Consider the following 42,577-nt stretch of genomic DNA (forward strand, 5'->3'; position numbering starts at 1 on the left):
CCCCGCCGCCCCCGGGCGCGCGCGGCGCGCGGGCGCGCGGCCCCCCGCCGCGCCGCGCCCCCCCCCCGCCCGCCCCCCCGGCCCCCCCCCCCCCCCCCCCGCCCCCCCCCCCCCCCCCCCCCCGGGGGGGGCCCCGGCCTTCTGTTTTCCCTGTCCCGTTTCCCTGTCCCGTTTCTCTGTCCCGCGCATGACTTGCGTCTCTTGCGGGCTTCCAGCGGCCCGTCCGTCGCCCCTCGGACGTTGACTGCCAGTTCAAGTGCTGCGCAAGCGCATGGCAAGCCGCGCAAATCACTTACGTGTCAACTCGCGTCCCAGTCGCGACCGTTGACAAACGAGTAACGCGCTAGAAACCTGATGACGCACTTTCCGCAAAGAATCGACTGCTCTGCTCAATTGGCGCGCAGATTCGGTGCTCCCCTCAACTTGCCGGACCGTCGCGCCCGCTCCCCGACTCCCCACGGAACAGAGGACCCCCATGAGACGGAGACATCTCGGCCGGCGGACGCTCACGGGCGCCGTCGTCGCCGGGCTGATGACGGTCGGGCTGCTGCCCCTCCCCCTCGCGGCCGGCGCGCACGCGGCCACCGGCACCGGGACGGCCGCCGCAGACGTCAACCTGGCCCTCGGCCGCCCCGCCACGGCGGGCGGTTCGCACGGCGCGTACCCGGCGGGCAACGCCACCGACGGACAGCAGGCCACCTACTGGGAAGGACCGGCCGGCACCTTCCCCGAGTGGCTCCAGGTCGACCTCGGCACCGCACGCGACGTCGACCGGGTGGTCCTCAAACTGCCCGCCGGCTGGGAGAGCCGCAACCAGACCCTCTCCCTGCGGGGCAGCACCGACGGCTCCACCTTCCGCACCCTCCACGCCGCCGGTGCACGGACGTTCGGCCCCGCGCAGGCGGGCACCGTCGCCGTCGACCTCGCCTCACCGGCCGAGGCCCGCTACGTCCGCGTCGACATCACCGGCAACACCGGCTGGAACGCCGCACAGCTGGCCGAACTGGAGGTGTACGGCGACGAGGCGGACACCGGCCCGCCGCCCGCCGGCACCAACCTCGCCCGCAACAAGCCGGCCGAGGCCACCTCCACCACGCAGAACTACGTCGCCGCCAACGCCACCGACGACTCGACGTCCACGTACTGGGAGGCCGCCGGCCACCCGGCGGACCTCACCGTCGAGCTCGGCTCCGACGCGGACCTCGGCGGCGTCGTGGTCAAGCTCAACCCCGACCCGGCCTGGTCCGCCCGCACCCAGAACATCCAGGTCTTCGGCCGCGCGCAGGGCGAGGACGACTTCACCGCGCTCAGCGAGCGCGCCGACCATGCCTTCAGCCCCGCCCGGGACAACACCGTCACCATCCCGGTCAGCGGGCGGGCCGCCGACGTACGGCTCCGGTTCTTCTCCAACACCGGCGCACCCGGCGGCCAGGTCGCCGAGTTCCAGGTCCTCGGCACCGCCGCGCCCGCCCCCGACCTCACGGTCACCGGCCTCGACTGGTCGCCCGCCGAGCCGGACGAGCGCGACGAGGTCACCGTCGGCACCACGGTCCGCAACGCCGGCACCGCGCCCTCGGCCGCGACGACCACCGAGGTCACCGTGGAGGGCACCACGGCCGGCAGCGCCGCGGTCCCCGCGCTCGAACCCGGCGAGTCCGCCGAGGTCGCCGTCGCCACCGGCACCCACGCGGCCGGGAGCTACGCGGTCACCGCGGTGGCCGACCCGAAGGACACCGTCGCCGAACTCGACGACACCAACAACAGCCGGGCCGCCACCGACAAGTTGGTCGTCGGCCGGGCCCCCGGACCCGACCTGGAGGTGCGCTCGATCACCACCAGCCCCGCCAACCCGGCGGTCGGCGCGAAGGTCTCCTTCACCGTCGCCGTGCACAACCGGGGCACCAGCCCCGCAGAAGCCGGCTCGGTGACCCGCGTCCGGGCCGGATCCACCACGCTGGACGGAGAGACCGCCGAGGTGGCCGCGGGCGCCACCGTGAACGTGCCGGTCAGCGGCGTCTGGACGGCGACCGGCGGCGGGGTCACCCTCTCCGCCACCGCCGACGCCACCGACGTCGTCGCCGAGACCAACGAGAACAACAACGTCCTCGCCAAGTCCCTCGTCGTCGGACGCGGCGCCGCCGTGCCGTACACCGAGTACGAGGCGGAGGACGGCCGTTACGAGGGGACACTGCTCACCGCCGACGCCAAGCGCACCTTCGGGCACACCAACTTCGGCACCGAGTCCTCCGGCCGCAAGTCCGTCCGGCTCGACTCCACCGGTGAGTACGTCGAGTTCACCTCCACCACACCCACCAACTCGGTCGTGGTGCGCAACTCCATCCCCGACGCCCCCGGCGGCGGCGGAACCGAGGCCACCATCAGCCTCTACGCCGACGGCGAGTTCGTGCAGAAACTGACCCTGTCGTCCAAGCACAGCTGGCTGTACGGCAGCACCGACGACCCCGAAGGGCTCACCAACCGGCCCGGCGGCGACGCGCGGCGGCTCTTCGACGAGTCCCACGCACTCCTCGACCGCACCTTCCCGCAGGGCACCGAGTTCCGCCTGCAGCGCGACGCGGGCGACTCGGCCGACTTCTACGTCATCGACCTGATCGACCTGGAGCAGGTCGCGCCGCCCAAGGAGAAGCCGGCCGAGTGCACGTCCATCACCGAGTACGGCGCCGTCCCCGGCGACGGACTCGACGACACCGACGCCATCCAGCGCGCCGTCACCGACGACCAGAACGGCAGGATCGACTGCGTGTGGATCCCGGCCGGACAGTGGCGCCAGGAGCAGAAGATCCTCACCGACGACCCGCAGGACCGCGGCCAGTACAACCAGGTCGGCATCAGCGACGTCACCGTCCGCGGCGCCGGGATGTGGCACTCCCAGCTCTACACCCTGACCCCGCCGCACGAGGCCGGCGGCATCAACCACCCGCACGAGGGCAACTTCGGCTTCGACATCGACGACAACACGCAGATCTCCGACCTCGCCATCTTCGGCTCCGGCACCATCCGCGGCGGCGACGGCAACCAGGAGGGCGGCGTCGGGCTCAACGGCCGCTTCGGCAAGGACACCAGGATCAGCAACGTGTGGATCGAGCACGCCAACGTCGGCGTCTGGGTCGGCCGCGACTACTCGAACATCCCCGAGCTGTGGGGGCCCGGTGACGGCCTGGAGTTCACCGGCATGCGCATCCGCGACACCTTCGCCGACGGCATCAACTTCTCCAACGGCACCCGCAACTCCACGGTCCACAACTCGTCCTTCCGCACCACCGGCGACGACTCGCTCGCCGTCTGGGCGAACAAGTACGTGAAGGACACGTCCGTGGACGTCGGCCACGACAACCACTTCCGCAACAACACCATCCAGCTGCCCTGGCGGGCCAACGGCATCGCGGTGTACGGAGGTTACGGCAACACCGTCGAGAACAACGTCGTCTCCGACACCATGAACTACCCCGGCATCATGCTCGCCACCGACCACGACCCGCTGCCGTTCTCCGGGCAGACACTCATCGCGGGCAACGCCCTGCACCGCACCGGCGGCGCGTTCTGGGGCGAGGCACAGGAGTTCGGCGCCATCACCCTCTTCGCGCAGGGCCAGGACATCCCGGGCGTGACCATCAAGGACACCGAGATCCTCGACTCGACCTACGACGGCATCCAGTTCAAGACGGGAGGCGGTGCGATGCCGGACGTGAAGATCGACAACGTCCGCATCGACAAGTCCAACAACGGCTCCGGCATCCTCGCCATGGGCGGCGCCCGCGGCAGCGCGACGCTCACCGACGTGACGATCACCGGCTCGGCCGAGGAGGACATACGGATCGAACCGGGCTCACAGTTCACCATCGACCAGTAGCGGCAGGCCGCTAGGAACCGGCCTGCAGGAAGGCCCAGCCGGAACCCGCCCGGCGGCGCGGAGCACCACCGCGCCGCCGGGCAGCACCCGCGTCCCGCAGCCGGTCCGGCGACCGTTCGACGGGGACGCGGGTGTCGTCCCGGAGCCGCTCGGCGTTCAGCTCCTCCACCGCGCCGAGCGCGTCACCGATCGTCGCGTAGTCCACCGCGACGAAGTTGACCGGTCTGCCGCGCTGCCGCTCACAGGTGTGCGCCCGCTCCAGCACCCGCTGCCGGGAGTTGACGACCCCGGCGTCCAGCCGCAGGCCGCCGCCGGCCGTGACGAAGTGGTTGAGCAGGAACAGCCGCTTGTCCGCGCCTCCCCGGTTCGGCAGACAGGACATCTCGTCCGGGCTGCGGAAGGCGAAGGGCGTCTCCATGCCGTACCGGTACAGATTGCGGTACCACGGTGCGGGGCCGTCCGCCTTCTCGGCGAAGACGACCAGCCGGCGGCCGCTGTCGACCATGTCGCCGAGCTTCGGCCACGGACGGTCCGGGTCCCGGTCCGGCTCGTACAGCAGGTCGGAGAGCCCGGCCTGCCGGAAGGCGTTCTGCGTCGCCACCGCGTCCACGCCGTCCTGCAGGATCAGCGTGACGACGTCCGAGGGGTTGTCGCGCAGCCAGTCACCGATCTGCCGCAGCGTCGGCGTCAGTTCCAGGGCCCCGGCGCCGCACACCGAGTGGCACAGCCACAGCCCCGGGTGCGGCGGGTTCACCCGCTCCAGGATCCCGGTGAGCCGCCGCCGCTCGGCCGGGGAGAAGTCCGAGGTGTTCAGCCGCTCGGCCACCTCCTCGGGCCGTTCCCAGCGGTGCGTGTCCAGAAGCAGCACCCGCACCCCGGCGTCCAGCTGACCGACGATGTCCGGGTCCTGCAGCGGGCCGATGAACCGGTCCGCCGTCGTCGCCATCGCGTTGTGCGACGCGAGCTGGGCGATCTCGTCGTAGCGGGCGTCGCACAGCTCGGCGCTGCCCTGGCAGATCCGCGGCGAGGAACCGGTGATCGCCACCGGCGCCAGCATCGTCCCGACCAGGGCGCAGGCGGTGACGGCGAACGTCAGCGCCGGAACGTGCCGCGGGTCGGTGAGGACCGGCACGCTGGGCCGGGTCTGCCGGGCCCAGCCGACGGTGATGAGCAGGGCGCCCGCGGCGAGCAGGATGACCGCGACGACGACGGCGGTGGTCAGCAGCCGGTCGAGCGCGGCGGCCTGGACGTCGGCGAGCAGCCCCGACGCCGCCGGGGGCCACGACTCGGGCGAGGCGAACAGGGCACCGCCCAGCGCCAGACGCAGCGCGAGCACCGTCAGCGCCGTCAGCGCGGCGGCGGCCGCCGGCACCCAGCCCAGCGGCATCAGCCGGCGCCCGGCGGGCGCGGGGGTGGAGAACCACAGCAGGGTGAGCGCGGCGGCGCAGAGCACGGCCGCCGCCGGTTCCACCACGTCCTGGAAGAGCCGGGTCACGTTGCGGGCGCGGTTCAGCGGCGCCAGCGCCTCGGCCGACGGATCCACGTCCACCGTCACGACCCACGTGCCCCGCTCGGCCTCCCGCAGCAGCTCCCCGGCGGCCTCGCGGACCTGGTCGGTCAGGGCGAGGGGCGCGAGCGCGGCCAGGGCCGAGGCCACGTCGCCCCGGTCCAGCGCCGTGCGCACGGTGTCCTCGATGCCGTCCCGCGCGGCGTCGTCCGGCACCAGACGCATCAACGCGTCCGTGGCCGCGAGTGCCTGACTGTGCGAGAGCGGCAGCGTGGGCAGCTCGTCCAGCGGCGCCTCACCGGCCACCACCTGGGCGACCAGGTCGGACAGCCGTTGCACGAAGGCCTGGAAGTCAGGTTCGGAGCGCTCCTGCAGTGCGGCGACCGCGTCACCGAAGTACGCCTGGCTCAGCCGTTCGACGTTCGCGACGACGGGCTCCAGGTCGACGGTGATCCGCAGCCGGTCGCGGTCGCCCTCCAGATAGTGGACCACCTCCTCGATCTGCCCCTCACCCATGGTGCGCAGGGTCTCCGGCGGGATCACCACCTTGAGGTTCGAGGTGATGGTCGACTGCGGGACGGGCAGCCGGTCGAGCAGTTCGCTGGTCAGCGGCGTACTGCCGGGATCCACCAGCACCTCGTCGTAGAAGCGCTGGTAGGCGTGCTCGTCCTCCAGCACCTGGTCGTAGAAGCCGGGATCGAGGACCGTGCTGCGCACGACGGCCGCCGCGGCCAGCACGGTCATGCTCAGCACCGCCACGCACCAGGCCAGCGCCCCCAGCCGGGGCGAGCGCCGTAGCAGTGCGTCCATGGAGCCATTCTCGTCTCGGCGGGCCGTCGTGCGGGGCACCCGGGCGGGGCGCCATCACACGCATGCCCCGGCCCGGGCCGGCCGATACCCGTCACTTCCCGCCGGCGACCTCCCGCGGGACGGCGCCCTCCTGAGGATGGACGCAGTGCCACCGGTGACCGCCGGACCCTTCGGTCGCCGTCGGGAACACGATGGCGCAGGCGTCGTCCGCCTTCCAGCAGCGGGTGCGGAACGGGCAGCCGGAGGGCGGGTTGGTCGCCGACGGCACCGGCCCGTGCAGCACGATCCGCTCCGGCCGCTCCAGCAGGCTAGGCGTGGCGGACAGCAGCGCCTCGGTGTACGGGTGGCGGGAGGCCCCGGAGACCTCCGCGGCCCCGCCCTCCTCGACCACGCGGCCCAGGTACAGCACCGCGATACGGTCCGCCAGGTAGCGCACCGTCTGCACGTCGTGCGAGATGAACACCATGCCCAGGCCGAGCCGGGCGCGCAGGTCCACCAGCAGGTTGAGGATCTGGGCGCGCACCGACACGTCCAGGGCACTGGTGGGCTCGTCGGCGACGATCAGCTCCGGTTCCAGCGCGAGGGCTCGGGCGATGGCCACGCGCTGGCGCTGACCGCCGGACAGCTGCCCCGGCAGCGCCTGAAGGGTGTGACCGGGCAGCCCGACCAGATCGAGCAGTTCCTCCACCCGGTCCTCGCGCTCCGCCCGGGTGCCGCGGTCGTGCACGTCCAGCGGGTCGCGCAGGATCCGGCGCACGGGCAGCCGAGGGTTCAGTGCCGTGGAGGCGTCCTGGAAGACCACGCCCACGGCGGCACCGAACCCGGTACGGCGTTCGGCGGCGCTCATCGCCCACAGGTCGCGGCCCCGGAAGGACACCCTGCCCTCGGTCGGCCGCTGCAGTCCGGTGACCACGCGGGCCAGCGTGGACTTGCCGCAGCCCGACTCGCCGACCAGGCCGAGGATCTCGCCCCGGCCCACTTCGAGGGTGACGTCGGTGAGGGCGTGCACGGAGTCCCGGCGCAGGAGGCCGCCGCTGCGGGCCCGGTGCCTGACGTGGATGCCGTCGAGCCGGACGAGTGGGTCCATGGTGCTGTCCTTCGGTGCGGTCATCGGGCACTCTCCAGCGACTTCGCCGACCCGCCCGCCGCAGCGGGCCCGCTCGTCGACGCCGGGTGGTGGCAGGCGAAGAGGTGGTCGGGGCCCGCGGCGCGGTCGGTGGCGGGCGGCGGCGTGGTGGCGCACAGCTCGGTGGCGGCGGCGCAGCGGGACGCGAACCGGCAGCCCGCGCCGAACGCCTTCGGGGCCGGTACGACGCCGCGGATCTGGTGCAGGCGCTGCGCACCCGACTCCAGGGAGACCACCGAGCCGAGCAGCCCCCGGCTGTAGTGGTGCGCCGGGTCGGTGAGCAGCGCCCGGGTCTCGCCGGCCTCGGCGACCTGCCCGGCGTACATGACCGCGACCCGGTGGGCGAGGTCGCCGACCAGGGCGAGGTCGTGGGAGACGAGGACCATCGCGAAGCCGAGTTCGTCGCGCAGCCGGACCAGCAGCTCGACGACCTGGGCCTGCACGGTGACGTCGAGGGCGGTGGTCGGCTCGTCGGCGATGAGCAGCCGCGGACTGCGGGACAGGGCCATCGCGATCAGCACGCGCTGGCGCTGGCCGCCGGACAGCTCGTGCGGATAGCTGCGCAGGGTGCGTTCGGGGGAGAGCCCCACCAGTTCGAGCAGCTCGGCGGGGGTGCGGGTGCCGCCGCGGGAGGTGAGCCACTTCAGCTGGGTGCCGATCAGCACGGACGGGTTCAGGGACGACATGGCGTCCTGGTAGACCATCGCGATCTCCGGGCCCATCAGCGCCCGGCGCTCCTTCGGCGCCGACTTCAGCAGGTCGCGGCCGCGGTAGAGGATCTCGCCCCGGGCCTCGGCGTTGCGGGCCAGCAGGCCCATGACCGCCAGGCTCGTGACGGACTTGCCGCAGCCCGACTCGCCGACCAGGCCGAGGGTCTCGCCCTCGCGGACGGTGAAGGAGATGCCGTCGACGACGCGGACGTCGCCGTACCGGTCCGGGAAACGGACGGACAGGTCGCGCACCACGAGCAGGTCGGCCGCGTCCCCGGCGAGCGGCGGCACGGCGGGCTCCGTCGCCCGCAGGCGGGACGCCAGTTCGGCGAGCGCGGCGTCCACCTCGGCCCCGTCGGCGGCGGGCGCGGAGGCGGCGGCGTTCTCGTCGGTGTCGTCGTTGCCGGTGCGGGACGTGTCCGGGGACGCGGCGGCGTCCGTCATGCCCTCGGAGAGGACGTTCAGCGCGAGCACCGTGACCAACACGCACAGCCCGGGGAAGAGCGTCGCCCACCAGCCGCCCGACAGCAGGATCTGCCGGCCGTAGGCCAGGACGCTGCCCCAGCTCGGGTCGGGGTCCTGCACACCGGCGCCGATGAAGGACAGGCTGGCCTCGAAGATGATCGAGTCGGCCACCATGACCGTCGCGAACACCAGCACCGGCGCCGCGCAGTTGACCGCGACGTGCCGGAGCACGATGTGGCCTCGGCGGGCGCCGACGACCCGCTCGGCGGCGACGTAGTCCTCGCCGTACTGCTCCAGCACGTTGGCCCGTACCACGCGGGCGAGCGAGGGCGCGTAGACGAACGCGATGGTGAAGATGATGACCGGCACGCTGGGCCCGAAGACCGCGACGAGCACGGCGGCCAGTGCGATCGGCGGGAAGGACATGACGACGTCGAGGGTGCGCATCACCGACTCGTCGGCGAGCCTGCGCGAGGTCGCCGCCAGCGCGCCCAGGGCGGAGCCGAGGACCAGGGCGGCCAGGGTCGCGCCGAGCCCGATGACGAGGGAGTAGCGGGCACCGTGCACGACCCGGGCGAACACGTCGCGCCCGGCCCGGTCGGTGCCGAACCAGTGGTCGGCGCCCGGAGCCCGGGCGGGGATGCCGGTGGCGAGCGGGTCCTGGGTGAGCAGCGGGGCGAACACCGCGGCCAGCACCACCACGAGGAGGATCCCGAGGGCGATCCGGGAGGTCACGGGCAGCCGGCGCAGGCGGGTGCCGGGCCGGGCGAGACGCCCGGCGAGGGAGCGTGGAGCGAACATCACACCGTCCTGATGCGCGGGTTGACGAGCAGGTAGAGCAGGTCGACGACGACGTTGACCAGGAGGAAGGCGATCGCGATGGTGAGCACGGTCCCCTGGACCAGCCCGACGTCGCCCCCGTTGACGCCCTCGAGGATCAGCTTGCCCATGCCGGGCAGGTCGAAGATCGCCTCGATGACCACGGCGCCGCTCAGCATGTAGCCGACCTTGACGCCCAGCACCGTCAGCGGGGTGACCAGGGCGTTGCGCAGCACCGAGCGGATGATCAGGGACGGCGGCAGGCCGCTGCCGCGGGCGGTGCGCACGTAGTCGCGGTCGAGTTCCGTGACCATCGAGGTGCGGATCAGCCGGGCCAGCGACGAGGCGACGGGCAGGGCGAGGGACACCGCGGGCAGCGTCATGCTCTCCAGCCAGCCGCCGAAGGAGTCGGCCGGGTTGACGTAGCCGCCGGTCGGGAGGAGCGGCATGTTCAGCGCGAACTGCTGGATGAGCAGGACGCCGAGCCAGAACGAGGGCAGGGCGATGCCGGCCATCGACAGCACCCGGAAGACCTGGTCCGGCCAGCGGTCCCGGTAGACGGCGCTGAGGACACCGAAGACCAGCGCCAGCACGACGGCGAGCGCGAGGCCGAGCAGGGTCAGCTGCAGCGTGAGCGGGAACGCGGTGGCGATCCGGTCGGTGACGGGCTGGCTGGGCGACATCGTGACGCCGAGGTCCCCCCGCAGCAGATCGCCGAGGAAGGCGAAGTACCGTACGGGCAGGGGGTCGTCGAGTCCGTTGGCCTCGGCGAACGCCGCTCGTGCCGCCGGGCTCGCCGACTCGCCCAGCGCGTTGTACGCGGGGTCGGTCGGCGAGAACTGGAGGACCACGAAGACCAGCAGCGTGATGCCGAGGACCATCACCGGCATCATCGCGACGCGGCGCAGCGCGAGCCGGAGAAATGCAACCATCGTGAGGTTCCTAGCGGTTGGGGCGAGAGCCGCCGCGACGGGTGGTACGGGCTGCGGCGGCCCGGCGGCCTGAGGTGCAGTCAGGTCCGAAGGTGAGACGCGGGGCCGGGCCCGGGCGTGTGGGGTGGTCGGGCCCGGAGTCGAGACGCGGGTCGGGCCCGGGCGTGTGGGGCGGTCGGGCCCGGGGGTGAGCCGCGGGTCAGGCCCGGCCGACGTCGAGGAAGGACAGCCCGGTGGTGGGCAGCGGCTTGAAGTCCGTCAGCGTCCCCTCGCGCCACGCGGTGGGCAGCTTGCGGTGCAGCAGCGGATACAGCGCCGCCTCGTCGGCGACCAGGTCGGTCACCCGGCCCCACAGTTCCCTGCGCCTGCCCTCGTCGGCCTCCGCCGCGGCCTTGTCGAGCAGCGACCTGGTCTGCTTGTAGGCCTCGCTGCCCTTCCAGCCGTAACGGTTCTCCGGCCAGAAGCCGTAGTAGAACCAGCGCAGCAGCAGGTCGGCGTCGTTGCCGAAGACGGACGGGTCGCCGGGCGCGGCCAGGGCGTCGAAGTCGCCCTGGTCGACCTTGGCGTACTGCGCGGGGGACTGCTGGATGTCGAGCTCGGCGTCGACACCGACCGCGGCCCAGCTCTCCTTGATCAGGGGCGCGATGTCCTTGACCCAGCCGTTGTCGGTGAGCATCAGCGTGAAGGACAGCTTGCCCGCGCCCGCCTCGGCGAGCAGTTTCCTGGCCCTGGCCGGGTCGTGCCCGTAGACGGTGGCGGCCCTGTGGTAGTCGGGGTGCGTGGCCGGGACGTATCCGGTGGCGGCCTCGGCGTTGCCGAGCAGCGCGGTGGAGATGATCTTCTCGGTGTCGAGCGCGTAGTGCAGGGCCTGCCGCACCCGCTTGTCCTCGAACCGCGCGTCCGCGCAGTTGAACATCAGGAACAGCAGCCCGAAGGACTGGACCGACTCCACCTCGTCCTTGCCGGTGAAGCCCTCGACGTCGATGTAGGGCACGTCCTCGATGGCCTGCACCCGGCCCGACTTGAGCGCGCTGACCCGGGCGGACGGGTCGGAGATCAGGCGCCAGACCAGCTTCTTGGCCTTGGCGGGGTGCGGCCCGTTGTACTTGTCGTACGCCGCCATGACGATCTTGTCCTCGCGGACCGCCGACACGAACCGGTACGGGCCGGAGCCGACCGGCCTGGAGTCGAAGGCCTTGGCGTCGGCTCCCGCGACCTTCTCGGGCACGATCCGGACCACGGAGATGCGGGACGGGAAGAGCGCGAAGGGGTACTTCAGCTTGAACTCGACCGTCGACCCGTCGACCGCGGTGACCTTGTCGACGAACGGGACGAACTGCGCCATCAGTGAGGCGTTCTTCTCGTCCAGGACGCGCTCGAAGCTGAACACCACGTCGTCCGCGGTGACCGCCGACCCGTCGTGGAAGGTCGCGCCCTCGCGCAGGGTGGCCCGGTAGGTCGTCGCGTTGATCTTCCTGGGCATCTCGGTGGCCAGCGCCGGCCGCGCCACGAGCGTCGCCGGGTCGAGGTCCACCAGGCCCTCGAAGATGTGCATGTTGGCGGCGTAGGGAGTCGCGCCCGAGGTGATCATCGGGTCGAAGCCGGTGGAGAGCGGGTAGGAGATCCCGGCCTCGACGGTGTCGCCGCCACTGCCCGCGTCCCCGGCGCCGTCCCCGGTGGAAGCCGGGCCGCCGCAGGCCGTCAGGCCCGTGGTGACGGCGGTCGCCACACCGACGGCACCGGTGTATCTCATGAACGTACGGCGATCGACGCCGGCTGCACTGCGCGCGGACAAGGAGTCCTCCAGGCGGGAGACGGGAGAGGTCGAGCCGGGGGAGGCGAGTGTGGCCGGCGCCTCACCGACAGTGCATCAGACGTCTGATGTCTGATGCTTGATAACGTGGGAACGTAGCCGGGCAAAGGAAAGGGGTCAAGAGGTGGCGGTGGGGCAAAGGGCGGTTCGGCAGTCGGTGCCGGAGCCCAAGACGGCACGACAACCGTTGCGACAGGAGGTGGTGGACGGCATCAAGTCCTACATCCTGCGCAACGAACTGCGCCCCGGGGACCCCTTGCCGACCGAGCCCGCCCTGTGCGAGGCGCTCGGCGCGAGCCGGTCCAGTGTGCGCGAGGCGATCCGGATCCTGACCGCCCTCGACATCGTCGAGGTACGGCACGGCCACGGGACCTATGTCGGACGGCTGAGTCTGTCGGCGCTGGTGGAGAGTCTGACCTTCCGCGGTCTGCTCAGCCCCGACGACGACTTCCAGGTGATGAGCGACCTCGTCGAGGTGCGCGAGCTGTTCGAGCGGGGCATGGCCGAACGGCTCGTCTCCTCCCTGGACGAGGAGCAGATCGACCGCCTGGCGGCCCACGTCGACGAGATGCGCAGGGCCGGGGCGGGGGAGGGACACGGTTTCGTCGAGGCGGACCGGGCCTTCCACACCCTGCTCCTCGCCCCGCTCGGAAACGACCTCATCGGCCAGCTGTCCACGGCCTTCTGGGACGTCTACGTCATCGTCGCGCCCCACCTGGACGTGTTCACCAGCGAGCACGAGGCGGCCACCATCACCAACCACCAGCGCATCGTGGACGCCGTGCGCGACCGCGACCCGGTCGAGTTCTCGGCGGCCCTCGCCGAGCACTACGCCCCGGTGCGCCGGCGCATCGAGGAGGCCCGCGCCCGCCGCTGACCCGCCGGGTCCCGGCGACAGGGGTGCCCCCGCCGGGGTGCCCCTGCCGGGGTGCCCTCGCCGACGGCCCCGCCCGGGGCGCCCCTGCCGTGCGCGCCCACGGTCCCGGGGCCACGGGCCCGCTTCCCGCGCTCGCCCGCGACGCGACCTGTGCGCGTTCGGTCGGCCCACGATGCGGCCTGTGCGCGTTCGGTCGGCCCGCGACGCGGCCTGTGCGCGTTCGGTCGGCCCGCGACGCGGCCCGCCGGCGGCCCCTCCTCCCGCCCACGGGTCCGGCTCCCGCTCGCCCCCGCGGTCCGGCCCGCCCGTCCGCGAACCCCGGCCTCCGGCCCGGCCACTTGACGGTCGTCGGCCCGGTCTCTAATGTCCTCGGACAGCAGACATCAGACGTCTGCTCTCGCATTCTCGCTGACTGTCGGGTCCGGCTCGGCCGAGCCCGTCCCGTTCCTCGCGCTGCGCCGCGCGCACGCCTCACCCACCGGGGCCCTCCATGCCACTGACGGACCTCACCCTCGCCCAGTGCCTCGCACTGCGGCCCGACCTCCACGAGCCCGCCGACCTCGACGCCTTCTGGGACCGCACCCTGCACGAGGCCCGCGAGCGCGGCGGCACGCCCGGCTTCACCCGCGTGGACACCGGACTGACCGAGGTGACGACGTACGACGTCGCGGTGCCGGGCTTCGCCGGGGAGCCCGTCAGGGGCTGGCTGCACCTGCCCGCCCGGGCGCACGGACCGCTCGGCTGCGTCGTGGAGTTCCTCGGCTACGGCCGCGGCCGGGGCCTGGCGCACGAGCAGGTGCTCTGGGCCAACGCGGGCCACGCCCACTTCGTCATGGACACGCGCGGCCAGGGATGGTCCACCGCGGGCGGCGACACCCCCGACACCGCCGCCCTGAACGGCACCGTCCCCGGCTTCCTCACCCGTGGCGTCGAGCACCCGGACGACCACTACTACCGCCGGGTGTTCACCGACGCCGTGCGCTTCGTCGAGGCCGCCCGCGCCCATCCGGCCGTCGACGCGGACCAGGTCGTCGTCACCGGTGTCAGCCAGGGCGGCGGCATCGCCCTCGCGGTCGCCGGACTCGTGCCGGGCCTGGCCGGGGTGATGCCCGACGTCCCCTTCCTCTGCGACATCAGGCGCGGCGCGACGATCGCCGCCCGGCCGCCCTACACCGAGGTCGCCGAGTACCTGCGCCTGCACCGCGACCGCGCCGGCACCGTCTTCACCACCCTGTCCTACGTCGACGCCGCCCTGCTGGCCGCGCGCGCCACGGCCCCGGCGCTCTTCTCCATCGCGATGATGGACGACATCTGCCCGCCCTCGACGGTCTTCGCCGCCTACCACCGCTACGGCGGCCGCAAGGACCTGCGCGTCTACGAGTTCAACGGTCACGAGGGCGGCGGCGGCCACCACCGCCGCGAACAACTCGCCTGGGTCCGTGAGCTGTTCACCACCCCGGACTCCGAAACACGCACCGCCGAACCAGCCCTGCACGCTCCGCGACCCGTCTGATCCCCACCCGAGAAGAGGCCTGCTCATGCAGCGAAGAGTCACTCTTTCCCTCGGCACCGCCGCCCTGCTGGTCCTCGCCGGCACCGTCCCCGCCGCCTACGGCGCCCCCTCCGCGGCGAACGCAGCAGCGGGCACCCTCGCCTCGCAGGACCTCGCCACCGCGGGCACCGGCTCTCCCTACTACCGCATTCCCGCCCTCACCCGGACCACCGAGGGCACGCTCATCGCCGCGTACGACGCCCGTCCCGACGCGGGTGACCTGCCCGGCAACATCGGCGTCGTCCTCAGGCGCAGCACCGACGGCGGCGCCACCTGGCAGGCGCAGCAGGTCGTGCGCAAGGACGCCGCACCCCAGGGCTACGGCGACCCCAGCCTCCTGGTCGACCGCACAACCGGCCGCGTCTTCGTCTTCTACGCGGCCTCCGTGAACCAGGGCTTCGCCGGCTCCGCCACCGGCAACGACGAGAGCGACCCGGACGTCCTCCAGGCCGAATACAGCTACTCCGACGACGACGGGCTCACCTGGAAGCACGAGCGGATCACCGCAGACATCAAGAACCCGGCCTGGGCCGGCATGTTCGCCGCGTCCGGCGAGGGCATCCAACTGCGCCACGGCACCCACAAGGGCCGGCTGATCCAGCAGTACGCCATCCGCAAGGACGGCGCCAACCACGCGGTCAGCGCCTACAGCGACGACCACGGCACCACCTGGAGGACGGGCACCCCCGTCGGCCCCGGCGGCGACGAGAACAAGACCGTGGAACTCTCCGACGGCCGGATCATGCTCAACAACCGCTCCGCGCCGTACCGCACGGTCGCGTACTCCACCGACGGCGGCGTCACCTACACCCCCTTCCAGCAGGACACCGAGCTGCCGGACCCGGCCAACAACGGCTCCGTCACCCGCTTCGCCCCGGACGTGGCCGCCACCCACCCGCGCGCCTCCTGGCTGATGTTCAGCAACACCGCGACGACCGGCGGCCGCAGCAACCTGACCGTCCGCCTCTCCTGCGACAACGGGGAGAACTGGCCGATTCGCAAGACCGTCGAGTCCGGCCCGGCCGCCTACTCCACGCTCACCCCGCTCAGCGACGGCACGGGCGCCAACCCGCGCACGGGACTGCTGTGGGAGCGGGGCAACGTCGACCACATCACCTACTCGTCCTTCGACCTGCAGTGGCTCGGCGGGGTCTGCGCGCCGGTCACCGTCACCTCACCCGCGTCCCTGCCCGCGGGGCGGACCACCACCGTCACCGTCCGCGTCGTCAGCCAGAACGACGTGGCGCTCCCCGCCGGCAAGGTCTCGCTCGACCTGCCGGACGGCTGGAGCGCACCGGAGGTCACCGTGCCCGCGCTCGCTCCAGGCCAGGGCGCGAACACGGAGATCCCCGTCACGGTCCCCGCGAACGCCACCGCGGGCAACGTGCCGGCCACCGCCGCCTACGAGGTGCGCGGGAGCCGGCACTCCTACGGCGACAAGACGTTCACCGTCACCCAGCCGTAGCCGGCCACGGGCCGCCCGGCGTCGGCACCCCGGCGCCCGGCGGCCCGTCCCCACCCGTCCCCACCCGCAGCACAACCCAGGAGAACACCATGTCCCAGCCCCTGCGCGGCGTCGTGCCGCCCGTCTGCACCCCACTGGACGCGGCGGGCGAGGTCGACACCGCCTCGCTCGCCCGTCTCGTCGAACACCTCGTCGGCGGGGGAGTGCACGGGCTGTTCGCCCTGGGCTCCAGCAGCGAGGTCGCCTTCCTCACCGACCGGCAGCGTGCCGTCGCCCTGGACACCGTCGTCGAGGCGGTCGCGGGCCGCGTGCCCGTCCTCGCCGGTGTCATCGACATGACCACCCCCAGGGTCCTCGTCCACGCGGAGGCCGCCCGCAGGGCGGGCGCCGACGCCCTGGTGGCCACGGCCGGCTTCTACGCGCGCACCCACCCGCGCGAGACGGCCGCGCACTTCCGTACGATCCGCTCCACCGTCGACCTCCCCCTGTACGCCTACGACCTCCCCGTCTCCGTGCACAGCAAGCTCTCCGCCGCCCTGGTGCGCGAACTCGCCGAGGACGGCACGCTGGCCGGTCTCAAGGACAGCAGCGGCGACGAGGGCGGTCTGCGCCGGCTCCTCGTCGAACTCGGCGGACGCCACGGCCGCGCCGACGGCCCCGCCCCCTCCTTCAGCATCCTCACCGGCTCCGAACTGACCGTGGACGCCGCCCTGCTGGCCGGTGCCGACGGCGTCGTACCCGGACTCGGCAACGTCGACCCCGCAGGGTACGTCCGTCTCTACGACGCGGTACGCGGCGGCGACCTGGACGGCGCCGTCAGGGAACAGGAGCGGCTCGTCGAACTGTTCGGCCTCGTCGACGCGGGCCCCGAGAGCGAGATGGGCCGCAACTCCTCCGCCATCGGCGCGTTCAAGCACGCCCTGCGGCTGCTCGGGGTCCTCGCCCACGGCACCACCGCCGCCCCGCAGATCCAGCTGGGGGAGGCCTCCGTCGCCCACGTCGAGCGGCACCTGCGCGGCGCCGGACTGCTGCCGGTCCGATGACCGCACGGCACCCGGGACCGCCGGTGATCGGCCTCGACCTGGGCGGCACGAAGATCGCCGCCGCCCTCGTCGGGGCCGACGGCACCGTGCTGGCCCGGCACACCCGGCCCACCCCGGCGACGCGAGGCGCCGGGGCGGTGCTGGACGCGCTGGCCGAGGCCGCCCGCGTAGTGCAGGCGCGCGGCACCGCGGCGGTCGGCGTCGCCGCGGCCGGTGTGATCGACCCCGTCTCCGGCACGGTCACCAGCGCCACCGACACCCTCCACGGCTGGGCAGGCACCCGACTGGCCGCCGGCCTCGCCTCCCGCACGGGACTCCCCGTGGCCTGCGACAACGACGTCCGCGCCGCCGCCGCGACCGAACTCGCGCGCCTCGGCGACGACGGCACCCTGATCTACGCGGCCGTCGGCACCGGAGTCGGCGGCGCCGTCGCCGCGGGAGGACGCATACTGCACGGCGCCGCGGGGATCGCCGGACACCTCGGGCACCTGCCCAGCCCCGAGGCGGACGGGCTGCCCTGCACCTGCGGGGCCACCGGTCACCTGGAGGCGATCGCGGCGGGGCCCGCCATCACCGCCCACTACGCGCGGCTCAGCGGCCAGGACGCCGGCCGCCTCCAGACCGTCGCCGAACGCGCCGCCCGCGGCGACCGGCACGCCACCGCCGCCATCACGCTCGGCGCCCGCGCGACCGGCCGTGTCCTGGGCGGCCTCGCCAACGTGCTCGGTCCGCACCGCGTCGTCGTCACCGGCGGCGTCCCCCGCATCGGCGCCCTGTACCGGGACGCGCTGTGCGAGGCCTTCGCCGCGGAACTCATGCCCCCGCTGCGGTCGTTGCGCCCCGCCGACCCGCACGGCGGCGCCGACGCCGCGGTCCTCGGAGCGGCCGGGCTGACCCGCACCCTGCCCCTGCACGCGCCCCACACCACCGGAGCACCGTCATGACCCCGCCCCCTGCCCCGTCGCGCCCGACCCCGTCGACCACGGCCCCGTCCGCGTCTCCGGCCGAGGCTCTCAGGGGCCGCCTGATCGTGTCGTGCCAGGCGCCGCCCGGTGATCCGATGCGCGACACCGGCACCCTGGTCCGCATGGCCCTCGCGGCGCGGTCCGGTGGCGCGGCGGCCGTGCGGGTGAACGACCCCGAGGTCGTCGCGGCCACCGTCGCGGCCGTCGACTGCCCGGTGATCGGGCTGTGGAAGGACGGCGACAGCGGCGTCTTCATCACCCCGACCGTGCGCCACGCGCTCGCGCTGGTGGAGGCCGGCGCCGCGGTCGTCGCCGCCGACGCCACCGCGCGTCCGCGCCCCGACGGCAGCACCTTCGCCCAACTCGTCGAGGTCGTCCACGCGGCGGGTGCCCGGGTCATGGCCGACGTGTCGACCCTCGGCGAGGGCCGTGCCGCCGCCGACCAGGGGGCCGACCTCGTCGGTACCACCCTGTCCGGCTACGTGCCGGGATCCCCGGTGCAGACCGGCCCGGACCTGGCGCTCGTGACCGACCTGGCCGGCGCGCTCGACACGCCGGTGATCGCCGAGGGGCGCATCGCGACCCCCGAACAGGCCGCACGGGCCCTGGCGGCCGGTGCGCACAGCGTCGTCGTCGGCACCGCCATCACGGCACCGACGGCGCTGACCCGCCTCTTCGTGGCGGGCCTCACGCCCTGACCCGGTACACGCGAGGGCGCGCGAGGGACCGGGGGCCGCACCCCACCGTCCCTCGCGCGTACGCGCCGTGCCGCGGGCTCAGGCCTCCGGCGCCGGGTACGTGGGGTACTCGACTCCGGAGACGTGCTGGACGACGCGGACGACCTGGCAGGAGTAGCCGAACTCGTTGTCGTACCAGAGGTAGAGGATCGCGTTGTCGCCCTCGACCTTGAGCGCGCCGGCGTCCACGATCGAGGCGTGCCGCGAGCCGATGAAGTCGCTGGAGACGGCGTCCGGGGCGCTGATGAAGTCGATCTGCCGTTTGAGCGGGGAGGTCAGCGACACCTCCCGCAGGTGCTCGAGGACGTCCTCGCGGGTCGTCTCGCGCGCGAGCTGGAGGTTGAGGATCGCGATCGACACGTCCGGCACCGGCACCCGGACCGAGCTGCCCGTGATCCGCGCCTTCAGGTCGGGCAGCGCCTTCGCGACGGCGGAGGCGGCGCCGGTCTCCGTGATGACCATGTTCAGCGGCGCGCTGCGGCCGCGCCGCTCGGACTTGTGGTAATTGTCCAGCAGGTTCTGGTCGTTGGTGAACGAGTGGACCGTCTCCACGTGGCCGCGCAGCACGCCGTACTCGTCGGCCATGGCCTTCAGCGGCGGCACGATGGCGTTGGTGGTGCAGGACGCGCAGGACAGGATCTGCTCGTCCGGCTTGAGGGTGTCGTGGTTGACGCCGTGCACGACGTTCGGGACGTCGCCCTTGCCGGGCGCGGTCAGCACCACCTTGTCGATGCCGGGCCGCAGGTGCTTCGACAGACCCTCGCGGTCGCGCCACTTGCCGGTGTTGTCGATCAGGATGGCGTCCTTGACGCCGTACGCCGTGTAGTCGACCTGCGCCGGGTCGTCGGCGTAGATCACCTTGACGGCGTTGCCGTTGGCGAGGATCGTGCTGTTCTCCTCGTCGACGGTGATCGTGCCCTGGAACTGGCCGTGCACGGAGTCCCGGCGCAGCAGCGAGGCGCGCTTCACCAGATCCCGGTCACCGCCGCCCCGGACCACGATCGCGCGCAGCCGCAGCCCGTTGCCCGAGCCCGCCTTCTCGATGAGCAGACGCGCCACGAGCCGGCCGATGCGGCCGAAGCCGTAGAGGACGACGTCACGGGGTTCGCGGCGGTCGATCTTGTTGCCGCCCGTGGCACCTGCGACGGCCTCGGCGGTGAACTCCTCGACCGTCAGCCCCCGGTCGTCGGCCCGGTGGGTCGCGGCCAGCATGCCGACGTCGATCTGGGAGGGCCCGAGGTCGAGGGCGGTCAGGGCCCGCAGGAAGGGCATCGTCTCGGTGACCGACAGCTCCGCACCGGCGATCTGGCGGGCGAAGCGGTGGGTCTTGAGGATGCTGACCACCGACTTGTTCACCAGGGAGCGGCTGTGCAGCAGGACGGTGACGTCCCGCTCCCGGTGCAGCTTCCCGATCATCGGGATCATCGATTCCGCGATCTCCTCGCGGTGCTTCCAGTCGGTGAACGAGTCGTCGTTGACAGTCACGTATCTATCTTTCGAGCTAGGCGGCGCTCATATGCTAACCCCACCGCCCGATGGTGCGATCAAGTGGGCCCCTGCCCGATCAGATGAGTACCTGAGGACCGGGTGAAGGCGGACCCGGGGGCGGGCAGGGAGCCGTTCCTCGAACATGATTGCGCCCTGGTCGTTCGGGTACGCGAGGCTGGACCGCGCCCGTGCCGATCGTCCGCGCGGGCTCCACCACCGCCGTACCAGGGAATCTGCCATGGACACACCCGCGAACGACCACCACCCCGCCACGCCCGCGCGGCGCGCGCTGGACACGCTGGCCGAGAACACGGAGGACACGGCGGCGCTCGACACGCTCGCGAGCAGCGACGTCCTCATCCCCGTGCCCGACGACGCGAACGACCAGGAGTCCGCCGACCCGGGGATGCTGGCCCTTCCCGTACTGGAGCAGCAGGGCGGCCGGCAGGTGGTGCCCGTGTTCACCTCGGAGCTGGAGATGGCCGACCTGCTGCCGTACGTCTCCCGCTACCGGATGGTGCCGCTGGGCGCGCTCGCCGCGCAGTGGCCCGCCGACGACCTGTCGCTGTCCATCGACGCCGGATCGGAGCACCGCCTCACGCTGACGTCGGACGGCGTACGCTCCCTGCTCGCCCGCCCCTGAACCCTAGGGCTGCGAGCCCTCGTCGCCGCCGAGCATGCGGGCCAGCACGGCCCGCTGCAGCGGCAGTACCCGGGAGTGCAGATCGCGCCCCCTGCGGGTCAGGGCGACGTACACACCGCGCCGGTCCTCCGCGCACATCGAGCGCTCCACCAGCCCGTCCTTCTCCAGCCGGGCGATGAGCCGGGACAGCGCGCTCTGGCTCAGGTGGACCCGGCCGACCAGGTTCTGCACCCGGCACTGGGCGCCGTCCTCGGGACCCTCGGTCATGAGGAGGTCCAGCACCTCGAAGTCGCTCGCCCCCAGGCCGTACGGATGCAGCACACGGTCGATCTCGCACGTCGTGCGCGCGTGCACCGCGAGGATGCCCCGCCACCGTTCGTCGAGCCGAGCACCGGCCGTCCTGGCTGCCATGTCTGAACGGTACACCGGGACCACCCTTCCTTGAACGTGCAACCAGTGCCCGCCCAACGCCGGGTGACCGGTCAACGGACGGGAGTCCCGGACAGCCGGGCCCCGACTGCGGGAGAGTGGTCGGGACACGGTACGGCGGGCCCGGACGGAGGGAGCGCGAGATGCCGAGGACCCCCCGTGCACGGCACACGTCTCGACATCCTGGAATGGCTCGGGGACCCGGTCGCGCACCTCCCGCCCCAGCGCCGCGTGGATCCCGTCGCGCACGGCGTCCACGCCGGACTCGTCGCCGCCCGGCTCGGCGTGCCCCGCCGGGTGGCCGAGGCCCACCTCGGCCTGCTCACCGCTCTCGGCCTCGTGCGCACCCGGAGGATCCGCGGGCGCACGTACTACCGGCGCGACGAGGTGCGGATCGCGGAGGTGGCCCGGATGTTCGAAAAGGGCTGGTAGCCCGGGCGCCGGGCCGGGTCCGGAGGTGACCAGCGGGCGCCCCGGCGCTAGGCTTGCGGTCGGCCGTGCCCCCTGCGGGCGCACGGCACGGCGGTGGGGCCCGCCGTACCCGAACCGCGGCAAGGACGCCGCCAACGGTCCCTACTTGCGCAGCGGAGGCAGCGGAGGCATCCCCCTGCCCGGCGAGTAGGAGACGTACGTCCATGACAGTTCCGCGCACCGAGAACCCCGGCGGCGTCCGGCCGCCCGCCCCGGCACGGTCCCCGTGGCGTTCCCAGGCACCGGTCGTCGCCGTCGTCGCGCTCGGCGGCGGTGCGGGCGCCGCCGCCCGCTACGCGGCCTCCCTGGGGTGGCCCACACAGACCGGCGGCTTCCCGTGGACGACCCTGTGCGTCAACATCCTCGGCTGTGCCGTGATCGGTGTGTTCATGGTCGTCATCACCGAGGCGCGCCCCGTCCACCGCCTGGTCCGCCCCTTCTTCGGCACCGGCGTGCTCGGCGGCTTCACCACCTTCTCGACCTACGCGGTCGACACCCGTTACCTGTTCGCCGACGGCCGGGCCGTTACCGGCCTGGCGTACCTCGCCGCGACCCCGTTCGCGGCACTCACGGCGGTGTGGCTCGCCGCATGGGCGGCCCGCCGCGTCCTGCAGCGGAGGCAGCGATGACCAGAACGACCGGCAAGGCCCTCAGGCTGACGGTGCTCGTGGGCGAGAACGACACCTGGCACCACCGGCCCCTGTACTCGGAGATCGTCCACCGGGCCCACGCCGCCGGCCTGGCGGGCGCCAGCGTCTTCCGCGGAGTGGAGGGCTTCGGCGCCTCGTCCCTGATCCACACCACCCGGCTGCTGTCCCTGAGCGAGGACCTTCCGGTGGCCGTCGTCGTCGTGGACACCGAGGAGCGCGTACGGGCCTTCCTGCCGCTCCTCGACGAAGTGGTCACCGGCGGCCTGGTCGTCCTCGACGACTGCGAGGTCGTCCGGTACGAGGACAAGAGGTCGTCGTGAACTGGCTGCTGGTCGTCGCGGGCGGCATGGTCGGCGCCCCGCTGCGGTATCTCACCGACCGCGCGGTGCAGTCCCGGCACGACTCGGTCTTCCCCTGGGGCACCTTCACGGTGAACGTGGCAGGCAGCCTGGTCCTCGGCCTGCTGACCGGTGCCGCCCTGGCCGGAGCGGCCGGTTCGGAGCTGCGGCTGCTTCTGGGGACCGGTCTGTGCGGCGCCCTGACCACGTACTCGACCTTCTCCTACGAGACCCTCCGGCTGGCCGGGACCGGTGCCCGGCTCCAGGCCGCCGCGAACGTGGCGGGCAGCGTGGCGGCCGGCCTCGCGGCGGCGTTCGCGGGGGTGACTCTGGCCGACGCGCTCTGGGCATGACGCGGAGTGCTCACCCGCGTGTAGTAGGAACTGGATGCCATGAGCGCCATCAGCATCGGTCAGGCCGTCGTCCTCGGAGCCGTCGAGGGGGTGACCGAATTCCTCCCCGTCTCCTCCACCGGACACCTCAAGATCGTCGAGGGGCTGATGGGCATCCCTGTCGACGACGACGCCGTCATCGGCTTCTCGGCGGTCATCCAGGTCGGCGCGATCGCCGCCGTGCTCGTCTACTTCTCCAGGGACATCGCGCGGATCGTCTCCGCCTGGGTGCGCGGACTGCGCGACCGGGAGGAGCGCTACCACCACGACTACAAATTCGCCTGGTGGGTCGTCTTCGCCACCGTTCCGATCGTGCTCGTCGGCCTGGCCGCCAAGCCCCTCATCAAGGGCCCGCTCGCCTCGCTGTGGGTGGTCGCCGGCTCGCTGATCGTCGGCAGCGGTGTGATGTGGTGGGCGGACCGCACCGGCCGGCACAAGCGGGGCGAGGACGACACGTCCTTCAAGGACGCGATGCTCGTCGGCGGTTCGCAGATCCTCGCCCTGCTCTTCCCGGGCTTCTCCCGCTCCGGCGCCACCATGTCCACCGCCCTGCTGCTCGACCTCGACCGGGTCGCCGCCACCCGGCTCTCCTTCTTCCTCGGCATCCCGGCGCTCACCGGCGCCGGCCTGTACGAACTGAAGGACGCCCTGGGCACGGGGGCGGGTGCCGCACCGCTCGCGGTCGGCACCCTCGTCTCCTTCGTGGTGGCCTACGCCTCCATCGCCTGGCTGCTGAAGTTCGTCGCCAAGCACTCCTTCAACGCCTTCGTGATCTACCGGATCGCGGTCGGCGTCCTGCTCTTCGGGCTGCTCGGCGCGGGCGCGCTGCACAGCTGACCGCCCGGCCGCTCAGCCGGCGTCGCGCAGCGGCTCCCCGACGCTCCTCATGTGGCGCAGTGCCTCGCGGTGCGAGGCGAGCAGCCCCGTCTGGTGGTAGGGGACGCCGAGTTCGGCGCAGTACGCCTCCGTGACGGCCTGCGCCCTGCCGAGGGCGGGCGTCGGCATGCTCGGGAAGAGGTGGTGCTCGATCTGGTAGTTGAGGCCGCCCATGAAGGCGTCGACGAGGACACCGCCGCGTACGTTGCGGGAGGTGAGGACCTGCCGGCGCAGGAAGTCCAGCTGGGTGCCCTCCTCGATCATCGGCATGCCCTTGTGGTTGGGGGCGAAGACCGAGCCCAGGTAGATCCCGAACAGACCCTGGTGCACGGCGACGAACGCGAGCGCCCGGCCGGGGGAGAGCACGGTGAACAGGCCGCCGAAGTACAGCACGAAGTGCGCGACGAGCAGCGTTCCCTCCACGACCGGCCGCTTCATCGAGGGACTGCGCAGCGCCTTGAAGCTGTTGAAGCTGAGGTTGAGTCCCTCCAGCGTCAACAGCGGGAAGAACAGGGCTGCCTGGTGCTTGCCGACGAAACGCGGCAGGCCCTTCGCCCTGCTCGCCTGACCGCGCGACCACACCAGGATGTCGGGGGAGACGTCCGGGTCCTTCTCCTCGTGGTTGGGGTTGGCGTGATGGCGGGTGTGCTTGTTCATCCACCAGCCGTAGCTCATGCCCAGCAGCAGGTTCGCCACCAGCAGGCCGCCCCTCTCGCTGGGGCGCCGGCGCGAGAAGACCTGCCGGTGGGCGAGGTCGTGGGCCGCCAGTCCCAGCTGGCCGAAGACCACGGCCAGGGCCACCGCGACGAACAACTGGCTCCAGCTGTCGCCGAGCACGAGGAAGGCGGCGACACCGCCCGCGAGGGCGAGGGCCACGGCGCCGAAACGCACCGTGTAGTAGAGCGGGCGCCGCCGGAGCAGCCCCGCGTCGGCTATGCGCCGCGAGAGTTCGGAGAAGTCGCTTCCCTTCCCGCGCCCCTCGTCCGGTGCGTGCGGTTCACGTACGTGTGGTTCCTGTGTGCGGGTCGCGTGTGTTTCCGCCGCGCGGGTGGGCGAGCTCTCGGGGAGCACCATGGAATCGGCCATGCGCCTCAGTATGTGAACGGGCGCGCCGCCGCAGAATGGCGTCCGCCCCCGAGCCGGAGGTGTGGCCAGCACCACCCCCGGCCTGGGGTTCTCCCTCGCCCGTGGTGCGCCCTCGAACGGGGCCCGGCGGACGGGGGGCCCGGCCGGATCAGTTCCCGTCGTCCCGTACGAGCCGCAGGCGCAGGCCCAGTGCGGTGACGCCCGCGCCGAGTGCGGCGACGCCCAGGATCGCCCCGGTGTCCGGCCAGCCGGGCCCGTCCTCGGAGGGCCGCGCCACCGCCGCGGCGGCGGGTGCCGCCTGCGGTCCCTGCCGGGCGGGGGATCCGCCGTCGGCGAGCGAGCCCACGGGCTCGACCCGGCCGGCCGCCCCGAAGCCCCAGTCGAGCAGCGAACGTGCCTCCTCGTAGACGGCGTGGCCGCCGCCCTCCTGCGGGTTCATCACGGTCACCACCAGGGTGCGGCCGTCGCGGCGGGCGGCCGCGATCAGCGTGTTGCCGGCGTTGCTGGTGTAGCCGTTCTTGACACCGATCAGTCCCGGGTACGGTTCCACGCCGTCGGCCCCGGTGAGCAGCCGGTTCGTGTTCATGATCCCGTACGTGGTCCCGTTCCCGCCGGGGAAGGCCGCGTCCACCCTGGAGCAGTACCGCGCGAAGTCGGGACGGCGCAGCCCCGCCATGCCGAACACCGCGAGGTCGTACGCCGACGACACCTGGCCCGGCGCGTCGTACCCGTCGGGCGAGCGCACGTGGGTGTCGCGGGCGCCGAGGGCACGGGCCTCGGCCTGCATCCGCGCGGCGGTGGCGCTCCAGCCGCCGGCCAGGGAGGCGAGGACGTGCACGGCGTCGTTGCCGGAGTTGAGGAAGACGCCGTTCCACAGGTCGGAGACGCGGTACGTCCCGCCCTCGACGACCCCGACGAGGCTGCTGCCCGGGCCGATGCCGGCCAGGTCCTCCGCGCTCACCTCGTGCCGGAGCCCGCCCGGCAGTGCGGGCAGCACGGCGAGGGCGAACAGCGTCTTCAGGGTGCTGGCCGGAGGGAGCGCGCGGTGCGCGTCGTGGGCCGCCAGCACATCACCGGTGCCGGCGTCGGCGACCACCCAGGACAGCGCGGAGACGTCGGGCACCCCGGGCACCCCGTGACGGAGCCGGACCTGCGTTCCGGAACGGTGCAGCGGCGACGTCTGCTCCGCCGTCGGCGGCCCGCCGGGCGGAGCGGGGTCCGGCCGCCCCGCGCGGGCGGCCGCGGCGGCGGGCATGAGTGTCAGCAGTCCTGCTACGCAGAGTACGCAGGCTGATCGAACCGCCCGGGATGAGAATCCGATAGTCATACCGCAAACGTAGGAACGGACCCCCGAGCCACCGCGCTCCCCGGGCCGCGTCGTGTCGGCAAGCACCCGGATGCCGTAGCGCACCACGGCCGCCGGCCGGTCCGGGCCTGTCGCTCCCCGTCCCTCTCAGGCGCGACCCCGTTCGGCCGGGCGTCAGTCGGCGGGGAGGGTCGGCTGCACCTGCCGCAGGAACGTGGCGTTGTCCGGCGTCTGCCGCATCCGCTCCAGCAGTGTCTCCAGTCCGGACTGGCCGTCCCGGGTCTGCAGCGCCCGCCGCAGTCCGCGCGCGGCGGCCGTCTCGGCGGCGGACAGCAGCAGTTCCTCGCGGCGCGTGCCCGAGCCCGGCAGGTCCACGGCGGGGAAGACCCGGCGGGAGGCGAGGTCCCGGCTCAGCCGCAGCTCCATGTTGCCGGTGCTCTTGAGCTCCTCGAAGTAGAAGTCGTCGGCGCGCGAACCGGTCTCCACCAGGGCGGTGGCGAGGATGGTGAGCGAGCCGCCCTCCTCCGCCTTGCGGGCGGCGCCGAAGAACCGCTTGGGGCCCAGGAGCGCCCCGGCGTCGACGCCGCCGCTGAGCGTGCGGCCGCCGGAGGACGCGGCGTTGTTGTGCGCCCTGCACAGCCGGGTGAGGGAGTCGAGCAGGACGACGACGTCCTCACCGGCCTCGACGAGGCGCTTGGCCCGCTCGACGACGAGTTCGGCGAGCGCGATGTGCTGTTTGGCGCTCCGGTCGAAGGTCGAGGCGTACACCTCGCCCGCCACGGAGCGGCGCATCTCGGTGACCTCTTCGGGACGTTCGTCGAGCAGCACCACCATCAGCCGGGCCTCGGGGTGGTTGCCCGCCACGGCGGCGGCGACCTGCTGGAGGAGGACGGTCTTGCCGGTCTTCGGCGGGGCCACGATCAGGCCGCGCTGGCCCTTGCCGACCGGGGCGAGGAGATCGACGACCCGCCCGGTCGCGCCGGCCGCCGGATGTTCGAGCCGCAGCCGCTCGTGCGGGTGGAGCGGGGTCAGGTCGCGGAAGTGGCGCCGGCGGTCGTGGCGGTCCGGCGTGCGGCCGTTCACCCGGACGACGCCGGTCAGGCCGCGCCGGTCGCCGCGCACCGCCTCGACCAGGTCGCCCTTGCGCAGTGCGTGGCGGCGGACCAGCGCGGAGGGAAGGACGGGGTCGGAAGGTTCGGGGGTGAGGCTGCTGCCGCGCAGGTGTCCCTTCCCGCTCGCGTCGACGTCGAGGACACCGCTCGCGATCTCGGCCGGGGACTGCTGCACAGGGGGGTGTTCGAGTGTGGTGGTCATGGTGGTCGGTCCTTTCGAGGACACGGGCACGGAACATGCGGAAGAAGAGGAAAGGGAGAGGCCGGGCGAGGGGCGCACGCGGCGACCCACTCGTGCACGGCGGGAACAGCACCTCGCCGGGAGCGGGAAGAGACCCGCTCGCGAGTTGTGCCGAGAAGCGGATACCGGTCGCACCGGGACCGGTGGGTCCGCGAACCGAAGGGAAACTGGCACCGGCGCCCGAAAGGGGCGTACACAAGTGCTTCCCGTACCGTACCACGGGGGGTGGGACGGGCGCGGCGGGACGGGGACCGGCTGTCCCTGTCCGGCACAACGCTGCCGGTGCGCCGTCTGTTCCGGTGTGCCGCCCTTCTGCCGCCCTTCAGCAGCCCCTGAACCGTCTTTCAGCAGTCCTCCAGCGGTCCTTCAGCGGTCCTCCAGCAGTCCCTGAGCCGTCCTTCCGCCCTTCCTCCGCCCTGCTTCCGTCTTCTCGGGGGACCGGCCCGGTTCAGCCGGCCGAGGACGACCGGTCCTCGCGCGCCTCCTCGCCGATCCGGTCGAACTGCGCGGCCATGGCCGCCTGGAGGGCCTGCGCGCCGGACAACGGGCGCACCATCACCGTCAGTTCGTCGATGCGGCCCTCCTCGTCCAGATGGACGAAGTCGCAGCCGCCGAGCTCGCGGTCGCCCACCCGCGCCGCGAAGACCAGTGCGTGGTCGCGGCCTTCGGCATCGCCGATGACGCGCTCGTAGCGGAAGTCCTCGAAGACCCGCTCGACCGCGCGCAGGATCGCCGCGGTGACCGCCCTGCCCCGGTAGGGCTTGAACACGACCGGGCTGGTGAAGACCACGTCCTCGGCCAGCAGCGCCTCGACGGTGTCCATGTCCTTGGCCTCGACCGCCTCGCGGAATGCCTGCATCGCTACTCCTCCGTACCCTCTATATTAAACTATTTGAATAAGTGTGGAGTAGAGTAGTCGCTGCTTGTTAGCGTGTCGACATGTCTCTCAAGTACGCCGTCCTGGCCGCCCTGCTGGAGGGCGAGGCCTCCGGCTACGAGCTGTCCAAGGTGTTCGACGTGTCGCTCGCCAACTTCTGGCCCGCCACGCCGCAGCAGCTCTACCGCGAGCTGGAGCGCCTCGCCGGCGACGGCCTCATCGAGGCCCGGACGGTGCCGCAGGAACGCAGGCCCACCAAGCGGATGTTCTCGCTCACCGCGACCGGGCGGGAACAGCTGGCCGCCTTCGCCGCCGAGCCGACCCGGCGCCCCACCGCCATTCGCGACGAGTTCCTGATCAAGATGCAGGCCATGGACGGCGTCGACCCGCGGGCCGTCCGGGCGCTGGTCGAGGAACGCCGGGTATGGTCCCTGGGCAAACTCGCCCGCTACGAGCGGGTCCGCGAACGCCTCCTGGACGGCCGCACCGAGGAGGAGCACCTGCGCGACGCCGACCGCGTCGGGCCCTACCTGACCCTGCTCGCCGGGATCACCTTCGAGCGGGAGAACGCCCGTTGGTGCGAGCGCGTCCTGACCGTGCTGGGCGAACGGCACGCTGCCGCCGGACCCACGGGGCCGCCCGGCCAGGCCCTAGGCTGACGCGATGTTCAGCCCCGAAGGCCCCACCCTGCGCGAACTCGCCGTCCAGGCACTGTCGTCGGTCGAGCACGGGTACGACCTGCTCGCCCCGAAGTTCGACCACACCCCGTACCGCACACCGGACCGGGTGCTCGACGCCGTGGCCGGCGCGCTGGCCCCGCTGGGACCGTTCGGCGCCGGACTCGACCTGTGCTGCGGCACCGGTGCGGGCGTGGACGTACTGACCCGGGTGTGCCGGGAGAGGGTGACGGGCCTCGACTTCAGCGCGGGCATGCTGGACGTCGCCCGGGAACGCGTCGCCCCGCCGGGCCCCGAGGTCTCCTGGGTGCGCGGGGACGCCCGCGCGCTGCCGTTCGGCGCGGAGTTCGACCTCGTGGTGAGCTTCGGCGCGTTCGGGCACTTCCTGCCCCGGGAACTGCCGGGCCTGTTCGCCCAGGTGCACTCCGTCCTGCGGCCGGGCGGCCGCTTCGCCTTCCCCGTGGCCGCCCCGCCCCGCCCCGGGTCCCGGGGGTACTGGGCGCTGCTCGGCTTCGACACCGCGATGCGGGTGCGCAACGCCCTGTGGCGGCCGCCCTTCGTCATGTACTACCGGACGTTCCGGCTGGGCGACGTGGGCCGCGAGCTGTCGCGCGCGGGGTTCCGGGCCGACCTGCACGCCCTGCCGGAGTTCGGGCGCAGACCGGACGGCAGCCCGCGGGTCCGGCTGGTCGTGGCCCGGGCGGCCGGCGCGGCGGGGGAGGGTCAGCCGGCCGCCGGCAGCGTGAACTCGTAGACCAGGGCGTCCTGTCGGGCGTCCACGAGGAGATCGGTGATCTCCAGCGGCCGGGCGTACTGGTCGTGCACCCGCCGCACGACCCGGACCGACGCCGTGTCCGTGGGGCGGGTGATGGTGTCCCGGTGGTGCAGGGTCAGACCGGCCCGGCGCATCCAGTCGTAGGCCCGCCACAGCTGCGCCGCCGCGGTGCCGTCGGCCCGGCCGCGATAGCGGGCCAGCTCGTCGACCTCGGTGAGCGCCACGGCCGAGAAGGAGGTCACGGCCGACCGGCGTCCCCCGGTGGCGGCGGGCGGCGACAGGTACCGGTGCACCAGGGTCGGCCGGCCCGGCGCCAGGCCCAGGGCGACGGCGTGCTCGGCCGGGGGCGGCTCCCAGGCCACGGTGGCGCGGGCGCCGCTGCGGGGCTCGTCCGCGAGAGTGCCGACCGGGAACGCGAGGGGCGCCGGACCACCGGCCGGCTGCCCGGGCAGGGCGACATGGCTGCCCCGCCGGTCGGTGCTGAGCATGCCGTCCCGGCGCAGCAGGTCCAGCGCCTGCCGCACGGTCTCCCGGCTCACGCCGAAGTGCTCGGCCAGCCGGCGTTCGCCCGGCAGCCGCTCTCCCGGCGGAACGCTCCCGCCGTGCAGCTCGCCGAGCAGCCGGGTCGCCACCTGCTGGTAAAGGGGCCGGGCGTCGGCCGGTGGGTGGTCGTGCGGGGTGGTGCGCGCCATGCCGCGCCCTCCTGTTGCTGACGTACGGTAGCCGCTCGGGCTCGGTGCGCCACCAGGAGTACCACCGGCCCAAACCGGCAGGGAAGGCCGGTCCGCCGGTTCGGCCGAAACACCACCCACCGGGTCAGGCGCGGGTCCGCAGCCACCGCACCTTGGCGGCCTCGTGGTAAGGGCCCCCGCCCTCGTGGTCGTTGAAGTCGTACACCTCGATCGCCTTGTCCTCGTGCGCCCAGGCGTTGAAGGCGGCGAACACGGTCGACGGCGGGCAGGTCTGGTCCTCGAGCGCGGTCGAGAACAGAGCGGGTGCACGGCCCCGCGCCGCGAAGTGCACCCCGTCGAAGTAGGACAGCGTCCGCAGCGCGTCCTCGGTCCGGCCGCGGTGCGTCTTGAGGTACAGACCGACCTCGCGGTAGGGGTGGCGGTCCGTGAGTGTGATCGCCCGCGGGAAGTCGCACAGGAACGGCACGTCCGGCGCGACCGCGACCAGATCCGGCACCAGACCGCCCACCGCCGTCGCGATGCCTCCGCCCTGGCTCGTCCCCAGCGCGACCGTGCGGGCCGGGTCGGTCAGCGGGTGCGAACGGGCCGCCTCGACCGCGCGCACGGCGTCGGTGAAGACCCGGCGGTAGTAGTAGTTCTCCGGGGCGTCCAGGCCGCGGGTCATGAACCCCGGGTACGCGGGTGCGCCGCCCACGGGGTCGGCGGTCCCGCCCCCGCCGCCCCAGGCACTGCCCTGACCACGGGTGTCCATCACGAAGTGCGCCCGCCCCGTGGACGCCCACAGCAGGTGCTCGTGCGGCAGCCCGCGCCCGCCGCCGTACCCGAGGAACTGCACGACCAGGGGCAACGGCTCCGCCGCCGCGGCCGGCAGGACCAGCCAGCCCTTCACCGGGTGGCCGCCGAACCCGGCGAACGTCACGTCGTACACCCGCACCGTGGACAGTCCCGTGTCGACCGGCTCGAAACGCGCGTCCAGATCGTGGGCGCGGGCCTGCGCGAGCGTCCCGCTCCAGAACGCGTCGAAGTCGCCGGGCTCCGCCGACGCGCTCCGGTACGCGCGCAGTTCGTCGGGCGGAAGGTCGAACAGGGCCATCGGGAACCGCCTTCGCAGGAAAATCGCAAGGGAACACGCCGGACCGTACGGGTGATCACACCGTACGTGAGCGGCCGGAACCGTCGCCAGGTCCCGCCCTTCCGCCACGGGGGGCGCACGGTGTCCTCACGCCCGGCGGTGCGTCCACTGCGGCTCGGTGCGTGCCCAGTCGCGGTCCCACTCCGTCATCCGGCGCCTGAGGGCCACCCCGCGCACGGCGCGGTGGCCGAGGAGCACCGCGAGCGCCGTCCCGATCGCGGTGAAGGAGCCCACGGTGGCGCTGTGCTGCCACACCTCGGCGCCGCTCGCGGGCGGCGGCACGCTCCGTCCGTGCGCGTCCAGCCACACGTCCACCCGGTCGCCGTGCCGGGTCTCGGACGGAACCCGCGCGGTGGTGGACTTCTCCGTGCCGTCCGGCGCGGTCCAGTGGACGGTGGCGCGGTACGTGTGCTGCCCGCCGAGCTGGGTCGAGGGCAGGGTGCCGGAGGCCGAGCCGGCCACGGTGGCACGGACCTGATGCCGCTCCGTCCGCTGCTCGGCGACGATCTCCTGGGCCTGGTCGTAGCCCCACCAGGCGGTGGCGGCGCCGAGCAGCGGCGCGCCCACGAACAGCAGGAGGGCGACGAGCAGTACGGTCCAGCCCTCGACGACGTCGCACCGGCGCCGCAGCGGATTGTGCCGCCAGCGCCAGCCGCGTACCCGGGTTCGCATGGTCGACCTCCCCGTGATCACCGCGACCGGAGTCTCGTTCCCGACGGCCCCCGTACGCGTGCGTACAGGGCCGTCGCACCTCCGGGCCGCGTCACGTGTGCGAGTGCCCGCACAGGACTGGTACCCAGTCCGACGACGCTCGCTCACCGGCCGGACGGTCCGGTCCCGGGGCACGGGGGACACCACCTGCCGCGCGTCCGCTGCGGCAGCGGACGCGTCCGTGCGTCCGGGCGGGCGGGGCAAGGACGGGCCCGGCCGTCGGCCGCCGCGGAACCGCGCGACCGCGACGCCGGCGCCCGGAACGCCCGGGGCGGTGGCCGGCCGGCGGTGCTGCGGAATCCGGCCGCGTCTCAGCCGAAGCGTTCGATCCGGATCCGTTCCACCGGCTGCCCCGCGGCCACCAGCAGCCGCGAGGCGTGCTCCGCGAAGGAGTTCGAACCGCAGACGTACGCCTCCCAGCCGCCCGCGGGCGGCCGGGCCAGCAGCGGTGCCAGGTGCGCGGCACTCAGCCGGCCGACCGGCATCCCGTCCGGTGCCCTCCTGGTGAACACGGGTGTCGTCTCCGTGCCCAACTCACGGGCGTAGATCAGTTCCTCGGGGCCGCGCGCGGACACCAGCATCCGCAGCGGCACGGTCAGCCCCCGCGCCCGGTGGTGCCGCACCATCGACATCAGCGGAACGACACCGGAACCCGCACCGAGCAGCAGCGCGGGCCGGTCGCCGGGCCAGGCGAAGAAGCCGCTCAGCGGACCGCGCACCTCGATCCGGTCGCCGGGCCGCGCCACCTCGTGGAACCAGCCGGACACCTCGCCGCCCCGCACGTGGTCGAGGGTGAGCTCGATGTGCCCCGAGCCGTCCGGCCCGGACGCCAGTGAGTAGTGCCGCTGGGCCGTGTAACCGTCCTCGGCGGTCAGCCGCAGCATCAGGTGCTGGCCGGGCACGTGACCGGCCCAGCCGGGAACGGCCAGGCGGAAGGTGGACGCGCGGGGCGTCTCGCGCCGGATCTCCGTGAGCGTGGCCGGCTGCCAGGCCCCGGCGACCCGGCCGTCGACCTCGATGCGTCCGGGCACGGCGAAACGCGTCGGGGGAGCGAAGGCGGCGGGCGGGGGTGCGGCTGTCTCAGTCACCGGAGTACCGCTGTTCCTTCCAGGGGTTGCCGCGCGGGTGGTAGCCGTTCTTCTCCCAGAAGCCCGGTTCGTCGTGGTCGAGGAGCTCCAGGCCGGCGACCCACTTGACGCTCTTCCAGAAGTACAGGTGGGGCACCACCAGCCGGGCGGGTCCGCCGTGCTCGGGGGAGAGCGGCCGCCCCTCGTGGTCCCACGCGATCCAGGCCCGCCCGCCGGTGAGGTCGGCGAGCGGCAGGTTCGCCGTGTAGCCGGTGTGCGAGTAGGCGACGGCGTGCGTGGCGGACGGCAGCGGACGCGCGGCGTCCAGGAACGCGTCCAGGGACACGCCCCCGAACCGGACGCCGAACTTCGACCAGCCGGTCACGCAGTGGATGTCGCCCGCGTACGCCGAGGCGGGCAGCGCCCGCGCCCCCGACAGGTCCCAGGTACGCGGCTCGGCCACGAGACCGCCCACACGGAAGGTCCAGTCGTCGGCCGCCAACTGCGGCGTGACCTCGGCGGACAGCACGGGCCAGTCGTCGCCCGCGTCGTACTGACCGGGCGGCAGCCCCGGCCGGGCGGCGCGCGAGGGCCCGGTGAAGCCTCGGGTGGTGTTCATGCGGTGGTGCCTTTCGGACCGGCGGGGCGCACCGCCCCGGCCGGCGTGATCAGTGCGTACGCCGTCAACGGTACGTCCTCGGAGAAGGCTCCCGGCCCGTCCCTCAGCCCGAAGTCTCCTCGTCGGCCGGGTCCGGCCACGCGTTGTACCGCTCCAGGTACGCGGCGAAGCGGACCAGGTCGTGCTCCGCCCAGTCCGCGAGCCGCTCCCGGAACGCCGCCCGGCGTCGCCGCGTGACCTGCGCCAGGACCTGCCGACCCGCCCGCGTCAGGTGCAGGACCTGGACGCGCTGGTCGTCCGGGTCCGCCCGCCGCTCGACCAGTTCGGCGCGCTCCAGCGCCGACACCTGGCGGCTGACCGTGGACTTGTCCAGCGCGTAGTGGGCGGCCAGGTCGGTGGCCCGGCAGCCGCCCCGCTCCTCCAGATGACCGAGCAGCGTGTACGACACCAGCGACAGCTCCGGGTGCATGCGTCCCGCCGAGGCACGGGCCCGGCGGGCGAAGACCGTCATCTCCCGCTGAATGGTCTCCACGGCGGCGTCGGCCGGCCCGTCCCCCGTTCCGCCGTGCGCCTGCGCTCCAGCGCCCGGTCCGCGGTCCGGTCCCTGATCCGGGCGGCGAGCCGGTCCGGCTCCGGCTCCGGGCCCGGCGCCGGGGTCGAGGGCCGGGTCGTCGTCGGGGGTCTCGGCAGCCGTCACGGGTCCTCCTCGGCAGGGCTCGGCTCCGGTTGCATAGTACAACTTCCCCTCCCGTCGCCGTGCGGCGGTCACCGGAGGGTGGCGGCGGAGGCCGGCCGCGGAGGGCGGCCTGCGGACGAGCGGGTTGGTCTGTACATGACCTCGTTGGCAGGCCAGACTGTCCGCCGAGTGCTCGCACCCGGGCCCGTGCCGCCCCCCCACCGAGGAGCCCCCATGCCTCTCCTGCCTCCCGTGCGTCCTGCGTCACCGCGCGCCCGGCAACGTTGTCACGCCGTCCTCACCGGAATCGCCGCCCTCGCCCTCGCCCTGACCGCACCGGCGGCGTCGGCCGCGCCCGCCGCCGACACCTGGAACGAGGTCGGCTCCGACCGCGCCGACCCGCTGACCGAGAGCCAGGGACTGGCCTCGGTCGAGGTCCCCGCGGGCAGCCCCAACCGCTACACCGGGATCGGCACCGTTCCGATCGGCCTCAGCACCCGGGGCTGGAACCACGTCGGTGATCCCGACGCCTCCTACGACGGCCACTACGTCGAGCCGTACCAGCGCGACGACGGGAACACCAAGATGTTCCGCGTGCAGGCGCCGGACGGGAGCTGGTCGGAGTACGTGCACGAACTGAGCGCCGGCGAGGCGCTGAACAACTCCTGGTCGGCGATCTCCCCGGACGGTCAGTGGATGCTCTCGGGCGAGTGGGGCACGATGGACCGGCTGCTGGTCTTCCCGACGCCGGGCGTCAACCCGGACACCTCGCCGTCCGCGAACCTCCCCCAGGCGGCCACGGTCCACCTGGACCACGCCGTGCGCGACGTCCAGGGCTGCGACTTCCTCGACGCGACCACGCTGCTGTGCTCCTCCGACGACCCGGCCGGCACCCTCTTCGGCATCACCAAGCCGCTGCTGCAGATCGACCTGGCCGCCGCCCCGGACGGCACGGACGTCACCGGCCACGTCACCGCCCTGCGGCAGCTGCCCCTGCGCAGCGCGTGCTCCGGCGACTTCGAGGCGGAGGGCATCGACTACGACCGGCGTACCGGCACCCTGCGCGTGATCGTCGTGTCGCCCGGCTTCTGCGTGCTGACGGACAGCGTGACCTACCGCTTCACCCGCGGCTGAGGCCCCTCGCCCGCGCCGGCGGTGCCCGGAGACGGGGCTCGCCCGCGCCGGTAGTGCCCGGAGGCGGGAGGTGTTTTTCTGGAGGTGTGCGCCACAGTCGGCGGCATGTCCCGCCGTGGGCCGTCTGCACCGCGGCAGGCGGTGTGCGCCACGAGAGGAGCGATCACGATGGACGGTGAGCGACTGCATCCGGAATCCGTCTCGGTGGAGCTGAGCGGCTGCGGCAAGGAGGACGCCCGGACCGTGTTCGACGCGCTGTGCGCGTGCTTCTCCTCCGACCGGCACGCCGGGGACGCGACCCGGGAGTACCACGAGGTGCGCCCGACCGTGTGGCTCGGCACCTTCGACGTGGCCGAGGACCTGCACGGCGAGTGCGGCCCGGCCCGGCTGACGGCCTCGGTGGACGCCGACGTCCAGGGCGGCTACTGGGCGATCGACCGCTTCCGCACCACCCTGGACTCCCTGTTCACCGTGCACGACCTCAGCACGGCCTCCGGGGACCAGGAGCGGGAGCTGCACGTGCGGCTCGAGAGCCGCTGACGCCCGGTCCCCGCGGGTGCCGGTGTGGTGTGCGCCGCGCTTTTGTGCAACTAGTTGCACAAAAGCGCGGCGGTCCTCTACAACTGAGGCACCACACCGCGCACGGAGGGCCCGATGAGCCGTTACCCCCACCTGCTGAGCCCGCTGGACCTGGGATTCACCACGCTGCCCAACCGGGTCCTCATGGGCTCCATGCACGTCGGCCTGGAAGAGGCCGAGGGCGGTTTCGAGCGCATGGCCGCCTTCTACGCCGCTCGTGCCCGCGGCGGGGTGGGCCTCATCGTCACCGGCGGCATCGCCCCCAACGACGAGGGCCGCCCCTACCCGGGCGGCGCCCGGCTCACCACGCCGGAGGAGGCCGAGCGGCACCGGGTCGTCACCGGCGCCGTCCACCGCGAGGGCGGCCGTATCGCCCTCCAGATCCTGCACTTCGGCCGCTACGCCTACCACCCCGACCTGGTCGCGCCGAGCCCGCTCCAGGCCCCGATCAGCCCGCACGTGCCCCGTGAGCTGACCGACGCGGACATCGAGCGCACCGTCGACGACTACGTGCGCACCGCCCGCCTCGCCCGCGCGGCCGGGTACGACGGCGTCGAGATCATGGGCTCCGAGGGCTACCTGATCAACGAGTTCGTCGCCGCGCGGACCAACCACCGAACCGACCGCTGGGGCGGCCCGTACGAGAACCGCATCCGCTTCCCCGTCGAGATCGTGCGCCGGGTGCGCGAGGCGGCCGGCGAGGACTTCATCGTCGTCTACCGCCTGTCCATGCTCGACCTCGTCCCCGGCGGTTCCACCCTCGACGAGGTGATCACCCTGGCCAGGGCCGTCGAGGACGCCGGAGCGACCCTCATCAACACCGGCATCGGCTGGCACGAGGCCCGCATCCCCACCATCGCCACGTCCGTGCCGCGCGGCGCCTACACCTGGGTCACCAGGCGGCTGATGGGCGAGGTGTCGGTACCGCTCGTCACCACCAACCGCATCAACACCCCCGAACTGGCCGAGCAGTTGCTCGCCGACGGCGCGGCCGACATGGTCTCGGTGGCCCGCCCGATGCTCGCCGACCCCGACTTCGTCGCCAAGGCCGCGGCCGGCCGCCCCGAGGCGATCAACACCTGCATCGGCTGCAACCAGGCCTGCCTGGACCACACGTTCAGCGGGCAGATCACCTCCTGCCTGGTCAACCCGCGCGCCTGCCACGAGACCGAACTGGTCCTCGCCCCGACCCGGCGGCGCAAACGCGTCGCCGTCGTCGGCGCCGGACCCGCCGGACTGGCCTGCGCGGTGAGCGCGGCCGAACGCGGCCACCAGGTCACCCTGTTCGACGCCGCGAGCGAGATCGGCGGCCAGCTCAACGTCGCCCGCAAGGTCCCCGGCAAGCAGGAGTTCGACGAGACACTGCGCTACTTCCGCACCCAACTCGCGGCGCACGGCGTCGACGTACGCCTGAACACCCGGGTCGGCGCGGACGAACTCACCGGCCACGACGAGGTCGTCGTCGCCACCGGCGTCACCCCGCGCACCCCCGACATCCCCGGCGTCGACCACCCGTCCGTCGTCGGCTACCTCGACGTCCTGCGCGACGGCGCACCCGTCGGCGGGCGGGTCGCGATCCTCGGCGCCGGCGGCATCGGCTTCGACGTCGCCGAGTACCTCACCGACGGCGGCGACAAGGCGCACGAGGACCCGGAGACGTACTTCCGCCGCTGGGGCGTCGACACCGGCTACCGCGGCCCCGGCGGCCTCGCCGCGCCCGAGCGCCCCGCGCCGCCGCGCACCGTCCACCTCCTCCAGCGCAAGACGTCCAAGGTCGGCGCCGGGCTCGGCAGAACCACCGGCTGGATCCACCGCACCGAACTGAAGCACCGCGGCGTCACCATGGTGCCGGGCGTGCGCTACGACCGGATCGACGACGCCGGCCTGCACATCACCGTCGGCGACGAGTCCACGGTCCTGGAGGTCGACACGGTCGTCCTGTGCACGGGCCAGGAACCGAGCCGGGGCCTGTACGAGGACCTGGTCGCCGCCGGGCGCAGCGCGCACCTGATCGGCGGGGCCGACGTGGCCGCCGAACTGGACGCCAAGCGTGCCGTCCGGCAGGGCACCGAACTGGCGGCGGCGCTGTAGGGAGACGGTGCGGGGCCGTCCCTAGGATGGCCCCATGTCACTCCCGCACGCGATCCTCACCGCCCTGGCCGAACGGCCGTCGTCGGGGCTGGAGCTGACCCGCCGCTTCGACAGGTCGATCGGCTACTTCTGGTCGGCGACGCACCAGCAGATCTACCGCGAGCTGGGAAAACTGGAGGCCGACGGCCTGATCCGCGCACTGCCCGGCGAGCAGCCGGCCCGGGGGCAGAAGAAGTCCTACGAGGTGATGCCGGCGGGCCGCGCCGAACTGGCCCGCTGGACCGCCGCCCCGCAGGACCCGAAACCGCTGCGGGACGGCATGCTGCTGCGGCTGCGCGCCGCGGCGGTCGTCGGCACCGCGGGCATCGAGGCGGACCTCCGCCGCCACCTGGAGCTGCACGCGCGGCAGTTGGCCGAGTACGAGGAGATCGAGAAGCGGGACTTCCCACCCGGCCGGGACAGCGCCGAGGACCGGCTGCGGCACCTGGTGCTGCGGGCCGGTCTCGACCTGGAGACCTTCTGGACCCGCTGGCTCGAACACGCGCTGGCGGAGTTCGCCGAACTGCCCGGCGACGGACCGGCCTGAGGCTCCCGCGTCCCCTCTTCTCGCCGGGCCTCCGCTTCTCGCCGGACCTTCGCTTCTCGCCGGGCCTCCGCTTCTCGCCGGGCCTCCGCTTCTCGCCGGACCTCCGCTTCCAGCCGGACCTTCGCTTCTCGCCGGGCCTTCGCTCAGAACCGGTACGGCTTCGAGCGGCGGCGCAGGAACCAGGCACCGGCGATGACACCGGCGCCCACCAGCGCGCCGCCCGCCACCAGCGTGGGCGTGCCGTAGTCCTGGACGGCTCCGCCGAGGCCGCCCATGACACCGCGGGGCGACGCCGACGCGGAGGGCGTGGCGGAACGGCTGGGGGAGGGCGAGGGCGAGGGGGAGGGAGCCGCCGAGACGATGACCGTCTGGGTGCCCGCGGTGCTGTTGTTCGAGCACATGACGATCACCGTGTAGGTGCCCGGCGCGATGCCCGACCAGGCCGCCGACTGGCCGGAGGCGCTGCCGGACAGCGCCACCTGCCGGCCCTGCGCGAAGTCCCGCTGGCTGCCGCTGAGCAGCGAGGCGGTGCCCCAACTGCCGTTGAGCTGGGCGCAGGCCGTGGTCGTGACGGACACCGTGGTGCCGGTGGTGCTCACCGAGATGCCCGGCCCGGCGGCGGCCGGAGCGGCGGCCAGGGCGACGGGCAGCGCGGCGGCGGCTGCCGCGGTCAGGCCGGAGCGGAGAAGAGGCGAAGAGATGCGCATGTGGACTGCCCTCCGGCGGCACGGTCGGCGGTACATCCCTTGCGCCGCCGGATCGGGAACGCCCGTGCCCCCTCACGCAGCCAACAGCCCGGCGACCCCGCCCGCATGCCGAGCGCGACCGCCCAGGTGACGCCCGTACGCCGGCCGGGCCCGTCGTCACCTCGGCCTCACCCGGCGGGGCCCGTCGTCACCTTCCGCTCGGCGGAGAAACCGCCCCAGGTGCCGTCGGCCAGCCTGGCCCGGATCCGCACCCGGTGCGTGACACCTGCCTCGCGCCCCGCGTAGAAGCTGTACTCGGCCTTCTCGCGCGGCGCTTCGGCCCCGTAGACCAGCGAGGTCGCCGCGCGGCCGTCCAGGTGGACCTGGTACTCGGTCACCGGCCCGTCCGTGCGCGGCGGGACCCAGGTGAGGTCGAGGTAGTAACCCCCGTCGGCGCGGTGGGAGGCGGCACGCAGGTCGGTCGGCGCGGTCGCGCGGCCGTCGTCGGATCCGGGGGTGGTGAGCCGCACGGCGGCGCTCGCGGGGGAGACGTTGTCGGCGGCGTCCCGCGCCCGGACCGTGAAGGAGTAGCGCGTGCCGGGGCGCAGCCCCGTGACCTCGGCCGAGGTCCGGTCGCCGGCCACGCTGTGCACCTTCGCCTCGCCCTGGTAGACGTCGTACGACACCACCTCGCGGTCGTCCTCGGCCGCGGACCAGGTGAGCCGCACCGACCGGCTGCCCGCCGTGCGGCCCCCGGCGTCCCCCGGGCGGGTCGGCGCGGTGCCGTCCTCGGCGACGGCGGCGGGAGTCGTCGCCCGCACCTCCTGGCTGCGCGGCCCCAGCCGCCCCTCGGCGTCGCGCGTCCGCACCGTGAAGACGTACGCCGTCGACGGCCGCAGCCGGGTCACGTCCACCATGCGCTCGGTCGCATGGACCTCCTTCACGAGCGAGCCGCCGCGGTACACCTCGTAGGACTCGGCCCCGTCGACCGCGTGCCACATGACGTGCACGCTCGTCGCGCTGCCCGCGGCGGCGGTGACGCCCATGGGCGCCCCCGGCAGCGGGACGCCTTCGAGGTCGTCGCCGTCGGCGCCCCAGCCGCAGGACGCCAGCAGGGCGACCGTCGTGCAGAGCAGGGCGCAGCCGCGCAGGGCGGCGGTGTGTCGAGCGGGAACGCGGGCGTCTCGCACGGCTCGGCCTCCAGAGGGGCGTCGGCTCGACTGCACGGAAGCGGAATGGTCCGGACCAATATGACCCCCGCGGTGCGGCCGCATCAAGGGTGCCGTCGTGACACCCACCCGGGACGGTTACGTATGCTGGATGCTCACGAGTCCGAACTCGCCGCGCTCATCGGCGAGTTCGGTCCGGTGGTGCGGGCCGCTGTCGTCGCTGATCCCGCGCCGGCGCGGGCGGCCGGACGGGCCGGAACCGGGACACGCCCGGTCCGTCCGCCCCCGGTCGCCCTCAGCCGGTGGCGGTCCGGGCGTGCACCGTCTGGCCCTGCAAAAGGTGCCCGGACGCGCGATCCGGGGACAGATGGGGCCGAGTGACGCCCATGTCCCCCAGGAGAGGCCACATCGTGCGTGTCCAGTCGCTGACACTGGTCGCGGCCAGTGCCGCCCTGCTCGCCCCCACGACACCGCCCGGTACCGCCCCCGCGCTGCGCCCCGACCCTCCGGCGCGGTACGTGTCCGGTGACCGGTCCCGTCCCGCGCCCCTGCGTGCGGGACGCTCCGGGGTCCGGGTCGGACCGGCGCCCCACTTCCGTCCCGCGCCGTCCACGGGCCCGGTCCGGGTCCGGCCGAAGAGCCATGGGCACGAGCGGTCCCGTCCCGTCCGCGCCGCCGACCTGCTGGCCAGGGTGCGGGACTGCGAGCCCGTCTCGCGCGGGAACTACCGCAGCGACACCGGAGCACCCGCGGACATCCCGGTCTGCGGTACACGGGATGCCGTGTACTGGAAGGCCGACCTGGACGTCGACTGCGACGGCCGCCCCGGCGACCGGTGCAACGGCCGTACGGACCCCCACTTCAGCCCCGCCACCGCGTTCACCGGGGCCGACGGCCGTCCGCTGGACGCCGAGCGCCTGCCCTACGTCGTCGTGCCCGAGCCCAGCGAGATCTGGGACCACCGCGCGGACGGCGTCCGCGCCGGGGCGCTCGCGGCCCTCGTCCACGGGGACCGGGTGCGCTACGCGGTGGTCGGCGACGTCGGCCCGCGCGACCTCATCGGCGAGGCCTCCTACGCCGCCGCGCGCTCCCTGGGCATCCCGGCCGACCCGGCGGGCGGGGGCGTCTCCTCGGGGGTGACGTACATCGTCTTCAAGGGGAGCGAGTCGGAATCCATCGCGGACACGGACGCCGCCGAGAAGGCGGGCGAACGGCTGGCCCGCACGTTCGTGGACGGGGACTGACCCGGTCCGCCGTCCGGTGAGGCGCCGCCGGCCGCGCCCGGCCCGGGAGCGGATAGCGGCCCGAAAGCACGTGGCGGACAGGAGCAGGCACCGGCTCGAATACGCCGCGGGACCCCGGCCCCCATCCCGCCCCCATCC

General features: G+C 73.4%; 39 protein-coding genes. 20 read left to right on the forward strand and 19 right to left on the reverse strand.

The features are described from left to right. Nucleotides 1–475: 475 nt before the first annotated feature. Nucleotides 476–3,871 (forward strand): CARDB domain-containing protein, encoded by a 3,396-nt coding sequence (locus HZS56_RS24675; RefSeq protein WP_216722978.1) that lies wholly within the window; start codon nucleotides 476–478, stop codon nucleotides 3,869–3,871. A gap of 10 nt (nucleotides 3,872–3,881) precedes the next feature. On the opposite strand, the gene HZS56_RS24680 is transcribed toward HZS56_RS24675, so the two are convergent. The 5 genes from HZS56_RS24680 to HZS56_RS24700 all read right to left on the reverse strand — a co-directional run bounded on the left by HZS56_RS24680 (nucleotide 3,882) and on the right by HZS56_RS24700 (nucleotide 11,993). After that, on the reverse strand, nucleotides 3,882–6,188 hold the full coding sequence (locus tag HZS56_RS24680; protein WP_216722979.1) for a PI-PLC domain-containing protein: 2,307 nt from the start codon (nucleotides 6,186–6,188) through the stop codon (nucleotides 3,882–3,884). Nucleotides 6,189–6,279: 91 nt separating this feature from the next. Beyond that, nucleotides 6,280–7,299: an oligopeptide/dipeptide ABC transporter ATP-binding protein gene (locus tag HZS56_RS24685; protein WP_216722980.1), complete on the reverse strand. Its 1,020-nt coding sequence runs from the start codon at nucleotides 7,297–7,299 to the stop codon at nucleotides 6,280–6,282. Beyond that, the gene (locus HZS56_RS24690) at nucleotides 7,296–9,290 is read right to left on the reverse strand and encodes a dipeptide/oligopeptide/nickel ABC transporter permease/ATP-binding protein (RefSeq protein WP_216722981.1); all 1,995 of its coding nucleotides are present in this window, start codon (nucleotides 9,288–9,290) and stop codon (nucleotides 7,296–7,298) included. Before HZS56_RS24690 ends, HZS56_RS24685 begins: the two co-directional genes overlap by 4 nt. After that, nucleotides 9,290–10,240: an ABC transporter permease gene (locus HZS56_RS24695; RefSeq protein ID WP_216722982.1), complete on the reverse strand. Its 951-nt coding sequence runs from the start codon at nucleotides 10,238–10,240 to the stop codon at nucleotides 9,290–9,292. The genes HZS56_RS24690 and HZS56_RS24695 overlap by 1 nt, the downstream gene beginning before the upstream one ends. A gap of 199 nt (nucleotides 10,241–10,439) precedes the next feature. Next, complete coding sequence (locus HZS56_RS24700) at nucleotides 10,440–11,993, reverse strand: ABC transporter substrate-binding protein (protein ID WP_216722983.1); 1,554 nt, start codon at nucleotides 11,991–11,993, stop codon at nucleotides 10,440–10,442. A gap of 184 nt (nucleotides 11,994–12,177) precedes the next feature. Between HZS56_RS24700 and HZS56_RS24705 the strand changes: the two genes are divergently transcribed. From HZS56_RS24705 to HZS56_RS24730, 6 genes are all read left to right on the forward strand, one after another. Then, the gene (locus tag HZS56_RS24705) at nucleotides 12,178–12,930 is read left to right on the forward strand and encodes a FadR/GntR family transcriptional regulator (protein WP_374201203.1); all 753 of its coding nucleotides are present in this window, start codon (nucleotides 12,178–12,180) and stop codon (nucleotides 12,928–12,930) included. 490 nt (nucleotides 12,931–13,420) lie between these two features. Beyond that, on the forward strand, nucleotides 13,421–14,443 hold the full coding sequence (locus tag HZS56_RS24710; RefSeq protein ID WP_216722985.1) for an acetylxylan esterase: 1,023 nt from the start codon (nucleotides 13,421–13,423) through the stop codon (nucleotides 14,441–14,443). Between the two features lie 25 nt (nucleotides 14,444–14,468). Beyond that, nucleotides 14,469–15,947 (forward strand): exo-alpha-sialidase, encoded by a 1,479-nt coding sequence (locus HZS56_RS24715; RefSeq protein ID WP_216722986.1) that lies wholly within the window; start codon nucleotides 14,469–14,471, stop codon nucleotides 15,945–15,947. A gap of 89 nt (nucleotides 15,948–16,036) precedes the next feature. Next, a complete protein-coding gene (locus tag HZS56_RS24720; RefSeq protein ID WP_216722987.1) occupies nucleotides 16,037–16,990 on the forward strand; it encodes a dihydrodipicolinate synthase family protein in 954 nt (317 codons plus the stop codon). Continuing rightward, nucleotides 16,987–17,934: an ROK family protein gene (locus HZS56_RS24725; protein ID WP_216722988.1), complete on the forward strand. Its 948-nt coding sequence runs from the start codon at nucleotides 16,987–16,989 to the stop codon at nucleotides 17,932–17,934. Before HZS56_RS24720 ends, HZS56_RS24725 begins: the two co-directional genes overlap by 4 nt. After that, nucleotides 17,931–18,653: an N-acetylmannosamine-6-phosphate 2-epimerase gene (locus tag HZS56_RS24730; protein ID WP_216722989.1), complete on the forward strand. Its 723-nt coding sequence runs from the start codon at nucleotides 17,931–17,933 to the stop codon at nucleotides 18,651–18,653. Before HZS56_RS24725 ends, HZS56_RS24730 begins: the two co-directional genes overlap by 4 nt. Nucleotides 18,654–18,731: 78 nt before the next feature. Here HZS56_RS24730 and HZS56_RS24735 read toward each other — a convergent pair whose 3' ends face one another. Further along, nucleotides 18,732–20,177, reverse strand: coding sequence for a glyceraldehyde-3-phosphate dehydrogenase (locus HZS56_RS24735; RefSeq protein WP_216722990.1), 1,446 nt, complete (start codon nucleotides 20,175–20,177; stop codon nucleotides 18,732–18,734). 241 nt (nucleotides 20,178–20,418) lie between these two features. On the opposite strand from HZS56_RS24735, the gene HZS56_RS24740 reads away from it, so the two are divergent. Then, nucleotides 20,419–20,823 (forward strand): SseB family protein, encoded by a 405-nt coding sequence (locus HZS56_RS24740; protein WP_216722991.1) that lies wholly within the window; start codon nucleotides 20,419–20,421, stop codon nucleotides 20,821–20,823. 3 nt (nucleotides 20,824–20,826) lie between these two features. On the opposite strand, the gene HZS56_RS24745 is transcribed toward HZS56_RS24740, so the two are convergent. Further along, on the reverse strand, nucleotides 20,827–21,234 hold the full coding sequence (locus tag HZS56_RS24745; protein ID WP_216722992.1) for a MarR family winged helix-turn-helix transcriptional regulator: 408 nt from the start codon (nucleotides 21,232–21,234) through the stop codon (nucleotides 20,827–20,829). Nucleotides 21,235–21,411: 177 nt separating this feature from the next. On the opposite strand from HZS56_RS24745, the gene HZS56_RS24750 reads away from it, so the two are divergent. The 5 genes from HZS56_RS24750 (at nucleotide 21,412) to HZS56_RS24770 (ending at nucleotide 23,940) form a co-directional block, all read left to right on the forward strand. Then, nucleotides 21,412–21,684 carry an ArsR/SmtB family transcription factor gene (locus HZS56_RS24750; RefSeq protein ID WP_216722993.1) on the forward strand — a complete coding sequence of 91 codons (273 nt, stop codon included), beginning with the start codon at nucleotides 21,412–21,414 and terminating at the stop codon, nucleotides 21,682–21,684. A gap of 203 nt (nucleotides 21,685–21,887) precedes the next feature. Continuing rightward, the gene (gene crcB, locus HZS56_RS24755; protein ID WP_216722994.1) at nucleotides 21,888–22,352 is read left to right on the forward strand and encodes a fluoride efflux transporter CrcB; all 465 of its coding nucleotides are present in this window, start codon (nucleotides 21,888–21,890) and stop codon (nucleotides 22,350–22,352) included. Then, nucleotides 22,349–22,693 (forward strand): DUF190 domain-containing protein, encoded by a 345-nt coding sequence (locus HZS56_RS24760; RefSeq protein WP_216722995.1) that lies wholly within the window; start codon nucleotides 22,349–22,351, stop codon nucleotides 22,691–22,693. Before crcB (HZS56_RS24755) ends, HZS56_RS24760 begins: the two co-directional genes overlap by 4 nt. Then, a complete protein-coding gene (gene crcB, locus HZS56_RS24765) occupies nucleotides 22,690–23,064 on the forward strand; it encodes a fluoride efflux transporter CrcB (protein WP_216722996.1) in 375 nt (124 codons plus the stop codon). The genes HZS56_RS24760 and crcB (HZS56_RS24765) overlap by 4 nt, the downstream gene beginning before the upstream one ends. 39 nt (nucleotides 23,065–23,103) lie before the next feature. Next, nucleotides 23,104–23,940, forward strand: coding sequence for an undecaprenyl-diphosphate phosphatase (locus HZS56_RS24770; RefSeq protein ID WP_216722997.1), 837 nt, complete (start codon nucleotides 23,104–23,106; stop codon nucleotides 23,938–23,940). Nucleotides 23,941–23,952: 12 nt separating this feature from the next. On the opposite strand, the gene HZS56_RS24775 is transcribed toward HZS56_RS24770, so the two are convergent. The 4 genes from HZS56_RS24775 to HZS56_RS24790 all read right to left on the reverse strand — a co-directional run bounded on the left by HZS56_RS24775 (nucleotide 23,953) and on the right by HZS56_RS24790 (nucleotide 28,583). Next, nucleotides 23,953–25,065 carry a fatty acid desaturase family protein gene (locus HZS56_RS24775; protein WP_216722998.1) on the reverse strand — a complete coding sequence of 371 codons (1,113 nt, stop codon included), beginning with the start codon at nucleotides 25,063–25,065 and terminating at the stop codon, nucleotides 23,953–23,955. A 148-nt stretch (nucleotides 25,066–25,213) separates the two neighbouring features. Next, entirely contained in the window at nucleotides 25,214–26,392 is a 1,179-nt protein-coding gene (locus HZS56_RS24780; RefSeq protein ID WP_216722999.1) for a D-alanyl-D-alanine carboxypeptidase family protein, read from the reverse strand. Between the two features lie 153 nt (nucleotides 26,393–26,545). Then, the gene (gene rho / locus HZS56_RS24785) at nucleotides 26,546–27,685 is read right to left on the reverse strand and encodes a transcription termination factor Rho (protein ID WP_216723000.1); all 1,140 of its coding nucleotides are present in this window, start codon (nucleotides 27,683–27,685) and stop codon (nucleotides 26,546–26,548) included. A 487-nt stretch (nucleotides 27,686–28,172) separates the two neighbouring features. Next, complete coding sequence (locus HZS56_RS24790; RefSeq protein ID WP_216723001.1) at nucleotides 28,173–28,583, reverse strand: nuclear transport factor 2 family protein; 411 nt, start codon at nucleotides 28,581–28,583, stop codon at nucleotides 28,173–28,175. Nucleotides 28,584–28,663: 80 nt separating this feature from the next. Here HZS56_RS24790 and HZS56_RS24795 point away from each other — a divergent pair, with 80 nt between their 5' ends. Further along, a complete protein-coding gene (locus tag HZS56_RS24795) occupies nucleotides 28,664–29,260 on the forward strand; it encodes a PadR family transcriptional regulator (protein ID WP_216723002.1) in 597 nt (198 codons plus the stop codon). 4 nt (nucleotides 29,261–29,264) lie between these two features. Further along, nucleotides 29,265–30,032, forward strand: coding sequence for a class I SAM-dependent methyltransferase (locus HZS56_RS24800; RefSeq protein WP_216723003.1), 768 nt, complete (start codon nucleotides 29,265–29,267; stop codon nucleotides 30,030–30,032). Here the strand turns inward: HZS56_RS24800 and HZS56_RS24805 are convergent. From HZS56_RS24805 to HZS56_RS24830, 6 genes are all read right to left on the reverse strand, one after another. After that, nucleotides 30,002–30,745 carry a GntR family transcriptional regulator gene (locus tag HZS56_RS24805; protein ID WP_216723004.1) on the reverse strand — a complete coding sequence of 248 codons (744 nt, stop codon included), beginning with the start codon at nucleotides 30,743–30,745 and terminating at the stop codon, nucleotides 30,002–30,004. The genes HZS56_RS24800 and HZS56_RS24805 overlap by 31 nt on opposite strands. A gap of 124 nt (nucleotides 30,746–30,869) precedes the next feature. Beyond that, on the reverse strand, nucleotides 30,870–31,838 hold the full coding sequence (locus HZS56_RS24810; protein ID WP_216723005.1) for an acetylxylan esterase: 969 nt from the start codon (nucleotides 31,836–31,838) through the stop codon (nucleotides 30,870–30,872). A gap of 126 nt (nucleotides 31,839–31,964) precedes the next feature. Beyond that, nucleotides 31,965–32,549 (reverse strand): Rv1733c family protein, encoded by a 585-nt coding sequence (locus HZS56_RS24815; RefSeq protein ID WP_216723006.1) that lies wholly within the window; start codon nucleotides 32,547–32,549, stop codon nucleotides 31,965–31,967. A 350-nt stretch (nucleotides 32,550–32,899) separates the two neighbouring features. Further along, on the reverse strand, nucleotides 32,900–33,619 hold the full coding sequence (locus HZS56_RS24820) for a ferredoxin reductase (RefSeq protein ID WP_216723015.1): 720 nt from the start codon (nucleotides 33,617–33,619) through the stop codon (nucleotides 32,900–32,902). 49 nt (nucleotides 33,620–33,668) lie between these two features. After that, a complete protein-coding gene (locus HZS56_RS24825; protein ID WP_216723007.1) occupies nucleotides 33,669–34,274 on the reverse strand; it encodes a sulfite oxidase-like oxidoreductase in 606 nt (201 codons plus the stop codon). 103 nt (nucleotides 34,275–34,377) lie between these two features. Then, nucleotides 34,378–34,785 (reverse strand): MarR family winged helix-turn-helix transcriptional regulator, encoded by a 408-nt coding sequence (locus tag HZS56_RS24830; protein WP_216723016.1) that lies wholly within the window; start codon nucleotides 34,783–34,785, stop codon nucleotides 34,378–34,380. A gap of 399 nt (nucleotides 34,786–35,184) precedes the next feature. Here HZS56_RS24830 and HZS56_RS24835 point away from each other — a divergent pair, with 399 nt between their 5' ends. The 4 genes from HZS56_RS24835 to HZS56_RS24850 all read left to right on the forward strand — a co-directional run bounded on the left by HZS56_RS24835 (nucleotide 35,185) and on the right by HZS56_RS24850 (nucleotide 39,340). Beyond that, on the forward strand, nucleotides 35,185–36,084 hold the full coding sequence (locus HZS56_RS24835) for a hypothetical protein (protein ID WP_216723008.1): 900 nt from the start codon (nucleotides 35,185–35,187) through the stop codon (nucleotides 36,082–36,084). A gap of 168 nt (nucleotides 36,085–36,252) precedes the next feature. Beyond that, entirely contained in the window at nucleotides 36,253–36,624 is a 372-nt protein-coding gene (locus HZS56_RS24840; protein ID WP_216723009.1) for a hypothetical protein, read from the forward strand. 114 nt (nucleotides 36,625–36,738) lie between these two features. Continuing rightward, nucleotides 36,739–38,754, forward strand: coding sequence for an NADPH-dependent 2,4-dienoyl-CoA reductase (locus HZS56_RS24845; RefSeq protein WP_216723010.1), 2,016 nt, complete (start codon nucleotides 36,739–36,741; stop codon nucleotides 38,752–38,754). Nucleotides 38,755–38,788: 34 nt separating this feature from the next. Further along, nucleotides 38,789–39,340, forward strand: a complete 552-nt coding sequence (locus tag HZS56_RS24850; RefSeq protein WP_216723011.1) for a PadR family transcriptional regulator — start codon at nucleotides 38,789–38,791, stop codon at nucleotides 39,338–39,340. Nucleotides 39,341–39,483: 143 nt separating this feature from the next. Here HZS56_RS24850 and HZS56_RS24855 read toward each other — a convergent pair whose 3' ends face one another. Beyond that, entirely contained in the window at nucleotides 39,484–40,047 is a 564-nt protein-coding gene (locus HZS56_RS24855) for a hypothetical protein (protein WP_216723012.1), read from the reverse strand. Between the two features lie 167 nt (nucleotides 40,048–40,214). Beyond that, a complete protein-coding gene (locus HZS56_RS24860) occupies nucleotides 40,215–41,216 on the reverse strand; it encodes a fibronectin type III domain-containing protein (protein ID WP_308408151.1) in 1,002 nt (333 codons plus the stop codon). 389 nt (nucleotides 41,217–41,605) lie between these two features. Here HZS56_RS24860 and HZS56_RS24865 point away from each other — a divergent pair, with 389 nt between their 5' ends. After that, entirely contained in the window at nucleotides 41,606–42,439 is an 834-nt protein-coding gene (locus tag HZS56_RS24865; protein ID WP_216723014.1) for a glycoside hydrolase family 75 protein, read from the forward strand. Nucleotides 42,440–42,577 lie beyond the last annotated feature (138 nt).

Origin of the sequence: Streptomyces mayonensis (assembly GCF_018982965.1) — a bacterium.
In the GTDB taxonomy this organism is placed as follows: Bacteria; Actinomycetota; Actinomycetes; order Streptomycetales; family Streptomycetaceae; genus Streptomyces; species Streptomyces mayonensis.

Coding starts and splice junctions, on each gene's coding strand:
- HZS56_RS24675 (WP_216722978.1), top strand. CDS start 476: ATGAGACGGAGACATCTCGGCCGGCGGACGCTCACGGGCGCCGTCGTC.
- HZS56_RS24680 (WP_216722979.1), bottom strand. CDS start 6,188: ATGGACGCACTGCTACGGCGCTCGCCCCGGCTGGGGGCGCTGGCCTGG.
- HZS56_RS24685 (WP_216722980.1), bottom strand. CDS start 7,299: ATGACCGCACCGAAGGACAGCACCATGGACCCACTCGTCCGGCTCGAC.
- HZS56_RS24690 (WP_216722981.1), bottom strand. CDS start 9,290: ATGTTCGCTCCACGCTCCCTCGCCGGGCGTCTCGCCCGGCCCGGCACC.
- HZS56_RS24695 (WP_216722982.1), bottom strand. CDS start 10,240: ATGGTTGCATTTCTCCGGCTCGCGCTGCGCCGCGTCGCGATGATGCCG.
- HZS56_RS24700 (WP_216722983.1), bottom strand. CDS start 11,993: ATGAGATACACCGGTGCCGTCGGTGTGGCGACCGCCGTCACCACGGGC.
- HZS56_RS24710 (WP_216722985.1), top strand. CDS start 13,421: ATGCCACTGACGGACCTCACCCTCGCCCAGTGCCTCGCACTGCGGCCC.
- HZS56_RS24715 (WP_216722986.1), top strand. CDS start 14,469: ATGCAGCGAAGAGTCACTCTTTCCCTCGGCACCGCCGCCCTGCTGGTC.
- HZS56_RS24720 (WP_216722987.1), top strand. CDS start 16,037: ATGTCCCAGCCCCTGCGCGGCGTCGTGCCGCCCGTCTGCACCCCACTG.
- HZS56_RS24725 (WP_216722988.1), top strand. CDS start 16,987: ATGACCGCACGGCACCCGGGACCGCCGGTGATCGGCCTCGACCTGGGC.
- HZS56_RS24730 (WP_216722989.1), top strand. CDS start 17,931: ATGACCCCGCCCCCTGCCCCGTCGCGCCCGACCCCGTCGACCACGGCC.
- HZS56_RS24740 (WP_216722991.1), top strand. CDS start 20,419: ATGGACACACCCGCGAACGACCACCACCCCGCCACGCCCGCGCGGCGC.
- HZS56_RS24745 (WP_216722992.1), bottom strand. CDS start 21,234: ATGGCAGCCAGGACGGCCGGTGCTCGGCTCGACGAACGGTGGCGGGGC.
- crcB (WP_216722994.1), top strand. CDS start 21,888: ATGACAGTTCCGCGCACCGAGAACCCCGGCGGCGTCCGGCCGCCCGCC.
- HZS56_RS24760 (WP_216722995.1), top strand. CDS start 22,349: ATGACCAGAACGACCGGCAAGGCCCTCAGGCTGACGGTGCTCGTGGGC.
- HZS56_RS24770 (WP_216722997.1), top strand. CDS start 23,104: ATGAGCGCCATCAGCATCGGTCAGGCCGTCGTCCTCGGAGCCGTCGAG.
- HZS56_RS24775 (WP_216722998.1), bottom strand. CDS start 25,065: ATGGCCGATTCCATGGTGCTCCCCGAGAGCTCGCCCACCCGCGCGGCG.
- HZS56_RS24780 (WP_216722999.1), bottom strand. CDS start 26,392: ATGACTATCGGATTCTCATCCCGGGCGGTTCGATCAGCCTGCGTACTC.
- rho (WP_216723000.1), bottom strand. CDS start 27,685: ATGACCACCACACTCGAACACCCCCCTGTGCAGCAGTCCCCGGCCGAG.
- HZS56_RS24790 (WP_216723001.1), bottom strand. CDS start 28,583: ATGCAGGCATTCCGCGAGGCGGTCGAGGCCAAGGACATGGACACCGTC.
- HZS56_RS24795 (WP_216723002.1), top strand. CDS start 28,664: ATGTCTCTCAAGTACGCCGTCCTGGCCGCCCTGCTGGAGGGCGAGGCC.
- HZS56_RS24800 (WP_216723003.1), top strand. CDS start 29,265: ATGTTCAGCCCCGAAGGCCCCACCCTGCGCGAACTCGCCGTCCAGGCA.
- HZS56_RS24805 (WP_216723004.1), bottom strand. CDS start 30,745: ATGGCGCGCACCACCCCGCACGACCACCCACCGGCCGACGCCCGGCCC.
- HZS56_RS24810 (WP_216723005.1), bottom strand. CDS start 31,838: ATGGCCCTGTTCGACCTTCCGCCCGACGAACTGCGCGCGTACCGGAGC.
- HZS56_RS24815 (WP_216723006.1), bottom strand. CDS start 32,549: ATGCGAACCCGGGTACGCGGCTGGCGCTGGCGGCACAATCCGCTGCGG.
- HZS56_RS24825 (WP_216723007.1), bottom strand. CDS start 34,274: ATGAACACCACCCGAGGCTTCACCGGGCCCTCGCGCGCCGCCCGGCCG.
- HZS56_RS24830 (WP_216723016.1), bottom strand. CDS start 34,785: ATGACGGTCTTCGCCCGCCGGGCCCGTGCCTCGGCGGGACGCATGCAC.
- HZS56_RS24835 (WP_216723008.1), top strand. CDS start 35,185: ATGCCTCTCCTGCCTCCCGTGCGTCCTGCGTCACCGCGCGCCCGGCAA.
- HZS56_RS24840 (WP_216723009.1), top strand. CDS start 36,253: ATGGACGGTGAGCGACTGCATCCGGAATCCGTCTCGGTGGAGCTGAGC.
- HZS56_RS24845 (WP_216723010.1), top strand. CDS start 36,739: ATGAGCCGTTACCCCCACCTGCTGAGCCCGCTGGACCTGGGATTCACC.
- HZS56_RS24850 (WP_216723011.1), top strand. CDS start 38,789: ATGTCACTCCCGCACGCGATCCTCACCGCCCTGGCCGAACGGCCGTCG.
- HZS56_RS24855 (WP_216723012.1), bottom strand. CDS start 40,047: ATGCGCATCTCTTCGCCTCTTCTCCGCTCCGGCCTGACCGCGGCAGCC.